General features: G+C 69.8%; 49 protein-coding genes and 1 tRNA gene (2 of these 50 cut by a window edge). 20 read left to right on the top strand and 30 right to left on the bottom strand.

What is annotated here, in order from left to right; translation table 11 throughout:
- The 4 genes in view from rpsR to rpmB are tightly spaced (each overlapping or abutting the next) and all read right to left on the bottom strand, a layout consistent with a single transcriptional unit that may run on beyond the window.
- A protein-coding gene (rpsR, locus tag ABZ193_RS07245; protein ID WP_017988079.1) for a 30S ribosomal protein S18 crosses the window boundary here: on the bottom strand, positions 1–29 show its start. 220 nt of this gene lie to the left of the window's left edge; 29 of the gene's 249 nt are visible here — the first part of the coding sequence; it begins with the start codon at positions 27–29; its stop codon lies beyond the left edge, outside the window.
- A complete protein-coding gene (gene rpsN, locus ABZ193_RS07250; protein ID WP_020418486.1) occupies positions 26–331 on the bottom strand; it encodes a 30S ribosomal protein S14 in 306 nt (101 codons plus the stop codon). Before rpsN ends, rpsR begins: the two co-directional genes overlap by 4 nt.
- A complete protein-coding gene (gene rpmG, locus ABZ193_RS07255; protein WP_017988077.1) occupies positions 331–495 on the bottom strand; it encodes a 50S ribosomal protein L33 in 165 nt (54 codons plus the stop codon). The genes rpsN and rpmG overlap by 1 nt, the downstream gene beginning before the upstream one ends.
- Complete coding sequence (rpmB, locus tag ABZ193_RS07260) at positions 495–731, bottom strand: 50S ribosomal protein L28 (protein ID WP_020418487.1); 237 nt, start codon at positions 729–731, stop codon at positions 495–497. Before rpmB ends, rpmG begins: the two co-directional genes overlap by 1 nt.
- 50 nt (positions 732–781) lie before the next feature.
- Here rpmB and ABZ193_RS07265 point away from each other — a divergent pair, with 50 nt between their 5' ends.
- Genes ABZ193_RS07265 through ABZ193_RS07280 form a run of 4 tightly spaced genes read left to right on the top strand, consistent with a single transcriptional unit; the run spans position 782 to position 3,463 of the window.
- Positions 782–2,008, top strand: coding sequence for a GTP-binding protein (locus ABZ193_RS07265; RefSeq protein WP_237335776.1), 1,227 nt, complete (start codon positions 782–784; stop codon positions 2,006–2,008).
- Positions 2,005–2,253: a type B 50S ribosomal protein L31 gene (locus ABZ193_RS07270; RefSeq protein ID WP_017988074.1), complete on the top strand. Its 249-nt coding sequence runs from the start codon at positions 2,005–2,007 to the stop codon at positions 2,251–2,253. The genes ABZ193_RS07265 and ABZ193_RS07270 overlap by 4 nt, the downstream gene beginning before the upstream one ends.
- Positions 2,253–2,411: a 50S ribosomal protein L32 gene (gene rpmF, locus ABZ193_RS07275; RefSeq protein ID WP_020418489.1), complete on the top strand. Its 159-nt coding sequence runs from the start codon at positions 2,253–2,255 to the stop codon at positions 2,409–2,411. Before ABZ193_RS07270 ends, rpmF begins: the two co-directional genes overlap by 1 nt.
- Positions 2,408–3,463 carry a GTP-binding protein gene (locus tag ABZ193_RS07280; protein ID WP_354709251.1) on the top strand — a complete coding sequence of 352 codons (1,056 nt, stop codon included), beginning with the start codon at positions 2,408–2,410 and terminating at the stop codon, positions 3,461–3,463. Before rpmF ends, ABZ193_RS07280 begins: the two co-directional genes overlap by 4 nt.
- On the opposite strand, the gene ABZ193_RS07285 is transcribed toward ABZ193_RS07280, so the two are convergent.
- From ABZ193_RS07285 to ABZ193_RS07305, 5 genes are all read right to left on the bottom strand, one after another.
- A complete protein-coding gene (locus ABZ193_RS07285; RefSeq protein WP_354709252.1) occupies positions 3,460–4,881 on the bottom strand; it encodes an aminotransferase class V-fold PLP-dependent enzyme in 1,422 nt (473 codons plus the stop codon). The genes ABZ193_RS07280 and ABZ193_RS07285 overlap by 4 nt on opposite strands.
- Positions 4,878–6,179, bottom strand: a complete 1,302-nt coding sequence (locus tag ABZ193_RS07290) for an MFS transporter (protein ID WP_020418492.1) — start codon at positions 6,177–6,179, stop codon at positions 4,878–4,880. Before ABZ193_RS07290 ends, ABZ193_RS07285 begins: the two co-directional genes overlap by 4 nt.
- Positions 6,180–6,258: 79 nt before the next feature.
- The gene (locus ABZ193_RS07295) at positions 6,259–8,271 is read right to left on the bottom strand and encodes a neutral/alkaline ceramidase (RefSeq protein ID WP_354709253.1); all 2,013 of its coding nucleotides are present in this window, start codon (positions 8,269–8,271) and stop codon (positions 6,259–6,261) included.
- Between the two features lie 268 nt (positions 8,272–8,539).
- A complete protein-coding gene (locus ABZ193_RS07300; RefSeq protein WP_354709254.1) occupies positions 8,540–9,565 on the bottom strand; it encodes an LLM class F420-dependent oxidoreductase in 1,026 nt (341 codons plus the stop codon).
- Positions 9,562–10,485 (bottom strand): oxygenase MpaB family protein, encoded by a 924-nt coding sequence (locus ABZ193_RS07305; RefSeq protein WP_020418495.1) that lies wholly within the window; start codon positions 10,483–10,485, stop codon positions 9,562–9,564. The genes ABZ193_RS07300 and ABZ193_RS07305 overlap by 4 nt, the downstream gene beginning before the upstream one ends.
- A 48-nt stretch (positions 10,486–10,533) precedes the next feature.
- Here ABZ193_RS07305 and ABZ193_RS07310 point away from each other — a divergent pair, with 48 nt between their 5' ends.
- A complete protein-coding gene (locus tag ABZ193_RS07310; RefSeq protein WP_020418496.1) occupies positions 10,534–11,124 on the top strand; it encodes a TetR family transcriptional regulator in 591 nt (196 codons plus the stop codon).
- Here ABZ193_RS07310 and dmpG read toward each other — a convergent pair.
- Together dmpG and ABZ193_RS07320 are read right to left on the bottom strand one after the other, a co-directional pair.
- Entirely contained in the window at positions 11,121–12,143 is a 1,023-nt protein-coding gene (gene dmpG, locus ABZ193_RS07315) for a 4-hydroxy-2-oxovalerate aldolase (RefSeq protein WP_020418497.1), read from the bottom strand. The two genes, ABZ193_RS07310 and dmpG, sit on opposite strands and share 4 nt — an antisense overlap.
- Positions 12,140–13,051: an acetaldehyde dehydrogenase (acetylating) gene (locus ABZ193_RS07320; RefSeq protein ID WP_020418498.1), complete on the bottom strand. Its 912-nt coding sequence runs from the start codon at positions 13,049–13,051 to the stop codon at positions 12,140–12,142. The genes dmpG and ABZ193_RS07320 overlap by 4 nt, the downstream gene beginning before the upstream one ends.
- A gap of 58 nt (positions 13,052–13,109) precedes the next feature.
- On the opposite strand from ABZ193_RS07320, the gene ABZ193_RS07325 reads away from it, so the two are divergent.
- Entirely contained in the window at positions 13,110–13,856 is a 747-nt protein-coding gene (locus ABZ193_RS07325) for an IclR family transcriptional regulator (protein ID WP_027935942.1), read from the top strand.
- Positions 13,857–13,977: 121 nt separating this feature from the next.
- Positions 13,978–14,442: a hypothetical protein gene (locus tag ABZ193_RS07330; protein WP_235716133.1), complete on the top strand. Its 465-nt coding sequence runs from the start codon at positions 13,978–13,980 to the stop codon at positions 14,440–14,442.
- Positions 14,443–14,474: 32 nt separating this feature from the next.
- Here the strand turns inward: ABZ193_RS07330 and folP are convergent, their stop codons facing one another.
- Positions 14,475–15,287, bottom strand: a complete 813-nt coding sequence (folP, locus tag ABZ193_RS07335; protein ID WP_051123536.1) for a dihydropteroate synthase — start codon at positions 15,285–15,287, stop codon at positions 14,475–14,477.
- Between the two features lie 145 nt (positions 15,288–15,432).
- Here folP and ABZ193_RS07340 point away from each other — a divergent pair, with 145 nt between their 5' ends.
- Positions 15,433–16,059, top strand: coding sequence for a TetR/AcrR family transcriptional regulator (locus ABZ193_RS07340; RefSeq protein ID WP_020418502.1), 627 nt, complete (start codon positions 15,433–15,435; stop codon positions 16,057–16,059).
- Between the two features lie 138 nt (positions 16,060–16,197).
- Here ABZ193_RS07340 and rpsA read toward each other — a convergent pair whose 3' ends face one another.
- Positions 16,198–17,694, bottom strand: a complete 1,497-nt coding sequence (gene rpsA, locus ABZ193_RS07345; protein ID WP_017988058.1) for a 30S ribosomal protein S1 — start codon at positions 17,692–17,694, stop codon at positions 16,198–16,200.
- Positions 17,695–17,967: 273 nt separating this feature from the next.
- Here rpsA and ABZ193_RS07350 point away from each other — a divergent pair, with 273 nt between their 5' ends.
- The 8 genes from ABZ193_RS07350 (at position 17,968) to ABZ193_RS07385 (ending at position 25,215) form a co-directional block, all read left to right on the top strand.
- A complete protein-coding gene (locus ABZ193_RS07350) occupies positions 17,968–18,837 on the top strand; it encodes a class I SAM-dependent methyltransferase (protein WP_020418503.1) in 870 nt (289 codons plus the stop codon).
- Complete coding sequence (locus tag ABZ193_RS07355; protein WP_020418504.1) at positions 18,828–19,751, top strand: GNAT family N-acetyltransferase; 924 nt, start codon at positions 18,828–18,830, stop codon at positions 19,749–19,751. Before ABZ193_RS07350 ends, ABZ193_RS07355 begins: the two co-directional genes overlap by 10 nt.
- A 73-nt stretch (positions 19,752–19,824) precedes the next feature.
- Positions 19,825–20,478 carry an ATP-binding cassette domain-containing protein gene (locus ABZ193_RS07360; protein ID WP_020418505.1) on the top strand — a complete coding sequence of 218 codons (654 nt, stop codon included), beginning with the start codon at positions 19,825–19,827 and terminating at the stop codon, positions 20,476–20,478.
- Entirely contained in the window at positions 20,475–22,355 is a 1,881-nt protein-coding gene (locus tag ABZ193_RS07365) for a YhgE/Pip domain-containing protein (RefSeq protein ID WP_354709256.1), read from the top strand. Before ABZ193_RS07360 ends, ABZ193_RS07365 begins: the two co-directional genes overlap by 4 nt.
- On the top strand, positions 22,352–22,936 hold the full coding sequence (locus ABZ193_RS07370) for a TetR/AcrR family transcriptional regulator (RefSeq protein WP_020418507.1): 585 nt from the start codon (positions 22,352–22,354) through the stop codon (positions 22,934–22,936). Before ABZ193_RS07365 ends, ABZ193_RS07370 begins: the two co-directional genes overlap by 4 nt.
- 85 nt (positions 22,937–23,021) lie before the next feature.
- Complete coding sequence (locus ABZ193_RS07375) at positions 23,022–23,642, top strand: dihydrofolate reductase family protein (RefSeq protein WP_020418508.1); 621 nt, start codon at positions 23,022–23,024, stop codon at positions 23,640–23,642.
- Positions 23,639–23,992, top strand: a complete 354-nt coding sequence (locus ABZ193_RS07380; protein ID WP_020418509.1) for a YciI family protein — start codon at positions 23,639–23,641, stop codon at positions 23,990–23,992. The genes ABZ193_RS07375 and ABZ193_RS07380 overlap by 4 nt, the downstream gene beginning before the upstream one ends.
- The gene (locus ABZ193_RS07385; RefSeq protein ID WP_354709257.1) at positions 23,989–25,215 is read left to right on the top strand and encodes a DUF6596 domain-containing protein; all 1,227 of its coding nucleotides are present in this window, start codon (positions 23,989–23,991) and stop codon (positions 25,213–25,215) included. The genes ABZ193_RS07380 and ABZ193_RS07385 overlap by 4 nt, the downstream gene beginning before the upstream one ends.
- 306 nt (positions 25,216–25,521) lie before the next feature.
- On the opposite strand, the gene ABZ193_RS07390 is transcribed toward ABZ193_RS07385, so the two are convergent.
- From ABZ193_RS07390 to polA, 4 genes are all read right to left on the bottom strand, one after another.
- Positions 25,522–26,139: a hypothetical protein gene (locus ABZ193_RS07390; protein ID WP_235716134.1), complete on the bottom strand. Its 618-nt coding sequence runs from the start codon at positions 26,137–26,139 to the stop codon at positions 25,522–25,524.
- Between the two features lie 121 nt (positions 26,140–26,260).
- Positions 26,261–26,692 (bottom strand): VOC family protein, encoded by a 432-nt coding sequence (locus ABZ193_RS07395; RefSeq protein WP_020418512.1) that lies wholly within the window; start codon positions 26,690–26,692, stop codon positions 26,261–26,263.
- A 31-nt stretch (positions 26,693–26,723) separates the two neighbouring features.
- On the bottom strand, positions 26,724–27,164 hold the full coding sequence (locus tag ABZ193_RS07400) for an AraC family transcriptional regulator (RefSeq protein ID WP_020418513.1): 441 nt from the start codon (positions 27,162–27,164) through the stop codon (positions 26,724–26,726).
- A 4-nt stretch (positions 27,165–27,168) separates the two neighbouring features.
- The gene (gene polA / locus ABZ193_RS07405) at positions 27,169–29,904 is read right to left on the bottom strand and encodes a DNA polymerase I (RefSeq protein WP_354709258.1); all 2,736 of its coding nucleotides are present in this window, start codon (positions 29,902–29,904) and stop codon (positions 27,169–27,171) included.
- Between the two features lie 85 nt (positions 29,905–29,989).
- Between polA and ABZ193_RS07410 the strand changes: the two genes are divergently transcribed.
- Entirely contained in the window at positions 29,990–30,433 is a 444-nt protein-coding gene (locus ABZ193_RS07410) for a hotdog fold thioesterase (protein ID WP_017988046.1), read from the top strand.
- A 64-nt stretch (positions 30,434–30,497) separates the two neighbouring features.
- Here ABZ193_RS07410 and ABZ193_RS07415 read toward each other — a convergent pair whose 3' ends face one another.
- The 6 genes from ABZ193_RS07415 to ABZ193_RS07440 all read right to left on the bottom strand — a co-directional run bounded on the left by ABZ193_RS07415 (position 30,498) and on the right by ABZ193_RS07440 (position 36,411).
- Positions 30,498–31,205, bottom strand: coding sequence for an ABC transporter ATP-binding protein (locus ABZ193_RS07415; RefSeq protein WP_323807007.1), 708 nt, complete (start codon positions 31,203–31,205; stop codon positions 30,498–30,500).
- Positions 31,198–32,115: an ABC transporter ATP-binding protein gene (locus ABZ193_RS07420; RefSeq protein WP_020418515.1), complete on the bottom strand. Its 918-nt coding sequence runs from the start codon at positions 32,113–32,115 to the stop codon at positions 31,198–31,200. Before ABZ193_RS07420 ends, ABZ193_RS07415 begins: the two co-directional genes overlap by 8 nt.
- Complete coding sequence (locus ABZ193_RS07425; RefSeq protein ID WP_020418516.1) at positions 32,112–33,224, bottom strand: branched-chain amino acid ABC transporter permease; 1,113 nt, start codon at positions 33,222–33,224, stop codon at positions 32,112–32,114. Before ABZ193_RS07425 ends, ABZ193_RS07420 begins: the two co-directional genes overlap by 4 nt.
- Positions 33,221–34,216, bottom strand: coding sequence for a branched-chain amino acid ABC transporter permease (locus ABZ193_RS07430; protein ID WP_020418517.1), 996 nt, complete (start codon positions 34,214–34,216; stop codon positions 33,221–33,223). The genes ABZ193_RS07425 and ABZ193_RS07430 overlap by 4 nt, the downstream gene beginning before the upstream one ends.
- 89 nt (positions 34,217–34,305) lie before the next feature.
- Entirely contained in the window at positions 34,306–35,478 is a 1,173-nt protein-coding gene (locus ABZ193_RS07435; RefSeq protein WP_020418518.1) for a branched-chain amino acid ABC transporter substrate-binding protein, read from the bottom strand.
- 315 nt (positions 35,479–35,793) lie between these two features.
- The gene (locus ABZ193_RS07440; RefSeq protein ID WP_017988040.1) at positions 35,794–36,411 is read right to left on the bottom strand and encodes a response regulator; all 618 of its coding nucleotides are present in this window, start codon (positions 36,409–36,411) and stop codon (positions 35,794–35,796) included.
- A gap of 226 nt (positions 36,412–36,637) precedes the next feature.
- Here ABZ193_RS07440 and ABZ193_RS07445 point away from each other — a divergent pair.
- Positions 36,638–36,711 (top strand) — tRNA-Leu (locus tag ABZ193_RS07445).
- Here ABZ193_RS07445 and ABZ193_RS07450 read toward each other — a convergent pair.
- From ABZ193_RS07450 to ABZ193_RS07470, 5 genes are all read right to left on the bottom strand, one after another.
- Entirely contained in the window at positions 36,700–38,586 is a 1,887-nt protein-coding gene (locus ABZ193_RS07450; RefSeq protein WP_354709260.1) for a recombinase family protein, read from the bottom strand. The two genes, ABZ193_RS07445 and ABZ193_RS07450, sit on opposite strands and share 12 nt — an antisense overlap.
- Positions 38,583–38,756: a hypothetical protein gene (locus ABZ193_RS07455; protein ID WP_354709261.1), complete on the bottom strand. Its 174-nt coding sequence runs from the start codon at positions 38,754–38,756 to the stop codon at positions 38,583–38,585. The genes ABZ193_RS07450 and ABZ193_RS07455 overlap by 4 nt, the downstream gene beginning before the upstream one ends.
- A 699-nt stretch (positions 38,757–39,455) precedes the next feature.
- Complete coding sequence (locus ABZ193_RS07460; RefSeq protein WP_354709262.1) at positions 39,456–40,040, bottom strand: hypothetical protein; 585 nt, start codon at positions 40,038–40,040, stop codon at positions 39,456–39,458.
- Positions 40,041–40,439: 399 nt separating this feature from the next.
- Positions 40,440–40,760: a hypothetical protein gene (locus ABZ193_RS07465; protein ID WP_354709263.1), complete on the bottom strand. Its 321-nt coding sequence runs from the start codon at positions 40,758–40,760 to the stop codon at positions 40,440–40,442.
- Complete coding sequence (locus tag ABZ193_RS07470; RefSeq protein ID WP_354709286.1) at positions 40,757–51,079, bottom strand: LamG-like jellyroll fold domain-containing protein; 10,323 nt, start codon at positions 51,077–51,079, stop codon at positions 40,757–40,759. The genes ABZ193_RS07465 and ABZ193_RS07470 overlap by 4 nt, the downstream gene beginning before the upstream one ends.
- Before the next feature lie 597 nt (positions 51,080–51,676).
- Here ABZ193_RS07470 and ABZ193_RS07475 point away from each other — a divergent pair.
- Together ABZ193_RS07475 and ABZ193_RS07480 are read left to right on the top strand one after the other, a co-directional pair.
- Complete coding sequence (locus ABZ193_RS07475; RefSeq protein ID WP_354709264.1) at positions 51,677–52,588, top strand: hypothetical protein; 912 nt, start codon at positions 51,677–51,679, stop codon at positions 52,586–52,588.
- Between the two features lie 1,465 nt (positions 52,589–54,053).
- On the top strand, positions 54,054–55,514 hold the full coding sequence (locus ABZ193_RS07480; protein ID WP_354709266.1) for a hypothetical protein: 1,461 nt from the start codon (positions 54,054–54,056) through the stop codon (positions 55,512–55,514).
- Between the two features lies 1 nt (position 55,515).
- On the opposite strand, the gene ABZ193_RS07485 is transcribed toward ABZ193_RS07480, so the two are convergent.
- Both ABZ193_RS07485 and ABZ193_RS07490 read right to left on the bottom strand, forming a co-directional pair.
- Positions 55,516–56,439 (bottom strand): hypothetical protein, encoded by a 924-nt coding sequence (locus tag ABZ193_RS07485; protein WP_354709267.1) that lies wholly within the window; start codon positions 56,437–56,439, stop codon positions 55,516–55,518.
- A gap of 295 nt (positions 56,440–56,734) precedes the next feature.
- Positions 56,735–57,671: the final stretch of a DEAD/DEAH box helicase gene (locus tag ABZ193_RS07490; RefSeq protein WP_354709268.1), read on the bottom strand. The gene runs 4,547 nt beyond the window's last position; 937 of the gene's 5,484 nt are visible here — the last part of the coding sequence; its start codon lies off the right edge, out of view; the stop codon is at positions 56,735–56,737.

The raw sequence follows: 57,671 nt of genomic DNA on the forward strand, positions 1-57,671 counted from the left end.
TCCTTGACGTACTTGGGCACGGCGCTCACCAGCTCGACTTCGACACGCCGGGCAGCTCGCCGCGGTGGGCCATCTCGCGCAGCCGCACCCGGGACAGCCCGAACTTGCGGAAGTAGCCGCGCGGGCGGCCGTCCGCGGTGTCGCGGTTGCGCAGCCGCGTGGGGCTGGAGTCACGGGGCAGCTTCTGCAGCGCCACCACCGCGGCCGCCCGCTCGTCCGGTGTGGACTTCGGCGAGGACACCACCGCCTTCAGCTCGGCCCGGCGCTCGGCGTAGCGGGCCACCACGGCGCGCCGCTGCTCGTTGCGGGCGATCTTCGACTTCTTCGCCATCAGCGCTCCTCCCGGAACTCGACGTGGCGGCGCACCACCGGGTCGAACTTGCGCAGCACCATCCGGTCCGGGTCGTTGCGCCGGTTCTTCCTCGTCACGTACGTGTAGCCGGTCCCCGCGGTCGAGCGGAGCTTGATGATCGGCCGGACGTCGTTGCGGGCCACTACAGCTTCACCCCCTTCGCGCGCAGTTCGGCCACCACGGCGTCGATCCCGCGCTTGTCGATCGTCTTGATGCCCTTCGCCGAGACCCGCAGCGTGACCCAGCGGCCCTCGGACGGCACCCAGTAGCGCCGCCGCTGGACGTTCGGGTCCCACCGCCGCGAGGTCCGCCGGTGCGAATGGGACACCTGCTTGCCGAAGCCCGGCTTGCGGCCGGTGACCTGGCAGACCGCCGACATTCACCCTCCCTAGTTGGTATCGATTTTCATTATCACCTACTCTACAACGCGTGGATCCCGAAACGACCGGCACCACCCGGGTGCCCCTCACCCTGATCAGCGGCCTCGTCCCGGCGGCCACCGCGGACCTCGCCGAACAGGCCCGCGCGGCCCGGCCCGGCACCGCGGTCGTGCACCACGACCTGCGCGAGATCCGCGGCGGCGTCGTGCGGCGGCGGCTGCGGCTGGGCGACCGCGACGAGACGACCGTCCTGGAACTCGCGCACGGCTGCGTGTCCTGCACGCTGCGGGAGGACCTGCTCCCGCTGCTGCGCCGCCTCGCCGGCACGCCCGGCGTGCGGCACATCGTGGTGCGGCTGGACGAGGCGATGGAGCCGGAACCGGTCTGCTGGGCGATCCGGCACGTCCTCGTCGGCGACCGGCCGGTGAGCGACTTCGTGGCGATCGACGGCGTGCACACGGTGCTGGACCGCGGCTCCTGGCTGGCCGACGCGACCGGCGACGACACCCTGGAGGAGCGCGGGCTGCAGGCCAGCCAGGACGACGAGCGCACGGTCGCGCAGGTCGCGTTGTCCCAGGCCGAGTTCGCCGACGTGCTCGTGCTGACCGGCACGGCCGACGCCTGGACCGACGCGAAGACCGCGGCCGTCCTCGACCGGGTCGCCCCGGCGGCCCTGCGCACCTCGCGCCTGGCCGACGTGCCCCCGGACGCGCGGCGCGGCGAGGTGACCGACATGCACGGCCCGCTGCTGCACGGCGAGCCCCCGCTGGGCGCGGACTGCGGCGTCGCGACGCTGCTGTTCACCGCGCAGCGCCCGTTCCACCCGGAACGCCTCCACGACGCGCTGGACGTGCTGCTCGACGGGGTGGTGCGGACCCGCGGCCGGGTGTGGGTGGCCAGCCAGCCGGACATGGCGCTGTGGCTGGAGTCCGCGGGCGGCGGCCTCGGGGTCGGGCACGCCGGGCCGTGGCTGGACGCGCCGGACGGCCCGGCGTGGACGGACGTGTCGCCGGAGCGCCGGACGCTGGCGTCGCTGCGCTGGCACCCGGTGTTCGGCGACCGGGCCTCGGAGATCTTCGTCGTCACCGATCAGGCCACGCCGGCCGAGATCGAGGAAGCCCTGTCCGGCGCGCTGCTCACCGACGCCGAGCTCGCGGCCGGGCAGCGGGAGTGGCTGACCTACGACGACCCGTTCGGCGCCTGGCACGAGGAGCCGTGCGAAGAAACCGACGAGACGCAGGACGTGAACGTCACGTCCGGAACGGAGAAGCAGTGAAACCCGGCATCCACCCCGACTACCACCCGGTGGTGTTCCAGGACACCGCGACCGGGGACGCGTTCCTGACGCGCTCGACGATCACCTCGGACAAGACGATCGAGTGGAGCGACGGCAACACCTACCCGCTCGTGCTGGTCGACGTCAGCGCGTGGTCGCACCCGTTCTGGACGGGCGCGCGCCGGATCATGGACACCGCGGGCCAGGTGGAGAAGTTCCACCGCCGTTACGGAAGGCGGAAGTGATGGCCGTTCCCAAGCGCAAGATGTCCCGCAGCAACACCCGCCACCGCCGCGCCCAGTGGAAGGCCGTGAAGCCGGACCTGGTGCCGGTGGTGATCGACGGCAAGGAGCAGCTCGTGCCGCGCAAGCTGCTCGGGCACTTCCACCGGCTGGCGCGGTGACGCTCCCGGTCACCGTCCTGTCCGGGTTCCTCGGCGCGGGCAAGACGACACTGCTCAACCACGTGCTGGGCAACACCGACGGCACGCGGGTCGCCGTGATCGTCAACGACATGAGCGAGGTCAACATCGACGCCGCGCTCGTCCGCACGCGAGAGCGCCTGGTCGAGATGACCAACGGGTGCATCTGCTGCACCCTGCGGGACGACCTGCTGGAGGAGGTGGGCCGGCTCTGCGACGAGGGCCGGTTCGACCACGTGCTGATCGAGTCGAGCGGGATCTCCGAGCCGATGCCGGTCGCGGCGACGTTCACGTTCCTGCCGCGGGCGCGGCTGGACACCATGATGACGGTGGTGGACGCGGTGAACTTCGCCCGCGAGCTGGACGCCGGGGACGGCCTGGCCGAGCGGTCGCTGGACCAGTACGAGGGTGACGAGCGGACCGTCAGCGACCTGCTGATCGACCAGGTCGAGTTCGCCGACGTGCTGCTGCTGAACAAGACCGACCTCGTCGGCGAGGACGACCTGGTGCGACTGGAGGCGCTGCTGCGGCGGCTCAACCCGGCGGCGGAGGTGATCCGCGCCAGCTTTGGGAAAGTGCCGGTGCGGGAGGTGCTCGGGACCGGCCGTTACGACCTGGAGCGGGCCCAGCAGGCGCCCGGCTGGGTGGCGGAGCTGAACGGCGACCACGTGCCGGAGACCGAGGAGTACGGCATCTCCAGCGTCGTGTTCCGGGCCGCGCGGCCGTTCGCGCCGGAGCGGCTGTGGTCGTTCGTGACGCGGGACCTGGACTCCGGCCGGTTCGGGAAGGTGCTGCGCTCCAAGGGGTTCTTCGCGCTCGCGTCCCGTCCCGGGGTGGTGGGTCTGTGGTCGCAGGCCGGGTCGGTGGCGCGGTTCGAACCGCAGGGCAGCGGGCCGGCGCGGCAGGAACTGGTGTTCATCGGGACGGGCTTGGACCACGCGGCGCTGACGGGCGCACTGGAGAGCTGCCTCGGCGAGGAGGCCGGCCCGGACCCGTTCCCCGCGTGGGAGCTGCACGACCACGCGGCGCACTAGCCCGGCCGGTACAGCATCCCGAGGAACTCGCGCAGCAGCCGTTCCCGCAGGGCCGGGGCAGCGGCGCCGAGCAGGGCGTTGATTCCGGCCATCCGGTCCGGCAGCCCCGCGCCGCCGCCCATGCCCGCGGCGGTGAGCAGGCCCTCGAACTGCTCGCCGGTCAGCGTGTCCGGGTCCAGCGCGGCGACGAACGCGGCCACGTTCTCGTCCACCGCCACCGGCCCGGCCTCCCGGGCGGCGGCGACCGAGGCGGCGAGGTCGGCGAGGAACCCGGCCTCGCCGCCCCGGTTCGCGGCAGTGACCGTGAGGTGCAGGTTCACCGGCGAGGACCCGTGCGCGAACTGCGGCTGCACGTACCAGCCGCGGACCCGCATCTCGTCGGCGACCGTGAACAGGTCGATGCCGTCGTCGTCGGCGGTGAGCGCGATCAGGGTCGAGTCCGGTTCGGCGAGCAGCCGCAGCCCGTCGATGCTCCGGATGCCCTCGGCGATGGCCGTCACCGCGGCCAGGGTGTGCCGGGCGAGTTCGGAGTAGCCGTCGTCGCCGAGGTGCTGCACCACGGCCCACGCGGCGGCGAGCGGCCCGCCGGAGCGGGTGGACTGGATGGTGCTGTTGAGCATCGTGTAGCCGGGCCAGTCGGCGCTGGCGAAGTAGTGCCCGCGCCGCAGCTCCGCGTCGGCGTGCAGCAGCACCGACACGCCCTTGGGGCAGTAGGCGTACTTGTGCAGGTCGACCGAGACGCTGGTGACGCCCTCGACGCCGAACCCGAACTCGGGCACCGGTCTGCCGAGCCGGCGGAAGTACGGCAGGACCCAGCCGCCGATGCAGGCGTCCACGTGCATCCGCACCCCGCGCCCGGCGGCCGCGGCGGCGATCGGCGCGACCGGGTCGATCACGCCGTGCGCATAGGACGGCGCGCTGGCGACGACGAGCACCGTCGTGTCGTCGATCGCCGCGGCCATGGCGTCCGGATCGGCGCGGAAGGTGACCGGGTCGACCGGCACGACGACCGGCCGCACCCGGAACAGGTGGGCGGCCTTGTGGAACGCGGCGTGCGCGGTCGAGGGCAGCACCATGCTCGGCTCGGCGACGCCGGGGCGGCCCTCGCGCGCGGCGAGCACCGCGAGCAGGCACGACTCGGTGCCGCCGGAGGTCACCGCCCCGACCGTGAACGGCGTGCCGCCCACCAGGCGCGCGGTCGCGGCGACGAGGTCGTTCTCCAGGCGGCGCAGGCTGGGGAAGGCGGTCGGGTCGAGGCCGTTGGCGGAGGAGGCGAGCGCGTGCGCCTGCGCGGCCAGTTCGTCCACACCGGACAGTCCGCTGTCGTAGACGTAGGCCAGGGTGCGGCCGCCGTGGGTGGGCAGGTCACCGGCCCGCAGCTCCCGCAGCTCGGCGAGCACCTCGCGGGCGGGCCTCATCGCGGCTCCAGGATCGAGCGGCGCAGCAGCGGCAGGCCCGCCAGCACGAGGATCCCGGGCAGCAGCGCGAACCCGAGCAGGATCGCGGTGACCGCGCTGCCCGGCTGCGCCGCGGAGGCGTCCACACTGGACACGTACCCGCCCGCGGTCAGCACCAGCCCGAACAGGCCCGGTCCCAGCGCGAGGCCGAGCGTCTCCGACGCGGTCCACACGCCGGCGGTGATGCCGGCCCTGGTGGCGCCGGTGCGCTCCTCCTCGGCGCTGATCAGGTCGGGCAGGATCGCCAGCGGGAACACCTGGATCCCGGCGTAGCCGACCCCGGCGAGCGCGACGAACACGAACGACACGCCGACCGGCAGCACCAGCGCCGCGCACAGGCCCGCGCACGCGACGCCGAAGGCGATGCACGCGAACCGGAAGCCCGTCAGCTTGCCCCAGCGCGCGCCGATGCGCGGCCACAGCGGCATGGTGACCAGCGCGGGCAGCACGAACCCGACGAACAGGTACGTCTGCAGGTCCGCGTCGCCGAACACGTACCGGGACGCGTAGTTGACCCCGGCCAGCAGCGTGGCCAGGCCGAGCGACTGGACGAAGTAGACGCCCAGCAGCCACCGGAAGGCGCGCCACTGGCGCATCGTGGCGAGCAGCTCGCGCCAGCCGGGCGTCGGCGGGCGCAGGTTGCCCACCGGCGCGCCGCGGGTGCCGAGGAACACCGCGATGGTGCCGAGCACCATGATCGCGCCCATCACGATCCCCATGACGCGGTAGCCGCTGACGCCGCCGACCTGGTTGGTGATCTCGGGGGCGCCGCCGCCGGAGACCAGGATCGCGATCGCGAGCAGGCCGATGCGCCAGCTGGTCAGGCGGGTGCGCTCGTGGTAGTTGTCCGTCAGCTCGGCGGGCAGCGCGTTGTAGGGCACCTGGAAGAAGGCGAACGCGGTGGCGCAGAGGAAGAACGCGAGCACCACGTACCCGGCGTCCAGCGGGGTGCTGCCGAAGCCGGGGTGGGCGAAGATCGCGGCGAACAGCACCGCGACGCCGAGCCCGCCGAACAGCAGGAACGGGCGCCTGCTCCCCCGGCGGTTCAGGCTCGCGTCGGACAGCCGCCCGGCGACCGGGTTGAACAGCACGTCCCACGCCTTGGGCACGAGCACGATGGCCCCGGCGACCGCGCCCGGCACTGCCATCGTGTCGGTGAGGTAGGGCAACAGCAGCAGGCCGGGCACCGTGCCGAACGCGCCGGTGACGAACGACCCGGCGGAGTAGCCGAGCCTGGTCTTGGCCGGTAGGGCGACCATGGTCCTCCGATCTGCACCCGGTGATCGCCCGCATCGTGTCATCGATCACGGCCCGGTGAGCGCCCGGGGCGCGAATTCGTCATGAGACGACGAACGCGCGGGAGGCGCCGGTGACGGGCGTGATCGTGCCGTCCAGGGATTTCGCGTCGCCGGAGTGGACCACCCGGTACTTGCCGACCGGGGTGTCCGGCGGGATGTCCCAGGTGATCGTCGCCGTGGACTCGGCCAGGAAGGTGCGCCGCCACCGGTACTTGGTGGCCCAGTCGCCGTCGTCGGCGTGGCGGACCCAGGTGCCCCCGTCCAGGCGCTGGACCTCCAGGAACGTCCCGTTCCGGTGCAGGTCGTTCTTCGGGTGGCCGGTGACGAACTCGACCAGCACCTGCTCGCCGCGCCGGTAGCTGCTCCGCGGCTCAGTGAGCACGTCGCCGAACCGCTTGAGCAGCGGCGGCGAGTCCACCACCACGCCGGGCTGGAAGTTGAGCTGGTCACCGGACAGGTCGCGCGGCTGCGGCCCGGGCGGGACGCTCGCCCCGTCCCGCATCGCGGCCGCGAGCCGGGCGAACTCCTGCTGGTATGCGGGCAGCGTGTAGCGGCCGAAGAGCGTGGACGCGCCCTCGTACTGCTGCGAGTCGTACTCCTCGGGGGTCGTGACGTACTGACTGTAGGCGTTGGCGTAGCCCTGCATGATCACGTTCTCCAGCGGCACGCCCAGCTCGGCGGCGACGGTGCGGCGGATGCGCAGCCCGGCGACGATCGTGTACTCGGCCGGCCCGGCGACGAGGTGGAGCTGCCCGAGCCGCAGGATCTGCAGCGGCAGCACCTCCGGGGCCCACGGGTGGGGCTTCATGGCGCCGAACGGCACCACGATCACCTTCGGCGCGTGCGCGTCGGCCAGTGCCTGCGGGATCGGCGCGTCCATGCCGCCGAGCGCGTCGATGAAGGGGTTGCGGACACCCTCGGGCAGCGGGAGCCCGGGGCCGTCCTCGGTGCTGCCGGCGAGCATCGACACGCCGATCGCCGCGGTGGCCGTGGTGCGCTGCCGCCCGTCCGGCGTGTAGCGGCCGTCCACGGTCACGCGGGACATGTCCACGTAGCAGAAGCGGAAGTCCAGCGGCCCGGTGACGGCGGTAGTGGCGTTGTCGAAGGCGGCTTTCGCGGCGGTGAACTGGCGTTCGCCGATGATGCGGGTGTTATCGAACTCGTCCTCGGTCGGGCCGGAGCCGGGCTTGAGGTTGAGGTTCGGGGACATGTCGCCGGAGTTGGTCTGCGGGAAGCAGGCGACGAACTCCGGTGCGCCGTCGAGGTAGCGGGTGCCGCGGCCGTGTTCCCATGCGTAGGCGGCGTAGCCCTTGTTGTCGCCGCTGATCAGCTTGTTCGCGTTGGTCATCGAGGTGCCGTGCGTGGCGAACCAGGCGATGGCGCCGACGTCGCGGCCGCCCTGGCGGAAGCGGAGGACCGTGACGGCCGGGTCGATGGCGAGCGGGAAGTGGTCCTTGTCGGCCCGCGGGTTGAGCTCGAAGGCGGTGCGGGAGCGGTTGACGCTGGCGTCGGTGAGCTCGGTCCGGCCGAGGCTGATCGTGCCCGGCGCGAGGTTGCCGTGCGCCTGCTGGATGGCCTCGGTGATGCCGTCGACCTGGGCGTCGTAGGTCTGCCGCTGGAAGCCCAGGATGGACAGGTTGTAGGCGGCGTACCAGGACGACCCGCCGCAGCCCGCGTGCGTGTGCGTGGCGTTGAGCAGCACGTTCTGCTCGGTGTAGAGGTCGCCGTACCGCTCAGCGAGGCGGGCCAGCACACCCTGGTGCACGGACTGGAACAACGCGCCGACGTCGGCGTTGACGAACACGATCCGGCGGCCACCGGGTTCGGCGACGATGTAGGCGCGGGCGCGGGTGCGCTGGTGGATGCCGGCGGTCTGCTGCTGCGGCATGGAGTAGCCCATCATGCCGCACTCGGCCGCGGGCCCGGTGACGTCGGAGATGCCGACGCCGACGAGGTAGCCCTGCTGCGCGGCCGCCTGCGGAGTGGCGAGCACTCCCGCGGCCAGCGGCGCCGCGGCCGCTCCGGCCAGGACGGTCCTGCGGCTCACCGGCATCGGCGGCCTCCCTCCAGACGTGAAGCCCTTTCAGGTTTTTCGGAGCCTAGAGGAGTCCGCCCAGCGCTGCCAACCCTTCGATCGGGCGGTTCAAACCGCCAAACCCCACCGCCACCCGGCAACGCAAGCCGCCAACCCGCACGAGCCACCCCTCTCCCGCAACCCGATCCCCAGCCAAACACTGAAAGATCGGGTTCGGGAGGGCTTCTTTCATCCGGGCGTAGCGAAGCGAAGCCCGGCGCCCTCACCACCCGCGTAGCGAAAGCTCCTACCCCAACACCTCGGCGATCCGCCGCAGGGTCCCCGCGTCCCCACGCAGCAGCAACGTCGTCACCACGGTCTCCTCCCAGGCGGCCAGTTCCGCCCGGATCTTCTCCGGCGGCCCGATCAGCGAGGTGTCCTCGACCAGCGACGTGGGGATCGCCGCGGTGGCTTCGGCCTTGCGCCCGGCGAGGTAGAGCTCCTGCACCTTCTCCGCGACGTCGGCGTACCCGAGCCGGGCGAACACGTCCTTGTGGAAGTTGACCTGCTTGGCCCCCATGCCGCCGATGTAGAGGGCCAGCGACGGCTTGATGAACCCGGCCGCGGTCTCCACGTCGTCGTGCACGATGACCGGCACCGAGGCGGCCACCTCGAAGTCGGCCTGCGTGTGCCGGGCGCCCGGGCGCGCGAAGCCCTCGGCGAGCGCCTCCCGGTAGAACGCGTCGCTCTTCGGGGAGAAGAACAGCGGCAGCCAGCCGTCGCAGATCTCGGCCGCCAGCGCGACGTTCTTCGGCCCCTCCGCCGCCAGGTAGATGGGGATTTCCGGGCGCAGCGGGTGCACTGTGGACTTCAGCGGCTTGCCCAGCCCCGTCCCGTCCTTCAGCGGCAGCTGGTACTGCTCGCCGTCGAAGGTCACCGGCTCCCGCCGGGCCACCACCCGGCGCACGATCTCCACGTACTCCCGCGTCCGGGCCAGCGGCCGCGGGTAGGGCTGCCCGTACCAGCCCTCCACCACCTGCGGCCCGGACGCGCCGAGGCCGAGGATGAACCGGCCGCCGGAGAGGTGGTCCAGGGTCATCGCGGCCATGGCGGTGGCGGTCGGGGTGCGGGCCGACATCTGGACGATGTCGGTGCCGAGCTTGACCCGCGAGGTCGCCGCGCCCCACCAGGCCAGCGGGGTCAGCGCGTCCGAGCCGTACCCCTCGGCCGTCCACACCGAGTCGAACCCCAGCTCCTCCGCGGCGCGGATCGCGTCGAGCGCGCCCTCCGGCGGACCGGAGGACCAGTAACCGATGTGATAGCCGAGCTTCACGACACCTCCCGGGGAACGTAATGGGTGGGACTGTCCCGTTCGGACAGCGGCGGCAGGTTGCGGGCCGGCGTCTCCACCAGCGGGGCGTCCGCCGGGACCTCGCCGCGCGCCCGCCGCCACGCCGCCCTGGCGCGCGGGTGGTAGCGGCGGTCGTGCGGCACGAACCGGAACGCGAGCCCGATCGCGCGGCCGGCCAGCCGGTGCAGCACCTCGTTCCGGCGCGACCAGGAGTAACCCAGCCGCTCGCGCACCGCCGGGTGGTACAGACCGACGGTCCACCACACGAACGACTTCGCGATCACCACGCGCGACAACCGCCAGACCGGGTCCGGCATCCACGACACGAACGGCGGCTTCGCGATGCCGGCGATGTCCAGCACGTCCCTGGTGGCCTTGTTGTCCTCCAGGACCTCGGTGCACATGTGGTCCCAGTAGGCCTGGAACTCCTCCCACGAGCCCGGCACCGGCCGCATGCTCAGCCCGTAGAGCCGGTACCACTGGACGTGCTCGTCGAACAGCCGCCGCTTGTCGGCCTCGCTCAGCCCGCCCATCATCCGCTCCGCCGCGACGACGGTGAGCATGAAGAACGTCGAGTGCGCCCAGTAGAACGTGCCCGGGTTCAGCGCGTGGTAGCGGCGGCCGCGGGCATCCACGCCGTGGATCGTCTCGTGGTACCCACGCACCGCGCGAGCGGTCTCGGCCGCGCGCGGGCCGTCGTAGACCACGCCGCCGATCGGGTAGAGCGAGCGGAACAACCGCTCCCACCGCTCGGCGAAGAACCGCGAGTGCTCCTCCACCCCCGCGCCGAGTTCCGGGTGCATGTTCTGCATGGATCCTGCCCACAGTGCCATGAGCAGGGTCCGCCAGTCGCCGAAGTACTTCCACGTCAGGGAATCGGGGCCCAGGGGCTGCGGTGCCATGATCCGAACGCTACAATTGACAACACCTGTAGTCAATTGTGAGGGCGGATGGCGGAGAAGACCTGGGCGGGCACGACCCTGAGCGACCGCCGGGCGGCCCGGCGTGCCCAGCTGCTCGACGCCGGGCTGGACCTGCTCGGCACCGAGGGCAGCGCGGCGGTGACGGTGCGGGCGGTGTGCCGGCACGCGAAGCTCACCGAACGGTACTTCTACGAGAGCTTCACCGACCGCGAGGAACTGGTGGTCGCGGTCTACGAGCAGGTCGCCGCCGAGGCCCACCGCGCCATCGCCGGCGCGGTGCCGGACAGCCGCCGCGCCCCGGCCCAGCGGGCCGAGGCCGCGGTCACCGCGTTCGTCGAGCTGATGCTGGACGATCCACGCAAGGGCCGGGTCCTGCTGCTGGCGCCGATCACCGACCCGGCCCTGTCCGCACGCGGAATGGCGCTGCTGCCGGCCTTCGCCGGGCTGATCCGCGAGCAGCTGCCCGCGCGCATGGACGCGCTGGAGAAGCAGCTGACCGCGATCGGCCTCGTCGGCGCGCTGACCCACCTGTTCACCGCCTACCTGTCCGGCACCCCCGAGATGCCCCGGGAACGCCTGGTCGAGCACTGCGTGCGCCTGCTCGTGCGGTCGTCCTAAGCGGACTCGCGCTCCGCCACCAGTTGCAACGCGATGTCGATGATCATGTCCTCCTGACCGCCGACGTAGCGCTTCTCCCCCACGCGGTAGAGGATTTCGTGCGCGGGCACCTGGTAGCGCTCCGCGGCGCGCTCGGCGTGCAGCAGGAAGCTGGAGTACACCCCGGCGAAGCCCTGCACGATCGACGACCGGTCCATCACCGGCAGCCGCGTGATGAACGGCTTCACCACGTTCTCCGCGGCGTCCATCAGCACGTCCTTGTCCACACCGGTCTCGACGCCGAGCCGCTCGAACACCGCGGCCAGCACCTCGGTCGGCGAGTTGCCCGCGCCCGCGCCGAGCGCGACGAGCGAACCGTCGATCTGCTTCGCACCGGCCCGGTGGGCGAGCACCGAGTTCGCGACGCCGAAGCTGAGGTTCTGGTGGCCGTGGTAGCCCACCTGCGCCGCGTCGCCGAACTCCGCGACCAGCGCGGCCACCCGGTCGGCGGCCTCCTCCAGGATCAGCGCCCCGGCGGAGTCCACGACGTACACGCACTGGCAGCCGGCGTCGACCATGATCCGGCCCTGCTTCGCCAGCGCTTCCGGCGTGGCCATGTGCGACAGCATGAGGAACCCGACGGTCTCCAGCCCGAGCCTGCGCGCCTCGGTGAAGTGCTGGATGGAGACGTCCGCCTCGGTGCAGTGCGTGGCGATCCGCACCGCGCCCGCGCCGAGGTCGGCGGCGGCCTCCAGGTCGGCGACCGTGCCGAGGCCGGGCAGCAGCAGCACCGCGATCTTGGCCTGCTTGGCCTCCTCGACGGCCGCGGCGATCAGCTTCCGCTCGTCCACCAGCGAGAAGCCGTAGTTGAAGGTCGACCCGCCGAGCCCGTCGCCGTGGGTCACCTCGATCAGCGAGATCCCCGCCGCGTCGAGCGCCCGCACGGTGTCCCGCACGTTCTCCTCGGTGAACTGGTGCGCCATGGCGTGGCTGCCGTCGCGCAGGCTCGTGTCGACGAGCCGCACCTCCCGCTCGGTCATGCCGGCACCTCCTGAGTCCGGTTCGCGGCCAGCAGCTCGCCGACACGGGCGGCCGCGGCGGTCATGATGTCCAGGTTCCCGGCGTAGGGCGGCAGGTAGTCGCCGTTGCCGGCGACCTCCAGGAACACCGCCACCCTGGCGCGGCCCTGCCAGCCCGGCCGCGGGTCGTCGAACTGCGGCGCCGCCTTGAGCGTGTAGCCGGGCACGTACTCCTGCACGTCGGCGACCATCCGCTCGACGGAGGCGGTGATCGCGTCGCGGTCGGCGTCCGGCGAGATCGCGCAGAACACCGTGTCGCGCATGATGAGCGGCGGTTCGACCGGGTTGATGATGATGATCGCCTTGCCCTGCGCGGCGCCGCCGACGATCTCCAGGCCGCGCGCGGTGGTCTGCGTGAACTCGTCGATGTTGGCGCGCGTGCCCGGACCCGCCGACCGCGACGACACCGACGCGACGATCTCGGCGTAGGGCACCTCGGTCACGCGGGCGACGGCGTGCACGATCGGGATCGTGGCCTGGCCGCCGCAGGTGATCATGTTGAAGTTCGCGGCGCCCAGCTGGTCCGGCAGGTCCACCGCGGGGCAGGTGAACGGCCCGACGGCGGCCGGGGTCAGGTCGACGGCCTGGATGCCGGCCTCGGCGTAGCGCGGCGCGTTGGCCAGGTGGGCCTTGGCGGACGTGGCCTCGAAGACGATGTCCGGCAGCTCGTCGCGGGACAGCAGCCAGTCCACTCCTTCGGCCGAGGTCTCCACGCCCAGCGCGGCCGCGCGCTTGAGGCCGTCCGAAGCCGGGTCCACCCCGACCATGTACGCGACCTCGATGTGCTCGCTGCGCCGCAGCTTGACGAGCAGATCGGTGCCGATGTTGCCGGGTCCGACGATCGCGGCCCGTGCCTTCCGGGTGCTCATGCGCCCTCCTTCCGGGGTCGGCTCCACGGTGCGCCCCGGAGTGCGGCACACTCAACGCATGTGTGCCGCTGAGCGGGACGACGGGATGACCGCCGCCCGGATCGCCGCGCTGCTCGGCGCGTTCCGGCCGGGCGATCAGGCGCTGGGCGCGTCCGAACTCGCGCGCCGCACCGGCCTGCCGAAGTCGTCGGTGCACCGGCTGACCGGGCACCTGGTCACGCACGGACTGCTGGAACGGGACGGCACCGCGGTGCGGCTCGGGCTGCGGCTGTTCGAGATCGGGCAGCTCGCCGGGCGCGAACGCGGGCTCGTCGACGCCGCCCGCCCCTACCTGGCCGATCTGCGCGAAGCCACCCGCAACACGGTGCACCTCGCGGTACTGGAAGGCACCGAGGTGGTGTACCTCGACATCGTGCGCGGCCCGGACGCGCCCGCCCTGCCCTCGCGCATCGGCGGCCGGTTTCCCGCGCACGCCACCGCGGTGGGCAAGGCGATCCTGGCGCACTCCCCCGCGTCCGTGCTGGACACCGTGCTGGCGGCCGGCCTGACCAGGGTCGGCCCGCGCACGATCACCGCGCCCGGGCTGCTGCGGCGGCAGCTGACCCGGATCCGCGACGAGGGGGTCGCCTACGAGCGGGAGGAATCCGGGGTGGGCGTAACCTGTGCAGCCAGTCCAGTGCTCGGCGCGACCGGCCGGGCACGGGCCGCGATTTCGATCTCGGGCTGGAGCAACCGGGTCCGGGTCGAGCGCGTCTCTCCAGCGGTGCGCACGGCGGCTCTCGCTTTGTCGCGAGCCTTGCCGTAGGGTCTCGCGCACCAGCGGGGATGATCGACAGGTACGGTCTCGTGGCGCTCGCCGGGCCACGGGGATGTTAGGGAGGATTGGCGTGACCACCGCGACCACCCAGGTAGACGACCTTCGGCTCGTGGCTGCACCGACCGCCGTCAGCTGCGCCGAGATGTTCGTCCGTTTCGCCCTCCTGGAGTGGAAACTGCGGCCACTGGCCGACGACGCGGCGACCGTCATCCGGCACCTGGTGCGGTCCTCGGTGGAAGGGGCGGACCGGCGATCGCCCCGCTTCCTGACCGTCCGGTTGCGCCTGCACCGCGACGTCGTGGTCGTCGAACTCGACGACGACCGCCCCGGCGAACCCCCCGAGCTGCCCGGCTGGACCATCAACACCGTCGCCCTGCCCGGCGGGCACCGCACGGCCTGGTGCGAGCTGCCGTTGCCGGCCGGCCTGACCGGGGCCCTCCCGACGCGCTCCCCGCACCGCATGCCCAGCCCGGCGACCGAGTACCCGGCCGAGGAGCCGTTGCCGGAGCCGGAGTTCCTGGACTCGCAGATCCTGCAGCGCGTGCTGCACGGGCTCAACGGCTCCGCGCGATAGCGCTTTCCGCCGTCCGCCGTCCGGCGCCCGGCTCAGGCCAGGCCGCGCACCGCCTGAGCCGGTGGGCGCTCCCCCGCGATCGTCGCCACCATCTCCAGCACGCGGCGCGTCTGCTGGACCTCGTGCACCCGGAACACCTGTGCGCCGTCCCTGGCCGCGAGCGCGGTGGCGGCCAGCGTGCCGTCCAGCCGTTCGGTGACGCCGGCGCCGAGGGTCTCCCCCACGAAGTCCTTGTTGGACAGTGCCATGAGGACGGGCCAGCCGGTCGCGGTCAGCTCGCTCGCGTGCCGCAGCAGGGCGAGGCTGTGCCAGGTGTTCTTGCCGAAGTCGTGCGTCGGGTCGATCAGGACCCCGCCGCGGGGCACGCCGAGCGCCACGACCTCCTCGGCCCGGCGGGTGATCTCCTCGATCACCTGGCCGACGACGTCCTCGTAGCGGACGCGGAACGGGCGCGTGCGCGGCACCGCTCCCCCGGTGTGCGAGCACACGTACCCGGCGCCGAACTCGGCCGCGACCTCCGCCAGCCGCGGGTCGGCGCCCGCCCAGGTGTCGTTGAGCAGGTCAGCCCCGGCCTCGCAGGCCAGGCGCCCGACCTCGTGCCGCCAGGTGTCCACGCTGATCACCAGGCCCGGGTGCCGCCGCCGGATCTCCGCGACGAACGGCACCACCCGGCGGGTCTCCTCGTCGACCCCGACGTCGCTGCCGGGGCCCGCCTTGACCCCGCCGATGTCCACGATGTCCGCGCCCTCCGCGACGGCCCGGTCGACGGCCGCCAGCGCGTCCGGGTCCGCGAAGGACGCGCCCCGGTCGTAGAACGAGTCGGGCGTGCGGTTCACGATCGCCATCACGAGCGCGCGGTCGGCGACGACGCGCCGCCCGCGGAAGACCAAGTCGACTGCCACGACTTCATCATGCCTGCCGTGGCGGGGGCGCGATAACGCGCGTTATGCCCTAAGTTGCTTCCAGGAGAGCGAAGGGGGTGCGCGGCGGATGGCCACCCGACACGGCCACGGCGACAGCCACAGCAGGGAACGCTTCCTGCAGGCCGCGCTGACGGTTCTCCTCAAGCAGGGCGTGGCCGGGCTGACGGTGCGCAGCGTCGCCGAGGCGGCCGGCACGTCGACGATCGGGGTCTACACGCGCTTCGGCGGCCGCAACGGGGTTCTGGACGCCTTGTACGAGCGCACTTTCGAGATGCTGCACGAGGAGTTCCGGGCGGTGCCGCCGGTTTCCGGCGATCCGGCAGCGGGGATCCTCGCGCTGGCCCGCGCCTACCGCCGGTTCGCGCTGGACAGCCCGGCGCGGTACGCGTTCATGTTCGAGCAGTCGGTGCCCGGGTTCGACCCGGACCCGGACCTGCGGGCGTTCGCGCAGCGGAGCAGCTTCGACCTGCTGGTGGACCGCGTGGCGCCGGTGACGCCGCCCGGCCGCGACCCGAACGTCACCGGATACCTGATCTGGACCACGATGCACGGGCTGGTGAGCGTCGAGCTGACGCACCGCGCGCGCAACCCGCCGCCGAAGTGGTTCATCGAGACCACCGACGACGCCTACGACGAGGTGTTCGGATCCGGCATCCGCGCGATGATCAACGGGCTGGACCTCGAACTCGCCTGAGGCGGCAGCCGAACGGCCGACGGAACCCGTTGTCCAGCGCCACACCGGCAACGAGCGCCGGGTCGGCCCCGGGAACGACCGTGGCCCCCGGTCCAAGCAGGACCGGGGGCCACGGATCAGTCACTCAGCCGCGAGGGCTCACGCACCGCCCGAGAGCTTCTCGCGCAGAGCCGCGAGCTGCTCGTCGCTGGCGAGGGTGCCGCCGCTGCGCTGCTCCGAGCCGCCGCCGGTCGAGCTGTAGTTCTGCTCGCCGCCGCCGACCGGACCACCGGTGGCCTCCTCGGCCGCCGCCTGGGCGCTGGCCTCGGCAGCCTTGGCGATCTGCCGCATGTGGGCCTCGTAGCGGGCGTGCGCCTCGGCGTACTGGCGCTCCCACTCCTCACGCTGCTTGTCGTAGCCTTCCTGCCACTCCTGCGTGTCGGGGTCGAAGCCCTCGGGGTAGATGTAGTTGCCCTGGTCGTCGTACTCGGCGGCCATGCCGTACTGCGTCGGGTCGAACTCGGTGTCGGTGGTGAAGCCCTCGTTCGCCTGCTTCAGCGACAGCGAGATCCGGCGGCGCTCCAGGTCGATGTCGATGACCTTGACCATGACCTCGGTGCCGACCTGCACGACCTGCTCCGGGATCTCCACGTGGCGCTCGGCCAGCTCGGAGATGTGCACCAGGCCCTCGATGCCCTCCTCGACGCGGACGAACGCGCCGAACGGGACGAGCTTGGTGACCTTGCCCGGCACGATCTGGCCGATCGCGTGGGTGCGGGCGAACTGGCGCCACGGGTCTTCCTGGGTCGCCTTCAGCGACAGGGACACGCGCTCGCGGTCCATGTCGACGTCCAGCACCTCGACGGTGACCTCCTGGCCGACCTCGACGACCTCGGACGGGTGGTCGATGTGCTTCCAGGACAGCTCCGAGACGTGCACCAGACCGTCGACGCCGCCGAGGTCGACGAACGCGCCGAAGTTGACGATCGAGGACACGACGCCCTTGCGGACCTGGCCCTTGGCGAGCGCGTTGAGGAACTCGCTGCGGACCTCGGACTGGGTCTGCTCGAGGTAGGCCCGGCGGGACAGGACCACGTTGTTGCGGTTCTTGTCCAGCTCGATGATCTTCGCCTCGAGCTCGCGGCCGACGTAGGGCTGCAGGTCGCGCACGCGGCGCATCTCCACCAGGGAGGCGGGCAGGAAGCCCCGCAGGCCGATGTCGAGGATCAGGCCGCCCTTGACGACCTCGATGACGGTGCCCTTGACGGGCTCGTCCTTCTCCTTGAGCTCCTCGATCGTGCCCCAGGCGCGCTCGTACTGGGCGCGCTTCTTGGACAGGATCAGCCGGCCTTCCTTGTCCTCCTTCTGGAGAACGAGGGCCTCGACCTCGTCACCGACGCTGACGACCTCGCCGGGATCGACATCGTGCTTGATGGACAGCTCACGCGAGGGGATGACGCCCTCGGTCTTGTAACCGATGTCGAGCAGCACCTCGTCGCGGTCGACCTTGACGATGGTGCCCTCAACGATATCGCCGTCGTTGAAGTACTTGATCGTCTTGTCGATCGCGGCGAGGAAGTCTTCCTCCGACCCGATGTCGTTGACGGCGACCTGGGCGGCGCCGGACGTCGGGGCGGTGGTGGTGTCGGTGGTCATTAGGTGGGTTGCTCCGGTTGGTTTACGGCTCGAGTAGGTTTGCAGTTTGCGCGCGCGGTGAGCGTGCGACGGCAACCATGAGCAAACGTTCACAACGGAACGGCCGCGGAGCATCACCGCCGACGGTGCGCGACCCGGAACCCGGCTCAGCTCTGCCGAGTGGAAGGTAGCGCGAACCCACTGCGCTAGAGATATCGTACGCGGCCGCCCACGCGCGGCACAAACAGGGTCGCCCGCACGGACGCGGCGGGGCTGACCGGTGAGAATACCGGTGTGACGACGGCGGCAGACGACAACGGCGGCGACCTCGACCCGGACCGGCACGCCCGCGCCGAACACCGGCTCGGCACGGTCGGCGTGGCGCACCGGGAGGTGACCGCGGACGAGGCGACGGCGGCCAACCTGGCCTGGTGGGACGCCGACGCCGACGACTACCAGGCCACCCACGGCGGCTTCCTCGGCGACGCGGACTTCGTGTGGTGCCCGGAGGGCGTGCGCGAGGCCGACGCCCGGCTGCTCGGCGACGTGCGCGGCCGCCGCGTGGCCGAGATCGGGTGCGGCCAGGCGGCGTGCTCGCGCTGGCTGGCCACGGCGGGCGCGCACCCGGTCGGGCTCGACCTGTCGGCCGGGATGCTCCGGCACGCCCGCGCGGGCGCGGCGCGCACCGGGATCGAGGTCCCGCTGGTCCAGGCGACGGCCGAGCGGCTGCCGCTGGCGGACGGCAGCGTCGACGTGGCCTGCTCGGCGTTCGGCGCGCTGCCCTTCGTGGCCTCGATCGAGACCGTGTTCGCCGAGGTGCGCCGGGTGCTGCGGCCGGGCGGGCCGTGGGTGTTCGCGGTGACCCACCCGATCCGCTGGATCTTCCCGGACGACCCGGGTCCGGCCGGGCTGACCGCGAGCCAGCCGTACTTCGACCGCACCCCCTACGTGGAGGTCGACGGGGACGGGAAGGCGACCTACGTGGAGTACCACCGCACGGTGGGCGACTACGTGCGGGCGCTGGCGGCCACCGGGTTCGCGCTGGAGGACCTGATCGAGCCGGAGTGGCCGGCCGGGCACACCCGGGTGTGGGGCCAGTGGAGCCCGCTGCGGGGCAAGCTCTTCCCGGGCACGGCGATCTTCCGGGCGCGCGCGTGCCCGTGAGCGCGGCGCTGCTGTCCGCGCAGCGGGCCCGGTTCAGCGCGCTGGACCCGCTGCTGCCGCCCGCCGCGCCACCGCCGGAGGGCGAGGTGCTGACCGCGGCCACCGCGGACGGCACCCGCGTCACCGGGGTGGTCCAGGTCCAGCGGCACCAGCCGGGCGCGTTCGACCTGCTGTGGTCGGCCGCGCAGGTGTGGCAGCTGTTCCCGTGCGTCGGGGATACCGGGACCGCGGGCATGGACGCGCTGCTGCGCGCCTGGCGGCGCCGGATGGACCGGGAGTCGCCCGGCGCGGACTCGTCGTGCACGGTGACCTGGCCGAGCCGGGACGCCGAGGCGGTGCGCGCGTTCCTCGACCACGGCCTGGTGCCGCTGTCCGTGCTCGCGGTTCGCACCGGCCCGCCGGAGGAGCACCCGCCCCCGCCGGGCGTGACGATCCGCCGCGCGCGGCCGGAGGACCTCGAGGAGGTCGTGGCGCTGTCGATGGCCACGTTCCGCTACTCCAGCCTGGTCGCCGGGCCGTGGCGGCCGGGCACCGCGGAGCTGATCACGCCGCGGCTGGAGCGCAACCTCGCCGCGGACGCGCCGGTCTGGCTCGCCGAACGGGACGGCGTCGCCGTCGCGCTGGCCGACTGCGGGTGGGTCGAGTCGGCGCCCGGGTCGTGGGCCGCCGAGTTGCTGCCCGCCGGGCAGTGGGGTTACGTCAACAACGTGGCGACCAGCGAGCACGCGCGCGGCGAAGGCATCGGCCGGGCGCTGCTGAGCCGGGTGCACCGCGAGTTCGCCGACCTCGGCGCCCAGGCAACCTACCTCTACTACAACCCGGCCAACCCGCTGTCCTCGGTGTTCTGGCCGCGTCAGGGGTACCGGCCGCTGTGGTCGTACTGGGAGGTCCGGCCCGCGTCCGCGCTGCGCTGACCCCCGAGTTGCGGGCTCCGGAGGACGGGCGTAGCTTTTGAACTGACCAGTCAGTTCAAAAGAGGGGGATCCTGTGCGGGTGCACGCCGACCGGGTCACCGTCGAAGGTCCGCACGGCACGGTGCTGCCGCCGACCTCGCTCACCGTCGGCGAGGGCGAACTCGTCTTCGCGCACGGCGAGCCGGGCGCCGGGGTGACCGCGTTCGGTCTCGCCCTGACCGGGCGGATGCGGCCGACGACCGGGCTCGTGACGCTCGACGGCAAGGCGGACGCCGCGAAACTGCGCCGCGTCAGCGCCGTGGTGGACGCGCCGGAGATCACCGCGCCGGAGGACTCGCTGCCGGTGCGGATGGTCGTCGCCGAGGAGCTGTCGATCGGGAGGCTGCCCGCGGGCAAGGACGCCGTCGCGCGGTGGCTGTCCGAGCACGACCTCGCCGGGCGCGCGGACGTCCGGTTCGAGCACCTGTCCCCCGCCGAGCGCACCCGGCTGCTCACCGCGCTGGCCGCGGCGCGGCCCGGGGTGCGGCTGCTCGTGCTCGACACCCCCGACCGGCACACCAGCGACGTCTCCAGCTGGGCCGGCCTCGCCCGCGAACACGCCGAGCGCGGCTTCGCCGTCGTCGTGCTGACCGCCACCGCCCCGACCGGGGCGCTGCCCGCTCCCCCGGCGCTGCTCGGCCGCACCGAGCAGCCCGAACCCGAACTCGTGCAAGGAGATCCGCAGTGACCGGCCTCCGGCTCGCCGCCGGGGAACTGCGCCGCCTGACCTCCGGCAAGCTGCCCAAGCTCGCCGTGGCCGCGCTGGTGCTCGTCCCCCTGCTGTACGCGTCGTTCTACCTCTACGCCAACTTCGACCCCTACGGCCGCCTCGGCAAGCTGCCCGCGGCGATCGTCAACGAGGACGCGGGATCCGCCGACCGCAACGTCGGCGACGAGGTCACGTCCTCGGTGGTCGGCTCGGGCACGTTCCAGTGGCACGAGGTCTCCGCGGCCGAGGCCGACGCCGGGGTGCGCGACGACCGCTACGCGTTCACGATCACGATCCCACGCGACTTCTCCGCCGCGCTGCTCTCCAGCGGCAACTTCACCCCGCAGCGCGCCACGATCCAGCTGACCACGAACGACGCGAACAACTACCTCTCGCACACCATCGCCAACCAGGTCGCCGAGCAGATCCGCGACACGATCGCGGAGAAGGTGGGCAGCGAGGCCGCGAACCGGTTCCTGATGGGCTTTTCGACCATCTACCAGCAGACCCAGCAGGCCGCGACCGGCGCCACCCAGCTCGCCGACGGCGCGAACCGGCTGCTCACCGGCCAGCAGCAGCTCGCCGACGGGGCACAGCAGCTGGCCACCGGCAGCGCCCAGCTGTCGTCCGGGCTGTCCACGCTCCGGTCGAGCACCGCGACCCTGCCGCAGAGCACCCGGCAGCTGGCCGACGGCGCCCAGCAGGTCGCCGACGGCAACAGCCAGGTCGCCGCGGCCGGGTCCACCGTCGCGAGCGGGTCCGCCCAGCTGGTGCGCAACCTCGACGACGTGAACAACCAGCTCACCGACCGGCTGCGCGCGGCCGGGCTGTCCGAGGCCGACATCGAGCGGGTGCAGGGCGTGCTCGGCGACCTGCGGGCCCCGGTCGACCAGGCCAACTCGAGGATCCAGCAGACGTCGGCCCAGCTGAACCAGCTCGCCGACGGGGCGCGGCAGGTCGCGGCCGGGGCCGCCGCGCTGGCGAACTCGGCGCCCGCGCTGTCCGGCGGCATCGCGCAGGCCGCTGACGGCGCGAACACGCTCTCGGCCGGCGCGAACCAGCTCAACGACGGCGAGAAGACCGCGTTGTCCGGCACGCGGGAGCTGGCGACCGGCGCCGGCCAGCTGCGGGACGGCCTGAACAACGGGCTCCAGCAGATCCCCAACCCCAGCGACCCGACGCGGACCGCGACCGCGGACACGATCGCCGACCCGGTCGCGGTCAACTCCGTCGGCGTCGCCTCCGCGGGCACCTACGGCGCCGGGCTGGCCCCGTTCTTCCTCGCCCTGGCCACCTGGATCGGCGCATTCGTGTTGTTCCTGCTGATCCGGCCGCTGTCGTCGCGGGCTATCGCGGCGGGCACCGCGCCGCTGCGGGTCGCGCTCGGCGGGTGGCTGCCTTCGGCGCTGCTGGGCATCGCGCAGGTCGTCGTGTTGTTCGCCGCCGTCACCTGGTTCGTCGGCATCCACATCGCGCACCCGGTGGGCGCGCTGGCGTTCGCGATCCTGGCATCGCTGACGTTCACCGCGATCGTGCACGCGCTCAACGCGTTCTTCGGCGCCGTCGGCAAGTTCCTCGGGCTGGTGCTGCTGGTGCTGCAGCTGGTCAGCGCGGGCGGCACGTTCCCGTGGCAGACCCTGCCGGACGCGCTGTACCCGCTGCACGTCGTGCTGCCGATGGGGTACGTGGTCGACGGGCTGCGGCACCTGCTCTACACCGGCGCGTCGCTGCGGAACCTGCTGGACATCGGGGTGCTGGTCGCCTACCTCGTGGGCGCGCTCGCGGTGTCGGCGCTGGCCGCGCGCAGGCAACGGGTGTGGACGGTGTCGAAGCTGCAGCCGGAGCTCTCGCTGTGAGCCCGCGCGGCGAGAGCACCAAGCAGAAGCTGTTCGAGGCGACGCTGCGGCTGGCCACCGAGAAGGGGCTGGCCGGGCTGACGGTGGACGAGATCGCGGCGGCGGCCGGGGTCGCGAAGGGCACCGTGTACTACAACTTCGGCAGCAAGGACGGGTTGATCGACGCGCTGCTGCGCTACGGCGTCGGGCAGCTCGCCGAGCGGCTGCGGGCGCACGCGGCCGAGCCGGACCCGGTGGCCGCGCTGGAGTCCCTGGTGGACACCGGGCTGGAGTTCATCGCGGGGCACCGCGGGTTCTCGCAGATCCTGGTCAGCGAGCTGTGGCGGACGCCGGGCCAGTGGCAGGAGACGCTGTCGCTGCTGCGCGAGGACATCGTCTCCATCGTGAAGGAGCAGCTGCAGCGGGTCGCCGACGCCGGGCGCCTGCCGCCGGGGATCGAGGTGCCGACCGCGGCGGCCGGGCTGTTCGGCACGCTGCTGGTCGTCGCGCTGGACTGGCAGGTGTTCCAGCCGCAGCGCTCGCGAGCCGAGGTGCGCGAGGGCATCATGCTCCTCGTCCGGGGCGTGGCCCGCCAGGATTAGTTCCCGCCGGTTGTCGATTCCGGGGCCGCTCGTTCGCCGTAGGGGCGCGGGCGTCACCGGGACGCCCGGTGAGGAAGGGATCGGCATGCGGAAACTGGTGGTCACGGCGTTCGTGACGGCCGACGGCGTGATGCAGGCGCCGGGCGGCCCGGACGAGGACCGCGACGGCGGCTTCGCCCACGGCGGCTGGGCGGTGCCGTTCATCGGCGAGCGGGTGCTGGAGCTGATGCTCGAGTTCACCCGCGGAGCCGGCGCGCTCCTGCTCGGCCGGAAGACCTACGAGGAGTTCGCCGCGACGTGGCCGCTGGCCGACGACCCGTTCGGCGACCTGATGAACGGGCTGCCGAAGTTCGTCGCCTCGCGGACGCTGACCGAGGTGGGCTGGCGCAACTGCACGCTGCTGCGCGGGGACGCCGCCGGGGCGGTGGCCGAGCTCAAGCGCGGCGACGGCGGGGACATCCAGGTCCACGGCAGCAGCGACCTGGTGCAGACACTGCTCGCGCACGACCTGGTCGACGAGTTCCAGCTGCTGGTGTTCCCGGTGGTGATCGGGTCGGGCAAGCGGCTGTTCGGCTCCGGCGCCGGTCCGGGCGCGCTGGAGCTGACCCACACCGAGCGGTTGCCGCGCGGCGGGCTGCTGCACCGCTACCGGCGCGCGGGCGGGCTCGAATGTGGTGCGATGGGGCCGGAAACGGGCAACTGGTGAGCGGGGACGTGACGATGCCGCAGTACGCGATCCTGATCTACGAAAAGGAACTCCCCGGCGGCGTGGCCGACATCCCGCCGGAGGTCATGGAGGCCAACCTGGCCGTCGGGCCGAAGATCGAGGCCATGGGCGCCCGGGTGGTGCACGAGCAGGGGCTGCAGCCGGTGGCGCAGGCCCGCACGATCCACAAGGGCGGCGCGGTGACCGACGGCCCGTTCCTGGAGAGCAAGGAGGTCATCGCCGGGTTCTTCGTGGTCGAGGCCGCCGACCTCGACCAGGCGGTGGCCATCGGGAAGCTGCTGCCGATCATGGACGGGGCGGTCGAGGTGCGGCCGTTGATGGAGGTGTGACCGGGGTCCGGGACGCCGTCGCCGACGCGCACCGCCGCGAGTGGGCCAGGGTGCTCGCCGCGACGGTGCGCGTCACGCGTGATCTCGACCTGGCGGAGGAGTGCGTCCAGGACGCCTACGCCGCCGCGCTCGACTCGTGGGCCCGCGACGGCGTGCCGGACCGCCCGGCCGCGTGGCTGACGACCGCGGCGCGGCACAACGCGCTGGACGCCCTGCGGCGCGCGGCGACGCTGCGCGCGAAGCTGCCGTTGCTGGTCGAGCCCGCGGCGGACAGCCCGGTGGCCGACGACCCGCTGCGGCTGGTGTTCCTGTGCTGCCACCCCGCGTTGTCGGCCGAGGCGCAGGTGGCCCTGACCTTGCGGCTGGTGTGCGGCGTGCCGACGCCGGACGTCGCGGCGGCGTTCCTGGTGCCGCCGGCGACGATGGCGGCCCGGATCACGCGAGCGAAGAAGAAGATCGCGGCGGCGCGGATCCCGTTCCGGATGCCCGCGCCGGCCGAGCGGCCGGAGCGGCTGGACGCGGTGCTGACGACGATCCACCTGCTGTTCACGACCGGGCACACGGCGCCGTCGGGCGAGTCGCTGATGCGGGTGGCGTGCGCCGAGCGGGCGCTGGAACTGGCGCGGCTGCTGCGGGAGCTGGTGCCGGACTCGCGGGAGGTGCGGGGGTTGCTGGCGTTGCTGCTGGCGGGGCACGCGCGCCGGGCGACGCGCACGGACGGGACGGGCCGACTCCTGCTGCTGTCCGAACAGGACCGTTCCCGCTGGGACCGCGCCGCGCTCGCGGAGGCGGACGAGCTGGTGGTGACGTCCCTGCGCGGCGGCCCGCCAGGCCGTTTCGCCCTGCAGGCGGCGATCGCGATGCTGCACGCGAGCGCACCGTCCTACGAGGCGACGGACTGGCCGCAGATCCTGGTGCTGTACGACGAACTGGCGAAGGTGTGGCCGTCGCCGGTGGTGGCGCTGAACCGGGCGGTCGCGGTGGCGATGGTCGACAGCCCGGCGCAGGCGCTGGCCGAGGTGACGGCGCTGGAAGGCGACCGCCGGCTGTCCGGGTACCACTACCTGCCCGCGGTCAAGGCAGACCTGCTGCGCCGCCTCGGCCGGCCCGTCGAGGCGGCCGCCGCCTACGAGCACGCTCTGCGCCTGACGGACAACGAGACCGAGCGTGCGTTCCTGGCGGACCGCCTCGCCGAGATGCGGGAAATCGGCGCTCCGGGTTGATGGGCTGGCCCCGCCCGGCCGCCCGCCTGGGCCGCTTCCCTGGGGCCGCGCCGCCCACCAACGAGGCGCATCCCCCACCCCACATCGGGGCGAGCCTCCGCCAATTCCAGCGGCACGCGATCCCGGCTGCCAAGCGGGGACCGAGCGCGCCACCCAGGGCACCGGCGGCCGCACCTGCTCGCCATCGAGGCGGTTCCCCCGCCCGGCACCATCCGCGAATTCCGGCGGCACGCGGTCCCAGTCCGAGCCGCATGTGCCCACCAACGTCCGATCCCCGCCCGCCGCCGCGACCGGCAGCGCGCAGGCTCAGCGCACCATCGGCCGCAGCTGGCCGATCTGGTGCGTCGACGTCGCGTGGCCGGACAGGGCCCGGCGCACCGCTTCGAGCACTCCCTCGGCGATCTCGGCCTGGGCCAGGGACCGGTGGGCGTCGTAGGCGGAGACCGTGCCCAGCTGCACCACCTGGGTCGGGTGCAGGGGCAGCAGCGGGTCGGGCGGTTCGACCGCCCCGGTGCCGCTGAGGCCGCCCCGCACCTCCACCACCGGCGCGCCGTCGGCGAGCAGGGACTCCACCGCGCCCATCACCGACCGCCGGTACTGCTCGTGGATCCACGCCACCAGCAGGTCCGCCTGCCCGCGCAGCGCCAGCTCCGCCTTCGCGGCAAGCTCCCGCGGCCGGTCCCAGTGCGCCTCGACCCAGATCGCCTTCCCGCCGCCCCACGGGCGGATCGTGCCGTCGCGGAAGGGCCGGTGCCCCGGCGGCCGCATCGACCGCCGCGCCGCCTCCCCCGGCCGCACCTCGCAGTCGAGCGGGTGGTACCGCCGGGACGGCAGCACCACGTGCCAGCCCTCCCTGGTCAGGACTTCGGCGAGCCCGGCCAGCATCCCCGTACCCGCCAGGATCAGCGCTTTCCGGCCAGCCATGACCCCACGCTACCTGCTGCTCGCGGCACGGGCAGCCTCTCGACGTGGCCTTCTCCCCGCCGCAATGCGCCGGAAACCTTTCCACGTCCCGCCGCCCGATCCGGCCGGGAACCGGCGAAGATCAGCCCCAGTCCTTGCCGGGGTCGAACGCGTGCGGCTGGGTGAGGCTGAACCAGTTGCCCGAGTCGTCGCGGAACACGGCCTCGATCCCGTACGGCCGCTCGGCCGGCTCCTGCAGGAACGTCACCCCGCGCGCGGCCAGCTCGGCGTGCGTCCCGCGGCAGTCGGCGGTCTTCCACACGCCCCCGCCGAACGCGCCCTTGGCCACCAGTTCCCGGATCTGCTTTTCGGTCTCCGCGTCGTGCTGCGGCGGCCCCGGCTTCATCAGGATGAAGTCGAGGTCCGGCTGGTCGGGCGGCCCGACCGTGAGCCAGCGGAAGTCGCCGATCTGCAGGTCCCGCCGCACCTCGAAGCCGAGCTTCTCGGTGTAGAACGCCTTCGCCGAATCCTGGTCCAGCACGTACACGCTGGAGTGGGACAGCCCGTTGATCATCGCGAACCTCCTGTGGTCGATGGGAAGAACGCTACTGACCTGGGACGTCCCCCGGCTTCTCCGAATGTGCTGTTCCCGCCGCGGGCCGGGTCCACATCATCAGGTAGCACCCGGGCACCGGCGGCGGCCCGTCCGCGCGCACCCGCGCCCGGTACTCGCTCGGCGAGGAACCGGTGATCTCGGCGAACCGGCGGCTGAACGTGCCGAGGCTGGTGAACCCGACGGCCAGGCACACCTCGGTGACCGTCAGGTTCACCGACCGCAGCAGGTCCTGCGCCCGCTCGATGCGCCGCCGCGTCAGGTAGGCCTTCGGGCTCTCCCCGTACGCGGCGGCGAACGAGCGCATGAAGTGGTAGCGCGAACAGCAGGCGACGGCGGCGAGCGCGTCCACGTCGAGGGGCTCGGCGTAGTGCGCGTCCATCCAGTCCTTGGCGCGGCGCACCTGCGCCACCGCCGCCACCCGGTCCGTCATGCCGTCAGTGCGCCGCCTCGTTCCAGGACCGGCCGAACCCGACCGACACCTCCAGCGGCACGGCCAGCTCGTACGCCGCGCCCATCTCGCGCCGCACCAGCTCCTCGACCCGGTCGCGCTCGCCCTCGCTGACCTCGACGATCAGTTCGTCGTGCACCTGCAGCAGCACCCGCGACCGCAGGCCGGCCTCGGCGATCGCGCGGTGCACGCCGATCATCGCGACTTTGATGATGTCGGCCGCGCTGCCCTGGATCGGCGCGTTGAGCGCCATCCGCTCGGCCATCTCGCGCCGCTGCCGGTTGTCGCTGTTGAGGTCGGGCAGGTAGCGGCGACGGCCGAAGATCGTCTCGGTGTAGCCGACCTTGCCCGCCTCGACCACGACGCTGTGCAGGTAGTCGCGCACCCCGCCGAACCGGGCGAAGTACTCGTCCATCAGCCCGCGGGCCTCCTCGGTGGAGATCCGCAGCTGCTGCGACAGGCCGTAGGCCGACAGCCCGTAGGCCAGGCCGTAGTTCATCGCCTTGATCTTCGCCCGCTGCGGCCCGGTGACCTCGGCCGGGTCGACGCCGAACACGCGCGCCGCGGTGGCCGCGTGGAAGTCGAACCCGGACTGGAACGCCTCGATCAGCGCCGCGTCCTCGGACAGGTGCGCCATGATCCGCATCTCGATCTGGCTGTAGTCCGCGGTGAGCAGCTCCGCGTACCCGTCGCCGACGACGAACGCGTCGCGGATGCGGCGGCCCTCCTCGGTGCGGATCGGGATGTTCTGCAGGTTCGGGTCCACAGAGGACAGACGACCGGTGGCCGCGATCGTCTGGTGCAGCGTGGTGTGGATCCGGCCGTCGTCGGCGACCGACTTGAGCAGGCCCTCGACCGTGCTCTTGAGCCGGGTGGCGTCCCGGTGCTCCAGCAGGTGCTGCAGGAACGGGTGCTCGGTCTTCTCGTACAGCGTCTGCAGCGCCTCGGCGTCGGTGGTGTAGCCGGTCTTGGTGCGCTTGGTCTTCGGCATGCCCAGCTCGTCGAACAGCACGACCTGCAGCTGCTTGGGCGAGCCCAGGTTGACCTGCTTGCCGATCACGCCGTACGCGGCCTCGGCTGCCTGCTTCACGCGGGCGCCGTAGTGCGCCTCCAGCGCGGTCAGCTGCTCGATGTCGACGGCCACGCCCGCGGCCTCGACCTCGGCGATGACCTGCAGCAACGGCAGCTCGATGTCGCCGAGCAGCCTGGTGCCGCTGATCTTCTCCAGCTCGGCGGAGAGGGCGCCGGCCAGCTCGGCGACCGCGCTGGCGCGGACCAGCTCGCCCTGCACCAGCTTCTGGTCGCCGTCGTCGCCGTCGAGCAGGGACAGCTGGCCGTCGCCGGCGTCGCTGTCGTTGCGCAGCTCGCGCTGCAGGTACCGCAGCACCAGGTCGTCCAGCTCGAACGACCGCTGCCCCGGCCGGACCAGGTACGCGGCCAGCTCGGTGTCCATCGCCAGGCCCGCGAGCTTCCAGCCGCGCGCCCGCAGCGCGTGCAGCGGCACCTTCAGCGCATGCCCGGCCTTGGCGATCGCCGGGTCGGCCAGCCACGCGGCCAGCGCCTGCTCGTCGGCCTCGTCCAGGGCGGTGACGTCGACGTAACCGGCCTCGCCGCCCGGCGCGGCCAGGCTGATCGACTGGATGTCCGACCGCACCGACGACCCGGTGGCGCGGAAGGACAGGCCCACGGTCTGGCCGGCCTTGGTGTGCTTCGACAGCCACGCCGCGAGGCCGCCGGCGGGCACCGCGGCGCCCTCCACCTCGAACCCGGACTCGGCCTCCGGCTCCGCGCTGGACAGCGTCTGGAACAGCCGGTCGCGCAGCACCCGGAACTCGAGCTCGTCGAACAGCCGGTGGACCGCGTCCCGGTCCCACGGCTTGAGCGCGAGGTCGCCCGGCGTGGCGTCCAGCGGCACGTCCCGCACCAGCTCGGTGAGCTGGCGGTTGAGCGTCACCGAGCTCAGGTGGGCGCGCAGCGCGTCGCCGACCTTGCCCTTGACCTCGTCGACCCGGTCGATCAGCGCGTCCAGCGACCCGAACTGCTGGATCCACTTGGTGGCGGTCTTCTCCCCGACGCCCGGGATGCCCGGCAGGTTGTCCGACGGGTCGCCGCGCAGCGCCGCGAAGTCCGGGTACTGCGACGGCGTGAGCCCGTACTTCTCCGCCACCCCGGCCGGGTCGTAGCGGACCAGGTCGGACACGCCCTTGCGCGGGTACAGGACCGTCGTCGAGTCGTCCACCAGCTGCAGCGCGTCGCGGTCGCCGGTGCAGATCAGGACCTGGTAGCCCTCGGCCGTCGCCTGCGTGGTCAGCGTGGCGATGATGTCGTCGGCCTCGTAGTTGTCCTTGGTCAGCACCGGGATGCCGAGCACCCCGAGCACGTCCTTGACCAGGTCGACCTGCCCCTTGAACTCGTCCGGCGTCGACGTCCGGGTGGCCTTGTAGTCGGCGAAGGTCGCCGAGCGGAACGTCTGCCGCGACACGTCGAACGCCACCGCGAGGTGCGTCGGCTGCTCGTCGCGCAGCAGGTTGATGAGCATCGAGGTGAACCCGAACACCGCGTTGGTGACCTGGCCGGTGGAGGTCTTGAACCGGTCGGCAGGCACGGCGAAGAAGGCGCGGTAGGCCATCGAGTGGCCGTCGATCAGCAACAGCCGCGGCCGTCCTTCCGCGGGCGCCGTCGCTGTGGTGTTGGCTACTGGCTGGTTCTGGCTGGGGCTCACGGGTGCGAGTCTAGGGTGGGGCACCGACAGAACCGCGCGAGCGGTCGTCCTGCCTTGCCGTCGTCTCACCGAGGAGTCACCCGCGTTGTCCGAGAACCTCTCCGAAGCCATCCGCGAGCAGCTCGCGGGCATCGATCCGCGCGTCGCGGAGCAGCAGCTCAACGACAAGCTCGGCATCGAGTTCGTCGAGCTCACGGCGGAGCGGGTGGTCGGCACGATGCCGGTCGAGGGCAACCTGCAGCCCTACGGCCTGCTGCACGGCGGCGCGAACGCCGTGCTCGCGGAGGCGCTGGGCTCGACCGTGGCGGCGCTCAACGCGGGCGCGGACAAGGCCACGCTCGGGTTCGAGCTGTCCTGCACCCACCACCGCGCCGCGCGGGAAGGCCTGGTCACCGGCGTGGCGACGCCGCTGCACGTCGGCCGCGGCACCATCACCGCCGAGATCGTGCTGACCGACGACCAGGGCCGCCGCACCTGCACCGCGCGCCTGTCCTGCCTGGTGCGCGACGCCGCCCCCGGCAGCCGCTGATCCACCACGAAGACGGGCCCCGGCGCACGAGCGCCGGGGCCCTTCTCGTTCCAGGTCCACCCGATCAGGCGACGCCCAGGTAGGCCTCCTTGATCGCGGAGTCCGCCAGCAGCTCGGTGCCGGTGCCGGTCTTGGTGATCCGGCCGGTCTCCAGCACGTATGCGCGGTGGGCGCGGGACAGCGCCTGCTGCGCGTTCTGCTCCACCAGCAGCACCGTGGTGCCCTGCTTGTTGATCTCCGTGACGATCCGGAAGATCTGCTGGATGAACTGCGGCGCGAGCCCCATCGAGGGCTCGTCGAGCAGCAGCAGACGCGGCTTGGCCATCAGCGCCCGGCCCATGGCCAGCATCTGCTGCTCACCGCCGGACAGCGTGCCGCCGGCCTGGTTGCGCCGCTCCGCAAGGCGCGGGAACAGGTCGAACACGCGGTCCAGGTCGGGCTGCAGGTTCTTCCGGTCCTTGCGCGCGTAGGCGCCCATGTCCAGGTTCTCCGCGACCGTCATCCCCGGGAACACCCCGCGCCCCTCGGGCACCTGCGAGATGCCGCGGACGACCCGCAGGTCGGCGCGCAGCTTCGTGATGTCCTCGCCGGCGAAGGTGATCCGGCCCGCCGACAGCGGGCGGATGCCGGAGATGGCGCGCATCGTGGTGCTCTTGCCCGCGCCGTTCGCGCCGATGAGGGCGACGACCTCGCCCTCGTCGACCCGCAGCGTCAGCTCCGAGACCGCCTGGATCCGTCCGTAGTGGACGGAGACCCCGTCAAGCTCAAGCAGCGTCATCGTCAGGCACTCCCAGGTAGGCGGCGATCACAGCGGGGTTCTCCCTGATCTCGGCCGGCAGTCCTTCGGCGATCTTCTTGCCGAACTCCAGAACGACTATCCGGTCGGTCACGCCCATGACGAGCTTCATGTCGTGCTCGATGAGCAGGACGGTGTAGCCGTCGTCGCGGATCTTCCGGATCAGCCCCATGAGCTCTTCCTTCTCCGCCGGGTTGAACCCGGCGGCAGGCTCGTCGAGGCACAGCAGCTTCGGCTCGGTGGCCATCGCCCGCGCGATCTCCAGGCGGCGCTGATAGCCGTACGGGAGGTTCTTGGCCTTGTCCGCGGCCCGGTCGGCGATGCCGACGAACTCCAGCAGCGCCATGGCCCGCTCCACCGCGGTCTTCTCCTCCTGGTGGTGCCGCGGGAGCCGCAGCAACGCGCCGAGGACGCTGGTCTTGTGGCGGGCGTCGGTGCCGACCACCACGTTCTCCAGCGCGGTCATCTCGCCGAAGAGCCGGATGTTCTGGAAGGTGCGGGCGATGCCGCGCTGCGTGATCTGGTGGCGGGTGGCCTTGCCCAGCGGCTTGTCCTCCAGCAGCACCTGCCCCGACGTGGGCCGGTAGACCCCGGTCATCGCGTTGAAGCAGGTGGTCTTGCCGGCGCCGTTGGGCCCGATCAGGCCCAGGATCTCGCCGCGGCGGATGCCGAACGACACCGAGTCCAGCGCTGTCAGGCCGCCGAACTTCAGCGTCACGTCCCGCATCTCCAGCAGGGTCTCGCCGACCTCGACCTTGATGTCGCGGTCGACGGCGACCGCCTCGGCGACCTCGGCCTCGTGCTCGGCGAGCTCCTCCGGGGTCATCCGGGCGACCTCGGCGACCAGGCCGCCCTCGACCGGGGTCTCCTCGCTGGGGTGGCTCATCGGGGACCTCCCGTCGTGTCGGCGGCCAGCGCGCTCTCCCCGCTGATCTGCTCACCGCGGCCGAGCAGCCGCTGGTAGGCCTGCCGTCCGCGGGCCAGCAGGCGCTGGCGGGCGCCGAGCAGGCCCTGCGGGCGGAAGATCATCAGGATGATCAGCGCGATGCCGAAGATGAGGTAGTTGTACTCGGCCAGCTGCACGAACCGCAGCGGCAGGTACGCCACCACGGCCGCGCCCAGCAGCACGCCCACCTTGTTGCCCGCGCCGCCGAGCACCACCGCGGCCAGGAACAGCATCGAGGTGATGACGTCGAACGACTGGTTGTTCACGAACCCGAGCTTGCCCGCGTAGAGCGCGCCGGACAGGCCGCCGATCGCGGCGCCGATGACGAACGCCCAGATCTTGAACTTGAACACCGGGACGCCCATGATCTCGGCGACGTCCTCGTCCTCGCGGATCGACACCCAGGCGCGGCCGACCCGGCTGCGTTCCAGGTTCCCGACCAGCAGCAGGATCGCGATGATGATCGTGATCGTCAGCCAGTACCAGGCGGTGGCGTTGGCGAAGAACGGCGTGCCGTTCGCGTCGGTGCCGACCCGCTCGAAACCGGACTGGCCGCGCAGCGGGTCGACGTTGTCCGCCACCAGGCGGATGATCTCGCCGAACCCGAGCGTGACGATCGCCAGGTAGTCACCGCGCAACCGCAGGGTCGGCGCGCCGAGGATGATGCCGAAGATCATCGTGACGGCCATCGCCAGCGGCAGCGTCCACAGGTAGGGCAGCTTCGCCAGGCTGGAGTTCGGGCTGGTGAACAGCGCCGCGACGTAGGCGCCGACGGCGAAGAAGCCGACGTAGCCCAGGTCCAGCAGGCCTGCCTGGCCGACCACCACGTTGAGCCCGATCGCGACCAGCGCGTAGCGGGCCACGTCGAACATCGCGGTCGGGAAGTCGGTGCCGGTCGTCGCGATCAGCGGCGGGTTGAGCACCGGCAGGAAGTAGATCAGCACCACGACCGGGATGAGGATCGCCCACTGGGCCGGCCGGGACAGGTTGTTCCACTGCTCGCGGATGGAGCGGCGCTTCGGCGGCGCGCTCACGGTCTGGGTCGTCATACGCGTGCCTTCCCGAGGGACTCGCCGAGGATGCCGGTCGGACGGAACATCAGGACGACGATCAGCACGACGAACGCCACGATGTCCTTCCACTCGCCGCCGAACAGCGACTGGCCGTAGTTCTCCACGAGGCCGAGCAGGAGCCCGCCGAGCAGCGCGCCCCGCAGGTTGCCGATACCGCCGAGCACCGCGGCGGTGAACGCCTTGATGCCGAGCAGGAAGCCGCCGTTGTAGATGGCGCCCTGCGGGATCCGCATCATGTAGAACAGCGCGGCGGCGCCGGCGAGCAGCCCGCCGACGAGGAACGTGATGACGATGACCCGTTCCTTGTTGACGCCCATCAGCGTGGCGGTGTCCGGGTCCTGGGCGACCGCGCGGATGCCGCGGCCCAGGCGGGTCCGGTTGACGAAGTAGTCGGCCACGAACCACAGCACGACCGCCGCCACCACGAGGATGACGTGGATGTTGGTGACCGTGGCGCCGAAGATCCGGAACAGCGGTTCCGGCTGCAGCAGCCGGATCTGGGGCTGCTGGTTGAGGCCGAAGATCAGGCGCAGGGTCTGCTGGATGGCGAACGAGGCGCCGATCGCGGTGATCAGGAAGACCAGGCGCGGCGCGTTGCGCTTTCTCAGCGGCCGGTAGGCCACGCGTTCCAGCAGCACCGCGGTGCCGCCGGAGACGGCCATCGCGGCCAGGCAGGCGAGGCCGAGGAAGAGGATCAGCTCGACGATCGACAGGTCGGGCGTGGCGCCGGAGCGGAAACCGAGGCCGTAGAACGTCAGCCAGGTCGCGAACGCGCCGACGACGAAGACCTCGGAGTGCGCGAAGTTGATGAGCTTGAGAACGCCGTAGACGAGGGTGTAGCCCAGCGCCACCAGGGCGTAGATGCCGCCCTGCGCCAGGCCGTCCACGGTGTTGTTCCAGAACTGCTCCGCGAGGCCGGCCACGTCGAAGGAGATCCACGGCTCGGACTGCGCGAGGAATGGGGTCATCGCGGGGTACAAGGGTTCACTCTATTCCCGGGTATGGATCGGGCATGCACGCGACGGTCGGCCGCGTGCATGCCCGATAGGTCAGGTCGTTAGCTGATCTGGCCGTTGTTGACGATCTTTCCGTTCTCGACGCGGTAGCTCCACACCGGGGTGTCCGAGAGCTCGCCCTTGTCGTTCCACTTGAACTTCTTCGTCAGGCCCTGACCGTCGTAGTTCTTGACGAAGTTCAGCATCGCGGCGCGGTCCTTGATGCCGCTGTCGATGCCCTTGAGCAGGATGGTCGTGACGTCGTAACCCTCGGGCGAGTAGGTGCCCGGGTCGGCGCCCTCGACCGCCTTGAACGCGGCGGTGAAGTCGCGGAAGTTGTCCTCCGGGACGCACGGGCAGGTGAAGTAGGCGTTGGTCGCGCCGCCGCCGGCACCCTTGAGGAACTCGTTGTCCTTCACGCCGTCCGGGCCGACGAACTTGGCGGTGACGGCCTTGTCGTTCAGCTGCTGCGCGAACGGGCCGGCCTCGGGGTAGTAACCCGCGTAGAAGACGGCGTCCGGGTTCTCGGTGGCGATCTTGTTGACCACCGCGGAGAAGTCGGTCTGACCGGTCTTCACCTTGTCGGTGCAGGAGGCCTTCGAGCCGAGCGCCTGCTTGACGGCGTTGGCCAGGCCGATGCCGTACTCGGAGTCGTCCTCCACGACGCAGACCTTGTTGGCCTTGAGCGTCTCGGTGAGGAACTTGGCCGCGGCCGGGCCCTGCACGGAGTCGTTGCCCATGCCGCGGAAGAAGGTCTTCCAGCCGTTGTCGGCCAGCGCCGGGTTGGTCGCCGACGGGCTGATCGTGACCAGGCCGGCCTGGTTGAACAGGTTGCCCGCGGCCTTCGACTCACCCGAGAACGGCAGGCCGACGACGCCGAGGATGTCGGACTCGTTGATGACCTGCGTGACAATGCCCGGGGCCTTGTCCGGCTTGCCCTCGGTGTCGAACTGCTTCAAGGTGACCTGGCAGTTCGGGTTGGCCTCGTTGTGCTGCTTCACCGCGAGGTCGGCGCCGCGCAGGATGTTCTGGCCCAGCGCCGCGCTGTTGCCGTTGATGGTGCCCGCGTACGCGATCGAGACTCCCGAGCACACCGCCTTGCCGTCGCCGCGCGGGTTGGCCGCGTCGGCCGCCTGCGAAGGCGCCGCCGCCGAGCCGGTGGTGTCGCCCGACGTGCTCCCCTCATCACGCGCCGCGCACGCACCCAGCGCCAGCGTTGCTGCCGCCGCCAGCACGAGAACTCGCGTGAGTCGTGCTCCTGACACTCGTTCCTCCAACTATCCAGCCGGCCGCGGACTGCGGCCGTCCCGGGATGGGACCTATCGGGCGCTGAACGTAGCCGCCCGGTGAGGTCAAGCACAGCGGTACGCGCTGTCTTGTTTCCACATCGTGACGGGGGTCACTATAGTTCATGCATGATTTACACCCGGTTGCCGCATTGCAACAACCGGGTGATAACAACCAGTGACCTTTTGCTCAAATGAGCAGCGCCGTCACGCCCTCGTTGGAGTGATGTCGGAGCGTTTGACCTCCCACGCGATCGCGCGGGGTTACTTCTGACCGATGCTCTCGACGACCGCCTGGGCGACGGCCTTCATGGTCGTGCGCCGGTCCATGGCGGTGCGCTGGATCCACCGGAACGCGTCCGGCTCGGTCAGCCCCTGGTGGGTCATCAGCAGGCCCTTGGCCCTGTCGATGACCTTGCGGGTCTCCAGCCGGTCGGACAGGCTGGCGACCTCGGCCTCCAGCGCCTGCATCTCCGAGAACCGGCTGACGGCCAGCTCGATCGCGGGAACGAGGTCCCGCTTGTTGAACGGCTTGACCAGGTACGCCATCGTGCCCGCGTCGCGGGCGCGCTCGACCAGCTCGCGCTGGCTGAACGCGGTCAGGATGACCACGGGGGCGATGCGGTCGGTGGTGATCTGGGACGCCGCCTCGATGCCGTCCAGCTTGGGCATCTTGACGTCCAGGATCACCAGGTCGGGCTTGAGCTCGGCTGCCAGCTTGATGGCCTCTTCGCCGTCGCCCGCCTCGCCGACCACCTGGTATCCCTCTTCGCGCAACATCTCGACGAGGTCAAGCCGGATCAGTGCTTCGTCTTCGGCGACGAGCACCCGACGCTGCGGAGCGGTGGCCACACCGCTGGCCTCGGTAGCCTCTTCGGTCACCGGGGTCCTCCTGCGTGCTCGACGGAATGTGGAATGCGGCTAACCGCAGGACGAGCCTACCCGGAACGATCCAGTTGGTGGATGACGCGGACCACGTGGTGGGCATGGTGTTCACCACGTCGTGGCACGGCGTGTCGCGTTGATCGACTCCCCTGTGACCGGTCGTCACGCAGGGCTACCCCCACTGCCGGGGCGCCAGGTGGGGCGCGTAAAGTCTGGCTGCGCCGCCCCCGTAGCCCAACTGGCAGAGGCAACGGATTCAAAACCCGTCCAGTGTGAGTTCGAATCTCACCGGGGGCACTCACCAGATGCACACAGCCCCTGACCTGGGGATCCGCAGCATTCATCGCCAGCCTGCCGCGACATGCCGCTCGTTGCCGCGCCGAGGTTCCCTATCGCGGCCACGTTGTCGGCGGGCAGAACCACCTTCAGTGTTGCCTCGTCGGTCGCGTAGTGGACCTGGATAGTCAGTTGAGTGAGGTCGAACAGCCGGTCGAGCAGCTCGGCCGGCGCCCGGTGGAGGTTGAGGGCGAGGTGTGGCAGCGCGTCGAGGAGTTCGGCCTGGCTGGCGGTCGGCCGGTCCGGCTGGTCGCGCTCGATCTCGTCCAGGCCGTCAAGCGTGGCGAGGAGCGCTAGCCGTTCGGTCTCCAGGGTGTTGTAGCGCTGCCTGAGCCCCTGCACGAACGGGTCGGTGGGATCGGCCGATTCGGCCTGCCCGAGTACGTTGTCCTGCTTACGGGCGATATCGGCGAGCTTGCGGCGCAGCCGATGGCGCTGCTCTTCGCGGTCCCTGCTGGCGGCGTCGTCCGCAGTGTCGAGCGCGGCCAGGAACAACTCCCGACGGTTCGGCCCGAAGACCCGCTCGGCGAAGAACCGGCTGACCTCGGCCATGATCAGGTCTTCCCGCATGTACACGGTCGGCGGGTGGCCCTCGTGCTTGTCCGGACGGCCCCGGTTGTTGCCCGCCGGGTGGCAGCGGTAGTAGACGCCGCCCGGGCGGGTGTGGCCCATCATCCGGCGGCCGCAATCGCACAGCACGCGGCGGCGGAACCGGTAGGTCCGCTTCGCCCGCGGATCGTTCTTGAGGCCGGCCCCGTCGCGCGACCGTTCACGCAGACCCGGGGTCTCGTTGATCGCTTCCCACATCCACCTCGGGATCAGCGGCTCATGCACCGGTTCGGCCGACCACACCCACAACTCCGGCGGGTTGTGCCGGTTGCGCCCTCCCCGACTGCGCCGCGCCCGGCGGTTGTAGACCTGATACCCGGTGTACTTCGGATTGCGGAGGATGTCGCGGACGCTCGACTTCGACCAGGCGTTGCGCGCCCGCAAGCCACCCGGCGGCTCCGGCGGCGGATGCCGATCGAGATCCTGGTTCAGCCGCTCCGCGATCGTGTCCGTGCCCAGCTGTTCGTAGTAGCGCCACTTGGCGATCAACGTGACCGTCTCACCACGAACACCGTCCGGTTCGAGCCGAGATTTGGTCAGACCTTTCTCCGCTTTCGCCGCGTTCGGGTGGCGCAGTATTTTCGCGACATACCCGTGTGGCGGCTTGCCGATGTTGTAACCCTCCCGGATGTGGGTGCAGGTTCCACCCCAGGACAGTTCGAGCATGTTGAGCACTTCATACTCAGCGACCGACTGGTTGATCCGCCGCTGCAGGATCTGCTGAGCCCGGCCCCCGGTGAGCATGATCGGCTCGTTCGACGCGAACACCGGGACATCCGCGCGCTCGAGCTCCCGCTCCACCGACAACGTCTCATACATCTTCCGCGCGATCCGCGACATCGACTCACAGATCACGACATCGAACCGGCGACTGTCCTTCGGCGCTTCCCCGAGCAAGTCAGCGATGCCACCGTCCCGGGCGATAGGGATGTCGAACCGGTCGTACCCGGTGCCCCTCCCCCGCCGCTCCAACTCCATCCTCCCTGACTCGACGTCGTAGAAGTGACAGACGATTACCCACGAGTTGGGCAGCACCACCTTGCATCGCTCAAGCTGACGCAACAACGACTGACGCGGATCCTGATGCTCCTCGGTGGACGTCCGCCCCACCCAGGCGACCCGGACTTCATTCGCGTGCAACGACAACGGCAACCCGAACGGCGACAAAGCCAGATCGCTCAACCCCTTGGCCGCAGGCGACGGAGGGTTCGTCCCGGAGACACTCACAGCGCACGCTCCTCGTCCGCCGACGTGCGCACGCCCTCCCAAGTGGACCGATCCTGCAAGGCCCACAACAACAGATCACGCACGACCATCCCGATCTCACCCTTCAGCCAGTCACCCTCCACGCCCTCGATCAACCGCACGTCGAGCCGGAACCGCTTTGTGTCGGACACGAGCGGCTGCCGACGATGGGAATCACCAGCACCACGGGTCGTTGGCCGCCGCGCGTCGGTCCGCCCTTTAGGACGATTCACAGGAGGCACGACGACACCTTTCCCGATCCTGTCGCCACAAGGCACAGGCGTGATCGACGCCAACCGAATTCAGATCGAGGCACGCCTAGTGGAAACACGCGATTCGAATATCGTTCCGACACGACCATATCTACGCTCCGCCACTACGCCGACGTCAAGGACATTCGCCAGGCAGCGCCAGCCTTTCACGCGTATGGACCGGGAGCCCGACGTGACGATCGCGCCGACAAACCTGACGCCCTAAAGTCCGATCCAGGAACGCTGCAGGGGACAGCCGGGCAGGAAAAACCCTCTCCGCGGGTGACACCCAGGAGCGACGCGAACCGAACCGGCCGAACCCGATCGTGACCCCTTGACCCCAGAGTGGTCGGCGCAACGCGCTGACCTGCGAAAACAGAGAATCCCCTGTACAGGCGGGCGCGGTTCGAGCACGTTAAAGGCGGTTCAGGACAGCACGAGAATGCACCCCGCTCCAGATTGGCTCCTGCTGTGCTGGCCCTACCGCTCCGAGCCCACAGGACGTAGGGTCCCCAGGCCGCCGGTGTGGCGGGCGGGGTCACTTGATCTGCAGTCCGGCACGAATGTGGTTCCGCAGATGCCGCTCGGCGAAGCTGCTCGTCACCGTGCCCACCACGGAGCCAGCCGCCGGAGGTGGGCGCGTACGGCGTCGATGTAGATCGTTTCGTGCTTCGTCAGCTCCGTGAGGTCGACGAGAGACGGCGGGATGTTCATCGCGCTGTCGGTGTTGCTCGCTGGTGCGTTCCACGCTTCGTGCATGGCCGTTCCGGCGGTCGCGCGAACCTGCTTGACCAGCTCCGCGAATGCTTTGCCGACTTGTTCAGACTCGATGACTGTCCAGACCACGTGGTACACAAGGTCTGCCTGCACTGAACGGAGTGCTTCGGACAGCCGGACCCGTTCCTCGCCGGGTGCGTCGACGCGGCGGCGCCGGATGGCGTACGGGAATTCCTTATAGGCTTGGTACGTCGCAAAGGCTTCAGCGAACGCCGACCGGAGCCTGTTGCGTTCCTCCTCACGGGTCTTCCTGCGCGCGAGCCAGATCGTGATCACCGCAGTGACCAGAGCCGCGAGGAACGCGCCAGACAAGACCGCGGCTACCGCGACGCTGGTGCCGCCGACAGCGGTCGTTCCGCCGCTCTGGGCGGTCAGGGTGGTGGTGGGGACACGGATGGTGCTCATCACCGCATGATTGTCCGTCATGCGGCCTCTGCGTCGACGTCGTGAGTTCTGGGGATGGGCAGGTGCGCGGCTTCTTCGTCGGGCCATTCGCCAGTGCGCTGCCACCATTCCTCGCGCAGGAGGTGGGCGAGGATGTGCCCGAGGAGCGCGACCAGCCCGTCCCGGCGGGTCCAGCGTTGCTCCGCTGGGTCACCCGGGCACCACATGCACAGGGACCCGTCGGAATATCGATGTGGGGAGTCCGACTGCGGGTCCGTGTAGACGTGTGGGACGTCGGGTGCTCCGCGGCCGAACACCACCGTGACCGTCTGGGTTGGTAGGTCGGGCACGTCCAGGCGGATGGCGACGGCGAAACCGCCGCGATGTCTGCGCAGCCCTTAACTTCTCCGGGTTGCCAGCATCTTAACGCTCGATCAGAAAGACCAGGCCCTCTACTTCGGCAAGTATCTCGCGGATCGAATCTGGCCGCTCGGTGCCATTGACCTCCAATATAACATCGAAGTTCTCGTACGCTGGCTCAAGCAACTCGCCATCTTCGTCGCGCCAATTTTTCTCGAGAACAAAATGCTCACCGCGAAGCTGACCAGCTCGGTAATAGTCGCCACCATGATAGTCGCTACGACGGGGCTCAAAATCTACATTTAGCACCTCCCGCAACGTAGAACACAGGTCATTGATACTGACAGTCGAACTTCCATACAACAGATAGGAAGGAGTGGTCACGGGACAATTATACTCGGAGCTCTCCCGAGCGCCACATCACTAGAGGTGTAGATCATGAAGTTGACATCACGTCCCGCCAGCTCACTGAGATCTGCGCGTAAGTTAGTCAATCCCAAAGCGGCCAGATCGTGAGCGCGAAGCGGACCCGTACGCGTCTTCTTTCCTCGCAAACCAATTCCTGCAGCCTGCGCTGCCGCAAAGATTGCCGGTCCGGCAAGTGCAATATCGAAATCACTCGTCCTGCCAACGTCGAATGGTTCTCCGGTTTTGTAGCTCTTGCCAGTAACAGCGCTACCCTGGAACGCTGCAAAAGTACCTTCGAAACCCGCAGCTCCCAAGCCTTCGTGAAGAAGTGCGGCGAATGCTTCGAACTCGTCTCGACTATTGAAGCCATGCGGGTACCCCTTGTGAGGCGCAGCTTCGCCCGCATCGCACGTCCAGATGAGCCTCGACCGGCCATTCGGCAGCGACTTGCCTCCGACGACGCAAGCATCGTCGAGGATTACGTAGATAGGCTCGCCCGTGGCTTGACCGATTGGTTGGCTTAGCGCGCCGTTGTCTGTCGGTTCGAAGGGGTCGTCGCCGCCGTTGACGTTGGTCGGGTCGAGGATGCCGAGGTCGATGCTGGGGAGCACCGCGTCGAGCAGGTCCTGGACGCTCTGCGCAATGGTGGGCGTCGTGACTGGCCGGTCGTGCCAGGTTCGGGCGTCCTGCTCGACGCGACGTTGACGAGCAGCCTCCCTGGCCGCCGCGGCAGCAGCGGCGGCTGCCGCGGCCGCAGCGGCGTTGCTGGGATTGCCGGGGTTGCCAGGTTTGTTCGGCAGCTTTCCGGGCGGGCGATTTGGGGTCCTACCACCTAGGCCACAGACGAACGAGCAGATATTGGACCAGCTGACAGTGGGACTACCACCACCCGGCAATGGCACTTTTTTCTTGAATTTTCCGTAAAATCCTGGGTGATAGTAGGAATGTGTTTCCGTAAGCTGGCTGGCAAGCTGGCTAATACCCCACAACGCGATTCCCCACGGGCCGCCACGCCCAGGCTGGGACGATCTGCGATAATTGTCGACGTCGCGCTGGATTTGCTCGTAGGTGAGACCTCCGGGCGGAGGTGCCGGCAGTGTGTTTACGCCATTTCCGGTGACGTCGCGATTGGTTAGTGGGTTGTTCGCGGCGTACGCGTAGCGGTTGGCGTTGAGCTCGTCGCGTGGGTCCAGTGCGGCAGTATCGCGCGAGATAAACCCGCCAGCGCTGGCGTCGTACCAGCGGGCACCCATGTTGGTGTTGCCAGTGACCGGGTCGGTGTATTGGTGCTGGTACCCGAGGGCGGTTTGAGTGCCGTTGGTGTTGGTGACCTCGCCAAAGGGGCTGTAGCTACGCGACCCAGTGACCGCGCTGGTAGCAGGGTTGATGAGCGCGGTCAGGTCGGTGTGCAGGTCGGTCAGCGCCAGTGAGGCAGTGTTGCCCTGCTTGGTGCCGAGGAGGTCGCCGCCTGGTGTGTGGGTGTAGCTGCTGGTGCCGTCGTTGGTGATGTTCTGGCTAGTGCCGGCATAGCTGAGGGTGGTGGTGCCGGTGGTGATGAGTCGGTTGAGGGCGTCGTAGGTGTTGGTGGTGGTGCCGTCGGTGGTGAGTTCGTCGTAGGCGTTGAAGGCCAGTTGGGTAGTGACGCCGCCGGTGGTGCGGGTGTTGAGGGTGCCGCGGGCGGTGTAGGTGTAGCTGGTGTTGCCCTTGGTTTGGAGTTGGTTGCGTTCGTTGTAGGTGGCGGTGTCGGGGCCGTCGCGGGTGAGGTTTCCAGCGCCGTCCCAGCCGTAGTCGGTGGTGGTGCCACCGGTGGTCCAGGAGGTGAGGCGGCCGGCGTCGTCGTAGCCGTAGGTGTTGGTGGCCGCGCCGGCGGTGCCGGTGGTGGTCTTGGTGGTGAGGTGGTCTTCGAGGTCGTAGCCGTAGCTCACCGACGCGGTCACGGTGCCGCCCGGGGCGGTGATGGTGTCGCTGGTGAGGCGGCCGAGGGGGTCGTAGGTGAAGCCGCGGGTGGCGTTGCCCGTGCCGTAGCCGATGCTGGTGAGCTGGTCGGCGTTGTCGTAGCCGTAGCTGGCGATCGCGCCGGTGAGCGGATCGGCAGCGGTGGCCAGGCGCCCGGCGGTGTCGTAGCCGTAGCTGGTGACCCCGGCGGTGCTGGTGGCGGTGACCAGCCGGTTGTCGTCGTCGTAGGTGGCGCTGGAGTCGCCGGACGGGCCGGTGGCCGAGACGAGGTTGCCGCGGTCGTCGTAGGTGTAGGTGTTGGTGCCGCCCGGCGCGGACACGGTGCGCAGGTCACCGCGGGCGGTGTAAGTGAAGGTGCGGTCCGGAGTGGCGACGGCCGCGCCTGTGCCGGTCTGCTTGGTGATGTTGCCGAGCGCGTCGTAGTTGTTGGCGATCACCACCCCGCCGGGCTTGGCCAGGCTGGCGAGCTGCCCGTTGCGGTCGTAGCTGGCGGTGTAGGTGCGGTCAGCGACGTTGGGATGCTGGGCGGTGGCCGGTTCGATGGTCGATTCGGCCAGGTTCCACGGGGTGACGGTGTAGACCGTGGTGTGGTTGTTGCCGTCGGTGGAGCGGGTGATGTTGCCGGCGGCGTCGTAGCCGTACCTGGTGGTGATCGACTCGGTGGCCGAGACCGGGCGGGTGACCGAGGTGAGCCGGTTGCCCGCGTCGAAGGTCTGGCTGGTGGTTTTGCCCAGGGCATCGGTGGTGCTGGTCTGGTTGCCCGCGTTGTCGTAGCCGAAGCCGCGGGTGCGCAGCACCGTCCCCGCGCTGTCGAGGTCGGCGGTGCTGGTGAGGCGGCCGGCCCAGTCGTAGCTGGCGGTGGTCTTCTCCCCCAGCGGGTTGGTGACCGAGGTGATGGCCCCGGCGCCGTTGTAGGTGCTGGTGGTGGTCTTCCCGGCACCGGACACGACGGTGAGCTGGTTACCCAGGTCGTCCCAGGTGGCCTTGGTGGTCACACCACTGGGTGTGGTGACCGAGGTCGGGTTGCCGAGGGTGTCGTAGGTGTAGTGGGTGGTCAGGTTCCGGGTCGGGGCGGGGGTGCGTTCAACGACGGTGCTGGTGATCTGGTTGCCGAGCTTGTCGTAGGTGGCGAAGGTCTGCGCCCCGGTCGGGTCGCTGGCGGAGAGTTGTTCGCCGAGCGGGTCGAACGTGGCGATCCAGGTGCCACCGGCCTGGCCGTAGAGGGCGGGCGGGTCGGTTTTGCGGCGCTGGTTGCCCAGTTCGTCGTAGCCGTAGGTGGTGGTGTTGCCGCGGCCGTCGGTGGTCGAGGTGACCCGGCCGGCGAGGTCGTAGCCGATCGACCGGGTCGCGATGATCGGCTCGGTCGCGCCCGGCGGCGTGTACGGCGGCAGAGTGGTGGCAGTGGGCCGCCCGGCGAGGTCGTAGTCGGTGTGGGTGACGTTGCCGTTGGGGTCCCGGACGTCGACGACTTCGCCGAAGGTGTTGTAGCCGGTGGTGGTGACCGGGGCGACGGTGGTGGCCGGTTGCCCGCCGGTTTCCACCGGCACCGGGGGTGCGGTAGTGGTGACGGGGCGGTCGTATTCGTCGTAGGTAGTGCTGGTGGTGTAGGCGGCGGGGTCGCCGCCGGGCACCGTGCCGCGCGGGTCGACGGTGGAGGTGATGTTGCCGCGCGGGTCGAGGGTGATCCAGGTGGTCAGGGATTCGGTGGGGCTGGTGGCCACGGCGCGGCCGGTTTCGCGGCCGAAGTTGTCGTAGCCGTGGGTGATGTCGGCGACGGTGCTGCCGTCGGCGTTGCGGTGGATCTCCCGCGTCGGATTGCCCAGCGCGTCCAGCGCGAAAGCGCTGGAGCGCAGGATGGTGGTGCCGTCGCGGTCGGTGGTGCCCACCACGAGCCCGGCGCGGTCGTAGTCGGTGGTGGTGGAGTAGCGGCCCTCGGCTTTGCTCGCGACGGCGACCTGTCCGGTGCCGGTGTAGGTGTAGCTGGCGAGCTGCACGTCGCGGGTCTGGCCGGTGGCTGGGTCGGTGTAGCCGAGCAGCGTTTCGGTGGCGAGGGTGTTGTCGTCGTAGTAGGTGTAGGCGCGGGTTCGGCCCATCGCGTCCGTCACGCTGGCGAGGCGGCCTGCGGGGTCGTAGGCGCGGGACTCGAGCACCACGTCGCGGGCGGCACCGCCGTCGCCGGTGAAGCCCTTCACGGTGCGGGTGGCGAGCTGGTGACGGGCGTCGGTGTAGGTCGCGGTGAATTCCACCCCGACCGGGCTCACGGTGCGCACGACGGCGCCGAAGGCGTCGTAGTTCGTCGTGGTCACGCCGCCGGCGGGGTCGGTGACGGTTTCGACGCGGGCGTAGGCGTCGTAGGTGTAGCTGGTGGTGCGGGCCGAGTCGTGGCCGGCCATGTCGTCGACCGTGGTCGAATCGAGGGTGCCGTCGGGGTTGTAGACCCAGGTGGTGCGGCGCTGGTGCGTGGTGCCGGTGACGGCGTTGGTGGTTTCCGGGTCGATCTGCCCGACGAGGCGGTTGAGGTTGTCGTAGCCGTAGATGGTGACGTCTTCGGTGGTCCCGCCGGCGACGCTGACCTTCTTCACGGTCTGGCGGCCGAGGTCGTCGTAGCCGTAGTTGGTGACTGCGCCGGCCGAGTCGACGACCTGGGCGACGTCGCCGCCGGAGGTGTAGCCGTACCAGGTGATCCCGCCCGCCGGGTTGGTGGTCGAGGCGAGCAGACCTGGCGGGGTGATGCCGCCGCCGATGGCGTCTTCGGTGCCGTCGGTGTAGGTGTTGCTGGTGACGCGGGTGGCGCCGTCGTTCGTGGGCGGCTGCGTGACTGTGGCGACCTCACCGGTGGGGGTGTAGGTGTAGCTGGTGAGGAAGCGGTTGTCGGCCGCGGAGTCGGAGCGGGCGTCGCGGTCCTCGGTCACCTTGTCGTTGCGCGGATCCAGCGGATCGGTGGTGTTGAGGTAGTAGGAGCGGTAGGAGCTGTAGCAGTCGCTCGGCCCCGCCGCCCTGCACACCGTCCGCGACAGCACATTGCCACGTGCGTCGTTGGCCAGCGTGGTGGCGTGGCCGTTCTCGTCGATGACGCGGTTGAGGTAGCCGCCGGTGTCGTAGCCCAGGACCTTGGTGCCGCCGGTGGGTGTGGTGGTGGTGACCAGCCGGCCGCTGCGAGTCGGGTCGTAGGTGTAGGTGGTGATCTTGGCGGCGGGGTCGGTGGCCTGGATGGTGTAGGCGGCGACCTTGGCCGAGTAGTGCGTGCTGACGCTGGCCGAGTCCAGCGGCCGGTGGTAGAAGGCCACCTCGCCGATGGAGCCGCTGAAGTAGCTCCACGTCCCGGCGGGTTTGGCCGGCCAGTTCTGGTCGTTGACCGCGCCGGCGCCGATCAGGTCGTAGCGGTCGATGTTGTCGATGTCCCCGACCGCAGTACCGGCCGGGTTGCCGTCGAGGTAGAGGCGCTGGATGTCGCCGTCGCCGGAGAGCACGACGTGGTGCCACTTGCCGTCGTTGACAACCCCCGGGGTGACGATCCCCGCGACGTTGCCGTTCCAGAAGTGCCCGTACAGCTTGCCGTCCGTGCCCACGTACAGCACCGGCATCGCCCCGGACGGGTTCGCCGCGCCCGGCAGATTCGCCGCGCTGGTGGAATACAGCACGCCCGGGCTGGTGGTCTGGAACCACATCTCGATCGCCAGGCGGGTGCGGCCCTGGGCCTGGCGGTCAGGGAGCCGGACGTAGGAGCTGGTGCCGTTGAAGGCGTAGCCGCTGGAGCCGCGCATCACCGGGCTCGCCGCCGGCGCGGTGCTCGTCGAGGTGCCGGTGACGGTGGCCGGGTCGTTGACCGCGGTCGGGCTGTTGTTGGCGTCCTCCAGGCCCCACCACCCCACCGGGCCGGTGCCGCGCACCGCGTTGAGGTAGCTGGTCTTGGAGGTGGTGGCGGTCCAGTGGGACTGGACCTCGGCCGCGGGCAGGCTGCGCGAGTACAACGCGACCTGGGCCACGGCGCCAGGCAGGTAGCCCCAGTCATTCGCGGGTCGGGCGGGCCAGGTCATGGTGTTGACCGCGCCGGCGCCGACGAAGGCGTAGGGGTCGATGTTGGAGATCTCGCCGGCCAGCGTGCCGACCGGTTGCCCGTCCAGGTAGAGGGTCTGGGTGTTGTGGTCGCCGGTGAGGGTGACGTGGTGCCAGGCGCCGTTGTTCACCGGGTTCGGGGTGACGATGCCGGTGGTGGAGCCGTTCCAGAAGTGCCCGTACAGCTTGCCGTCCGTGCCCACATACAGCACCGGCATCGCGCCGCCCGGGTTGGCGGTGCCGGGGGTGTCGTTGCCCGTGGAGAACAGCACCCCGCCGGAGGTGGTGGTGGTGCGGAACAGCAGCTCGACCGAGATCTGGTTGGTGCCGTTCACCGCATCGTCCGGGAGCCGGATGTAGCTGCCGGTGCCATCCAGCCACTGGCTCTGGCTACCAGTGAACGGCCCCGGGGTGGTGCCGCCCCCGCTGCCCCGCACGTACGTCGCGCGCGACAGTGTCGGGTCACCGCCCACGGTGGTGCCGCTGGTCTCGCCCAGCCGCCAGTTCGCGTGCGGGTCCGAATCGACAACGCTGGTGGCGTAGCGGAAGCCGTCACCGTCCACAGTGGGCTTGGTGTAGCTGGTGGTGCCGCCGTTGGCGTTGGTGTATTCCGCGACCCGGTCGTTGGCGGCGTTGTAGGTCAGGTGAGCGGCGACGCTGCCGCCGGGACGGGTGATCGTGGTCAGCTGGTTGCTCGCCGCCCGCGCCGCGTAGTGCTCGGCCACCGTCGTCGCACCCAGCGGCTGGTGGTAGAGCGCGACCTCGGCAATGCTGCCGTTGAAGTAGTTCCACGTGCCGGCCGGTTTCGCCGGCCAATCGCGGGTGGACACCGCGCCCACGCCCACGAAGTTGTAGGGGTCGATGTTGGCCAGCTGCCCGGCCATCGAACCGACCGCAGCCCCGTCCAGGTACAGGGTCTGGGTGTTCTGCGCGCCGGAGAGCACGACGTGATGCCACGCACCGTCGGTCACCGTGTTCGGGGTAACGATGCCGTTGACGCTGCCGTTCCACAGATGCCCGTACAGCTTGCCGTCCGTGCCCACATACAGCACCGGCATCGATCCGCCCGGGTTGGCGGCACCGGGCTGGTCGTTGCCGGTGGAGAACAGGACTCCGCCGGCGGTGGTGGTCTTGAACCACAGCTCGATGCCGATGTAGTGCGAGTTACGCACCAGATCATCCGGCAGACGCGCGAAGCTCGAGGTGCCGTTGAACCCGGCCGCCGTGGTGGGGCTGCCCGCCAGCGGGCCGGCCTGTCCCCAGGCCACGTCGGTAGCGGTGGCGTCCGCGGTGCCCCAGAAACCAGGCTGGTCGCTCACCGCCGTCGTGCCGGTGGTTTCGGCCAGGCGCCAGTACCCGCGCGGGTTCGCGTCCATGGCGACCGTGCGATAGTGCGAGCCGGTCGTGTAGTCGTAGGTGGTGCAGGCCTGCAGCGGGTCGCACACCTGCGTCAACCGGTCACCGTCATAGACGTAAGACCAGGTCAGCTGCGGATCCGGATGCGTGGTCACCGACGTGACGTGCGCCCCGGTCCACACGAACGACAGGGACCGGCCGGAGGCGGCGTCGGTTGCCGTCGCCAGCTTCCCGGCCCCGTCGTAGGTCAGCGTCTGGGCGCGGCCGGCCGCGTCCTTCATCGAGGTCAGCTTGCCGCTGGCGTCGAAGGTGTACTGGCTGCCGTCCTTCGTCCGCAGCGTCCACCCCCCACCCGTAACCGCGAGCAGTGTGGCGAACTGGCCCGGTGGCGCCGCGTAACTGCCGTCCGGGTTCTTCCCGAACCGTGACTGCTGACCGTTCATCCACGTCAGCACCACATTGCCGCTGCCATCCGTATCCGGATCCAACCGGGTGTCCCAGCGGGAGGCCCAGCCCTCACCGAACGCGCCGTCCTTACGCGGGTCGAGACTGTTGTAGGTGCGCACCACCGACAGTGCGGGCCCCACTGCGGCGACCGAGGCATCTGTCACCGGTGTGGTGAAGTTCGCGACCCCCGGATCCACCCCGCCACCGTCCACAGACGACAAGTGGCTGGTGATCGCCGGCTGCGGCACTCGGGTCGACAGGTAGGAACCGCCGCTCCACAAGCTTTCCGTCTGGCGGTCACCGACCTGGCCCTGCCAGATGTAGGTCTTCGACCACGTCATCCAGCCCGCCGGCACCGACCACACCGGAGAGTCGATCCACCCGCTGTCCTGGCAGTTGGTGGCGTTGTCCGCTTCGCAGATCTTGAAGTGGTAGTTCACACCCTGCCCGGGATAGACATCCCGGTCGTGCCCAGTCATCGCCAGCGTCGGCGTCAGCGTGGTCGAGTTGTAGTTACTCGGCGGAGCCATCGAATCGATGACCGGCGTCTGGTTGGCGATGGTGAATGTCACCGGGCCCGACATAGGGACGTTCTCCCAAGAGAACCGGCCGTATCCCACGTTGTCCATGTCCCACCGGAGTGTGTAACCACCGGGCGGCAACGATTTGATCTTCGCATTGAGCGTGACGGTCTGCCCCGGAGCGACGTCATAGGGCATCTTCGTCCACGCCGTCATCTCCGCCGGGAGCTCGTTGCCGTTGGCGTCCCACAACCGGTAACCCAGTGCATAGTTGTTGTTCGGACTCCACACGTCCCGGCCACCGTTGGTGACCGTCACGGCCATGGTGCCGTCGGTAGACGAGGTGACCACCGGGTCCATCGCCCCCACGCTGTAGGTAGCCCAGTAGGCCGTGAACGTGATTTCAAGGTAGGGCGCGTTCACAGTGGCAGCGGACGCAAACTTCTTCCAACCGTACGTGTCGGTCTCTGATGCCCGGACGGTAAGGCCATTGTTCGGCGCGCCGTGGGTCCAACCGTGAACCAAATCACGCCCGGCATTGCCGAGGTCGATGCCGACCCACGACGAGCCGCAGGTGCCCGGGTCGTAGCCGTGCGCGAAGGAGGCGTTGGCAATCTCCGCGCCGAACGCGGGACCCGGGTAGGTCTTGTTGCCGCCGACCGACCAGCCCGCGGTGACCGGGTGGATGGTGACCGGCCGGGCCTGGCAGGAGTAGGCGTAGGTCTCAAACATCCACAGCTTCGCGCCCAGGACGTAGTTGCCCGCCAGCTCCGAGGACACCGAGTCGAACTTCAAGTAGGCCGCGGCCTTGTTCGCCCCGCCGTTGTAGGTGCCCACGCTGAGGTTCGGATCACCGGAGTAGTCGGCGTTGTAGGGCGACTGGACGTAGGTCGTGCCGTTGCTGTTCTTCACCACCGTCGGGTCGACCTTCACCGGGAACACCCGGGCCGGATCGGTCAGCCACGCGGCATCCACGCTCACCCGCAGCACCGGCTGCACCGGATCACCGATCAGGGCGTAGGTGACACCGGTGGAGCGGGCCCCTTCCCCGGACAACGGGTTGATCGCCGAGTCCTCCATGAACCCGGGCGGGATGATCGCCTCCACCACGCCGGCCGCGTCGGTGAGCAGCACCGCGCCGTTGGCGTCCAAGCTGGCGGTCAGGCCGGTCAGCTGCAGCGGAAAGTCCCAGGTGGTGGGGGCGTCCTTGGACTTGAGGACGATCGTCTCCTTCGCGCCGGAAGGGATCGCCTCCAGCAGCAGGTCGGAGTTCGGCCGGACGTTGGGATAGGTCGCTGACTCGCCCTCAACCTGGGCACCCGCCGAGGTGGCCTGCGCCAGCCCGTAGGCAACCCTCCGCCCAGCGCCGAGATCGACCGACACCAACTCGGGATCGTTGGCCTTCGTCGCGAACCGCTTCGCGTTCGAATCCGCCCGGGTACGCAGGTCCGCGCCGTCCGGCACCAGCGTCGTGTCGATCTTGTCCCACGACCCATCCGGCTTCTGAAAGAACGTGCGGTTCTGGTACTTCCGCATCGTCATCGTGCCGTCCGCGTTGCGGAACACCTGCCGGTCCGCCGACCGCTTGCTCACGTCTTCGCGGCTGGTCGCGGCGTCGAAGCCCTCAGCCGGTACGCGAGGCTCGGGGCCTCCGACGTGCACGGTGGTGCGGCCGACCTCAGCATCGCTCAGGCCCGGGGAGGGGAACCGTTCGTCTGGCGCGAGGCCTGCAGCAGGTTTCGCGTTGTGCCCGCCAGCGCCCGTGATCGCGCTGGTTGCCTCAGCCGGGGCGTCGTGGCTGCGGCCGTCTGCTGTGCCCCATTCCTGCTGGGGGATGCTGCCGCTCGCTGCCAAGGCCGCCGGGGTGCCCGGCAACACGGAGACCAAGCCTGCGGTGAGGACCACAACCATGATCCAGATCAGGCACCGATGACCCCACAGCACCGCAGCGCGCACCATCTCGTACACCCCTCACGCAGCCCAGAGCCACGGCAAACTGATTGCCAGGAAATAGGCGGAAACACCAACATGGCCGTTTCGAACAGCGGTCGCCACGTAACTCTCGCGACGTCCGCCTCAAGCAGGCCCACGGACGATATATGGCGCACCCTTGCCAACGTTTCACCCGAGACCGAACCGTGATCAACGCACGGGCAGGCGGCATCGAACCGCCCTGGACGGTCGCTTACCGACAGTGCCACCTCAGTGTGATCTACTCCACCGGATCACCACTGGAAGTAGGACATTCGAGTGAGACCGCGAACACGATTGCTCACAACCAGCGCCGTGCCGCCCGGAACAACCCGAACGACTGGGCCAACTTCGCGATTCCATCGCAGCGCGACGTCCTACGGTCTGGAACTTTCCACCTTGCTACAACAAGAGAGAATGAGCCACCACCGTGTGCGACGTCACCTTTCGCACGCAGAAGTAGCTTACTCGTCGTTATTGCTCCGTTCGGCGTAGTGCCAATTTCCACAACCGAGGAGTAACGGAACGCATCCCGACGCGATATAGGCAGCGTTTTTCGTTAGGTCATCGGTGAGGGGTTGCGTCGTGTCCGTGTCTCTGCTCAATCGTGTTTCCCGCAAGGCCGCGGCCGCGTTGCCCGCCGGACTGGTGCAGCTGGCGGTGCGGGTACGCGAGGTCGTCGCGCCGCAGCCTTGGCCCTGGGATGAGGCCGCCGTGCGGCTGCACCGCATGGAAAAGCGCGGACGCGGCCCGCTGCCCTACCCGCATTACCTCTACGGCCTGCTCTCCGCCGCCCGTGCCGCCCGCGCCCTCGGCGCCGAGGCGTTCACCGCGCTGGAGTTCGGCGTCGCCGGCGGCAACGGCCTGCGCGCCCTCGAGGACCACGCCAACCTCATCCACGACTGGTACGGCACCCGCGTCCACGTGGTGGGACTCGACTCCGGCGCCGGACTCCTGCCCGCCAGCGACCCCCGCGACTGCGGTTTCGCCCTGCACTCCGGCGCCTTCGCCATGGACGAAACCGCCCTGCGCGCCCGCCTGCGGCACGCCGAACTCGTCCTCGGCGACGTCACCCACACCACCGCACCACTGATGCAGCGCATCGACAGCGGAGACCTGCCACCCCTGGGATTCGTCGCCCACGACCTCGACGTCTACACCGGCACTCACGCAGCCCTCGACGCCATGACACTCCTCGCCCCGGACCGCACCCTCCCCCGCGTGCCCATGTACTTCGACGACCTCACCGGCTACCCCTACACCACCGAAACCGGCGAACGCGCCGCCATCACCGCCTTCAACGCCAAACACGACACCCGCCGCATCGGCCAGGTCGAAAACCTCGAAAAGACCCTCGGCGGCAGCTCCCGCTTCGCCACCTGGCCCCGCCACATCTTCGTCCTCCACACCTTCAATCACCCCCGCTACAACACACCCGAACCCATCACCGGTCTCCCCGACCTCTCGCTGCGGGACAATCCCCGCGACTGGAGCTGACCACGACACGGGACTGACACGTCAGCGTTCGTTCGGCCTCCGTAGGACATTCCTCTTAACCGTGCAACGTCCCTTGAGGAGCACGTGGCGCACCTGCTGGCTGGAGGCCTTCCTCGTCGGCCGTCATCTGGATCGGCCGCGGCGACGGCTCGGCGCGCATAGGCGTTCCGTCCGACTGTCTCGGCAGTTCGACGAAGGGAAAGATCGGGCCAGCGACCGGCAGTGGAGGCAGAGCGCACCGCAACCGGCCCGCGAGCCTACAGGAATCGACGTGGGCGAGGCTTCCCCGTCCCGGCAGCAGCTGGTCACTGGGCTTGGCGCCGTCGGCACCGTGATGGCGAGCGATGCGGGCGTCTAACCCAGTTCCGGCACCGCGCCCTCCCCAGGCGGATCCGCCGCGGCCTGAGCATCCGCCGGCTGGGGATCTTCCAACGGATCGACGCCCCCGCAGCAGCCCCAGACGGGCAGCTGCACACCTGCATGGCGATCCCGCACTGCGAGAGCTGCACCAGCTGAGACAGCTTCTACGACTTCGCCCTGGCCGGCACCACCAGCAGCCAACCCAGTCCGTCCTCCCACCACCTCATGACCGGACCGTCGCTGGTGGACACGTGGGGCCCGGTGGCGCTAAGCACCAGCAGCAACCGGGCCCGCTACCTCAGGCTTGGGTGGGAGCGAGCCTGGCGTTGGCTACCGGATCGCGGCAAATCAGGAGGCCGCGGCAGTCGCCCTGGAGCAGCAAGCCCAGCAGTTCGTCGACACCCACTACCGGAGCGCGCGATGACCATCAACCTTCAACTTCGCAGATCCCGGACCGCCGCGCTCGTGCCCGCCCCGGCCTGCTCACCACCAGCCTGCCCCTCACCCCGACCGCCACCGCAAGCACCGGCGGCGTGTCAGCCACAGACGGGCAAGACCTCAGAAGCGACTACGCCAACCACCAGGTTGAGGTCAGCCGTCCCGCAGGGCTAGGCCCGGTTCCGGTTCGAGCAGTGCCACCCCTACATCCTCGACTGACGGTGATCGGCGGCGCCTGTAACGCCGATTGGTTCCGCTCGTTTTCCAAGCACCAAGATCCCACCGAGCGTCCTCGTTAGAGTGAACCGGGTGCAAGGACCAGTTCAGCAGCAGGCGCGGGATCACACTCGCCATATGGAGCTGTATTCACTGGGCCAATATGAACCCAAGCCCCACGAACCGAACCCGCCCCGCCAACACACCAGGGAAGATCTCGCCATTCACGTCCCCGAGACTCTTCCCGGCCTCGGCCCCGTTGTTGCGCGCACCCTACTCGACATCCTCAAGGACCTCGCTGGCCAGGACAAGCAGACACCAGATCGGACCTCGTAAAGCGAGTAACGCTTCGATACGGTGAACGCCCACGCACATCGGAAGGTGGCGCGAGGATCACCAATACGAGTCAAGGCCTCCCTTCGTAGCAGGGCGCCACCGCAAGGAGGTTCAAGTGCCCGTTCAGAACGCATCCTTGAACGCAACACAGCTCGCGGTCCTCCAGTGGGTAAACGATGGATGCCCCCAGGGCACCTACGGGGACTGGTCGCATCGCGTTACCGCCCGCGCCCTTCACAACCGCGGCCTGATCCTGGTGAAGGGACGTGGCGCGTCGTGGACAGCAACAGTCACGGACCGCGGCGCCTACTTCCTCACGCACGGCGAGTACCCGTCGGCCGCCGCCAACCGTGGACCCACCCTGCCAGACAACTCGCCAACGGACCACAGCACGGTGCTCCCCGAGGAAACGACCCAGAAGCGATCACTTGCCTCCGGCCGGCCCCCCGATGCCCCACCCAAAGGGGGCCGCACGCCAAAGCCAGGGGTTGTCGACCGGTTGATGCTGTCACTTCAAGCCGCCAGCGGTCACCGCATTCTCGTGCCCGCCAGCGAGCAGGCCCGGTACCGGCGTTTGGCTGTCTCTGCGAAACGGCTCGGACGGCTTCCCGCGGGGATGCAGCTATCCTTCGACTACGTGCAGCGCGACTCTGGATACCTGATGGCCATCGCCCTGGCGCCGCTGCCCGAATGGCAGACCAGGCTCTTAGATCCGGAAGACGAGCCGGAAACGCTGCAACACCCTACTGACGTGGTTCAAGCCCTGATGGAAAGCGAGACCTTTCCCGTCCACGGAGAACCCCGTACCCGGGCATTCTGCCTGATCGACGCACTGGTCATCGGTGCGCGGGGGTCCGGACTTACCGTGTCCGCCCAGCTAGGTCAACACGCGCGACACAGCACGTACACGAACCGGGTCCGCGGTCAAGACGAAGTACGTTTCATGGCCGGTCGTGACAACTTCATTGTCCGGCTCACGCAGGCGATGTTGCAGCGTCCGCATAAGCCAACAGAGCGCGAGCTCGCGCGGGCACGGCGGGGTTACATGTTCCCCGACTTCGACGAAGTGCCAGACAAACACCTTGGCCTCGTCCTTGAGGGGCCAGGCGGACGGTTCTGGGCCGACAGCTGGAGAGACACTGAAGAACACCGCCTGGAAGATGATCTTTCGCAGGTTCTGGAGGAGATGCGTCTTCGCCATGGACACCTGGCCGAGCAGCGCGCCGCCGAGCTTGAGCGGCAACGCCAGGCTCAGCGCGAAAGAGCTGAGCGCGAGCAGCGTGCTGCTGCAGCAAGAGAACGCGCTGCGCTCGCACACCGAGAGCATCTGATTGATACGGAAGCCCGCAACCAAGCCAAACGGTGGAATGAAGCAAACGAGATGCGCGCATACGCTTCGGCTGTGCGGCGACAGGCTTCGACCCTGCCTGCTGTTGCGCAGGCCGATGGGCTGAGGTGGGCGGACAGGATCGCTGCGGTCGCCGATACACTAGATCCGCTTCCCGGCGGCGTTGCCTATCCCGACGTGGCCACCACGCCAACGGCAGCAGATCTGAAACCATTCATGAATTTGTGAGTCACCACCGGTTGTATCCCCAGCGACGCGGGGCGCGCTCATAGCGGACGGGAATTTCTGATGGTTTGAGGGGCCGGTCGACGACGGGGCGGTAATTGGCCGGGGTAATCCGCTCTTCTTCATGGACGCGCTCCATCACCTCGGCGAATATGCTGTGCCCGTTATCCTTCATCTGGTCTATCAGCCGGGTAATGAGCACGTCCAAACGTTGGACCTCCGCCTCGGCCGCGGCCAGCCGCTCATTCATCGTGACGGCGCGGTGACCGCACCAGCCCCGTAACAGTTCGTGCACCGGGCGGCCATGTTCCAGATACCACTGGTACTCCCACTCGGGGTCAGTCGTCGTCTCGTGCCCGTCGTGGACGATCGGGGCACCGCGCTTCGTCTTGTCCCGGTATCGTCGCTCATCCTCTATAACCCATTGGAGTACTGGGTGCGGGTTCACCCGGCATGCGAACTCGGCGAGCTTCAAGGTTCCCTCAGCGGACAGCACCTCCCCATCGGCAGTCGTAAATGAGTCAACCTGATCGATCAGCTCGTTTGCCGGAAGGCCGATGAGTGGCTCCAGCGCGACCGGATCGAAGATCGTCGTCACCCAGCGAACAGGCGACCACTCCCACTCCGCGACCGACGCAGGGATCAGCGCCTCGAATACAGTCGATGCGGCCGTTTGCTCCGGACCGGTCAGCTCGAACGCTGCGAGACGCTCCCAGTTCGCCATCATCTCGTCGTAGCCAGCGACCTCAGCCCATGGTCCGCGAAGCCGGTTAGCTGAAACGTTCTCTTGCTTGCCGGCGTCCTCACCATCGAGAAACTCAACCTCGTAGCGAGCAGTCTTCTTCCGCCTGTCGACCGCAACGATCCGCACCCGCTGCGACCGGTCATAGTCGCGCGCACGGTAAATCTGCTCATCACCGATCTGCACGAGTATCCTTCCCTTCGACGAACGATGGGACGACCATAGTTGCGGAGCAAGATCGCTGCGGCGAGAGGACTCCTAGTCCGAAGCCGGACCCACTCACCGACGGAACCTGCACGGAGCACCACCGGCTGCGCAACGTGCCGACGCCACTAAATGGTGACACGCAGCTTCGGCACGCTGCAGGCTACTCGCCTCATTCCGCGAAAGAGCTGCTCCGCACTCACCCGCAGACGCCCGGCGCACACACGAGACGGTAGCGCCAGCTACGACTGGGTCAGATGCCAGCGGTATCCAGCTCTTAGGGTTGGCTTGCCTCGTCGCACATCTCGAGGACCCTGGCCGGGGCGCGGTCGAGTGTGAAGGTGTCGACAAACACGATCGGGGAGCCGGGGTGCAGACTGGCGGCTATCTTGGCTGTTTCCGCCAGCCGTGGAGCGATCAGCGCCCGGTCGGAACTCTCCAGAGGATGGCGTGCGACGACGACCCCGGTTCCCTCGATCGTGTCGAAGTATGCTGCATGGGCGGGAGTATCTTCGATCATTATCGCGTTGTATCCCTTCGACCAGCGTTCGAGCACTGCTCTCTCACGTGCTGCATCGGGCCGCAGGCCACGTCCCATGAGAACCTCGAAGAGGTCCTGGGCAAGCCGCCAGTCGAGCAGGGCATGGTAGGCCATGTTGCCGTAGTCGCGCAGGCACCGATAGCACGACGAGTCACAGGCCCCCGCATGCTCGTGATCGATGAGTTCCTGGAGGTATCCGTCAATGCGCTCGAGAAGGTCCGGCAGTACGGCGGGGTCGCCCAGGTGGCTGCTGAATCCGGCGCCGTTCTCAAGGGTGTCGGCGACGAACGCGAACGGTGCAGGTGCACCGTTGACGTGGCCGGAGTAGATACCGGCAGTGAGCTCCAGTGGCTGGACATCGAGTAGTGCTGCAGCTGTAGTGCGAAGCAGGAAGGCGAGGGAGAACCATGCGCCGCGCCGCCCCTCGGCGTGATCTCGTGCACCTGATGGCTGTGGCGTCCTCACGGCGAGCCTGAGGTTGATGCCCTGATCACGGGCGGTGGGCTGCTGTGGCCCGAGGAACAGGAAGTCGGTGGGCTGTACCGCCCCGATCGCAACCTCGGTGACCTCCCCGGCCGCGGTGTCGGCGCGCACCAATTCCCGATCAATTGCGTCAACCGACACGAATCCGCCCCAGTTAGGCTGGTCACCTGCGGCGGGTTTAAGGGCAAAG

The sequence above is a fragment of the Amycolatopsis sp. NPDC006125 genome (genome assembly GCF_040614195.1).
GTDB lineage: Bacteria > Actinomycetota > Actinomycetes > Mycobacteriales > Pseudonocardiaceae > Amycolatopsis_E > Amycolatopsis_E tucumanensis.

Excerpts from the sequence above, each read along its gene's own strand:
- rpsN (WP_020418486.1), bottom strand. The coding sequence starts at position 331 with ATGGCGAAGAAGTCGAAGATCGCCCGCAACGAGCAGCGGCGCGCCGTG.
- rpmB (WP_020418487.1), bottom strand. The coding sequence starts at position 731 with ATGTCGGCGGTCTGCCAGGTCACCGGCCGCAAGCCGGGCTTCGGCAAG.
- rpmF (WP_020418489.1), top strand. The coding sequence starts at position 2,253 with ATGGCCGTTCCCAAGCGCAAGATGTCCCGCAGCAACACCCGCCACCGC.
- ABZ193_RS07285 (WP_354709252.1), bottom strand. The coding sequence starts at position 4,881 with ATGAGGCCCGCCCGCGAGGTGCTCGCCGAGCTGCGGGAGCTGCGGGCC.
- ABZ193_RS07290 (WP_020418492.1), bottom strand. The coding sequence starts at position 6,179 with ATGGTCGCCCTACCGGCCAAGACCAGGCTCGGCTACTCCGCCGGGTCG.
- ABZ193_RS07295 (WP_354709253.1), bottom strand. The coding sequence starts at position 8,271 with ATGCCGGTGAGCCGCAGGACCGTCCTGGCCGGAGCGGCCGCGGCGCCG.
- ABZ193_RS07305 (WP_020418495.1), bottom strand. The coding sequence starts at position 10,485 with ATGGCACCGCAGCCCCTGGGCCCCGATTCCCTGACGTGGAAGTACTTC.
- ABZ193_RS07310 (WP_020418496.1), top strand. The coding sequence starts at position 10,534 with ATGGCGGAGAAGACCTGGGCGGGCACGACCCTGAGCGACCGCCGGGCG.
- dmpG (WP_020418497.1), bottom strand. The coding sequence starts at position 12,143 with ATGACCGAGCGGGAGGTGCGGCTCGTCGACACGAGCCTGCGCGACGGC.
- ABZ193_RS07320 (WP_020418498.1), bottom strand. The coding sequence starts at position 13,051 with ATGAGCACCCGGAAGGCACGGGCCGCGATCGTCGGACCCGGCAACATC.
- ABZ193_RS07325 (WP_027935942.1), top strand. The coding sequence starts at position 13,110 with ATGTGTGCCGCTGAGCGGGACGACGGGATGACCGCCGCCCGGATCGCC.
- folP (WP_051123536.1), bottom strand. The coding sequence starts at position 15,287 with ATGGCGATCGTGAACCGCACGCCCGACTCGTTCTACGACCGGGGCGCG.
- ABZ193_RS07340 (WP_020418502.1), top strand. The coding sequence starts at position 15,433 with ATGGCCACCCGACACGGCCACGGCGACAGCCACAGCAGGGAACGCTTC.
- rpsA (WP_017988058.1), bottom strand. The coding sequence starts at position 17,694 with ATGACCACCGACACCACCACCGCCCCGACGTCCGGCGCCGCCCAGGTC.
- ABZ193_RS07375 (WP_020418508.1), top strand. The coding sequence starts at position 23,022 with ATGCGGAAACTGGTGGTCACGGCGTTCGTGACGGCCGACGGCGTGATG.
- ABZ193_RS07390 (WP_235716134.1), bottom strand. The coding sequence starts at position 26,139 with ATGGCTGGCCGGAAAGCGCTGATCCTGGCGGGTACGGGGATGCTGGCC.
- ABZ193_RS07395 (WP_020418512.1), bottom strand. The coding sequence starts at position 26,692 with ATGATCAACGGGCTGTCCCACTCCAGCGTGTACGTGCTGGACCAGGAT.
- ABZ193_RS07400 (WP_020418513.1), bottom strand. The coding sequence starts at position 27,164 with ATGACGGACCGGGTGGCGGCGGTGGCGCAGGTGCGCCGCGCCAAGGAC.
- ABZ193_RS07420 (WP_020418515.1), bottom strand. The coding sequence starts at position 32,115 with ATGAGCCACCCCAGCGAGGAGACCCCGGTCGAGGGCGGCCTGGTCGCC.
- ABZ193_RS07425 (WP_020418516.1), bottom strand. The coding sequence starts at position 33,224 with ATGACGACCCAGACCGTGAGCGCGCCGCCGAAGCGCCGCTCCATCCGC.
- ABZ193_RS07430 (WP_020418517.1), bottom strand. The coding sequence starts at position 34,216 with ATGACCCCATTCCTCGCGCAGTCCGAGCCGTGGATCTCCTTCGACGTG.
- ABZ193_RS07470 (WP_354709286.1), bottom strand. The coding sequence starts at position 51,079 with ATGGTGCGCGCTGCGGTGCTGTGGGGTCATCGGTGCCTGATCTGGATC.